Consider the following 47,175-nt stretch of genomic DNA (forward strand, 5'->3'; position numbering starts at 1 on the left):
ACCGAGACGAAGCCGTCCGAGACGCCCACCACGGCGACGCCCACGCCGACCGCCACTCCCAGCGAGTCCGCCTCGTCGTCTGCGCCCGCCGCAGCCACGCCGAGCCCCAGCTCGCCGGATCTGGCCGAGACCGGTTCGTCGTCCGCCACGCCGATCATCGGTGGTGCGGCTGTCGCCGTGCTGCTGGCCGGTGGCGGCATCATGTGGTCCGTGCGCAAGCGCCGCACCGCGCAGCACTGACGTAGTCCGGTGGCCCGGGCGCGCCCAGCGCGCCCGGGCCCCTGCCGAGGGGCGTGCCGTGTCCTGTGGGACGAGACGGCACGCCCCTCAGCGCTGCCCCTCAGTGCTGCCCGCTTTCCGCTCACCGCTTTCCGCCCATGGAGCCGGGACGGTCCGAGTCGCCTGGGCCGACGGGGTCCGCCGGCTCCGCGGCGTCCTTGCGCACCGGGCCGGGCGCGGGCGCCGCCGCCGGGCCGATCTCGCACCAGACCGCCTTCCCCTCGCCGCGGGGTTCGATGCCCCACCGGGTCGCGACGGCGTCCAGCAGCAGCAGTCCCCGGCCCGAGGTCGCGGTCTCGCCGGGGGTCCGGCGCCGGGGCCATGCGCTGGAGCGGTCCTGCACCGACAGGCGGACCCGGCGCACCGGTTCCGGGAGCACCTCAAGGGTGAGCACCGCCCCGCCCTCCGTGTGCAGTAGCACATTCACCAGCAGTTCACCGGTCACCAGCTCGGCGTCGTCCGCGAGTTCGGCCATGTTCCAGTCGGTCAGGGCCTGGCGCACGATCGTCCGGGCGTCGGAGAGCCCCTCCGGATCAGCCTGATGGATGTACTGATGGAGCCGCGGCGCCCGTGGGGAGCCCGGGTCGGGGCTTCGCCGCAGCACCAGCAGCGCGACGTCGTCACCCGAGCCCCAGCGCTCCCACAGCCGGTCCGACAGATGGTCCGCAAGCGCCTCGGCACCCGCCGGCCCCGCGCTGACCTCGTTGATGAGCGTGCGCACCCCCGCATCGATGTCGGCGCCCGGTTCCTCCACGAGTCCGTCGGTGTACAGGACCAGCGTCTCGCCGGGAACCAGGTCCAGCCGGGTCTCCGGGAACTCCTCGTCGTCGAAGTCGGTCGCGATGCCCAGCGGGACGCCGCCGCGTACCTGCGGGGTGCCGACCCGGCCGTCCATGTGCCGGATCAGAGGGCCGAAATGGCCTGCCCGTACCACCCGCACCGTGCCGGTCGCCAGATCGACCTGGGCGTAGGTACAGGTGGCGAACCGGTCCGTGTCCAGCTCGGCGAGGAACCGTGAGGCCCGGGCTAGCACCGTCGACGGCGGATGTCCCTCGGCGGCGTACGCACGCAGCGCGATGCGCAGCTGGCCCATGATCGCCGCTGCATGCGTGTCGTGGCCCTGCACGTCACCGACCACGATGCCGAAGCGGCCCTTGGGCAGGGCGATCACGTCGTACCAGTCGCCCCCGACCTGACGGCCGCTCCATGCGGCGTGGTAGCGGACGGCGATCTCGCCGCCCTCGATGTCCTGGATCCGGCGGGGCAGCATCGCTGACTGGAGGCCCGTGGCGAATTCGCGTTCCTCGTCGAAGAGCGTGGCCCGTTGGAGGGACTGGGCGACGATCGCGGCGAGCCCCAGGCAGAGGTTACGTTCGTCGGCGGTGAAGGCGGTGCGCTCGCGGTAGAAGAGCGCCAGCCCGCCGAGGGTCCGCGCCTGGGCGACGAGCGGCAGATAGGCCGCCGCCTGGAACTTGAGCTGTCCCACGAACGGTTCCAGTATCGGGTAGCGCCGGGTGAGCGCGCCGAGTGAGCTCACGAAGCGTGGCCGTCCGCTGAGGACGGTGTCGGCCAGCGGGAACTTCGGATCGAGCCGGCCCGAGCCCAGCTCGTCGACGACCTCCAGCGAGTCGCCGCTCAGCGCGATGACATTGAGTGCGGTGTTGTCCAGCAGGCCGAGCGCGAGCCCGTCGGCGCCCAGTCGTGCAAGCCCGCCCGGTCCGGTCAGCGCAGCGGTGACATCGTCCACGGTCACCGCTCGCGACAACGCGCTGGTTGTTCGTTCAACTATGTCGGTCTGTCGCTGACGCCGTTTTTCCAGATCCAGCACGAAGGCCGAATGGGTGACTTCCGCCGTCGCGTCCCGCACCAGGCCGATCACCCGGTGCGCCCGCCCGTCGGTGCCGCGCAGGATGCGCGCCTGGACATGGGTCCACTGATCACCGCCGTCGTGCAGCGGAACCCGGAAGTGCATGCTGTACGAGGTGCTCCCGCCCTTGATGGCCTCGTCGATCGCCACATCGAGACGGATCCGCTCCGCCGGGTCGAGGAGCTCCATCAGGGACTCCGGCCGGGAGTCGAAAGCGGGCGGGTCCAGGCCGAAGACCAGTAGCCCGGCCTCGTCGATGTCCAGCGTCCGGGCGTCGAGGTCCCACTCGAAACTGCCGGTGCGGTTCATGGCAAGCCGCTCCGCCGTCGCCGTCTCGCTGTTGTGGGTTTTCTCGACCAGGAGGCGGGGCGGGACGGGGATGAACGGTGGCCGGTCGTGATCGGTCATTCGTGCTCCGAGGATCGTCCGGCGGGGCTGCCGTTACGGCGTGACTCAATTGTCTGGCGGGTTCGGCACGGCTGCCACAGCGGGAACGGGTCGTAGGGTGCGCCGCCTCATGCCGCGCACCCCGGACCGCCGCGCACAATGGCAGCGGAAGATCGTCCGTGACCGGCGGACGGTACGGCACTGGGGCTGACCGGAGCGCACGCATGAACCACGAGGATTCCGTCCTGCTGCACACCGGGGGACGCGTCCGCCACATCACGCTGAACCGGCCGCGGGCCCTGAACGCTCTGAACCACGCCATGGTGCGGCACATGAGGGAGGCCCTGGACGCGGCGGAACAGGACGCCTCGGTCGTCGCGGTGCTGCTCACCGGTGCGGGGGAGCGCGGGCTGTGCGCGGGCGGCGACATCCGGTCCATCCGCGAGGACGCCCTGGCCGGAGGCCGGGCATCACTGGACTTCTGGCGTGACGAGTACCGGCTCAACGCCCGGATCGCCCGTTTCTCCAAGCCATACGTCGCCCTCATGGACGGCATCGTGATGGGCGGCGGGGTCGGCGTATCGGCCCACGGTTCCCTTCGAGTCGTCACGGAGCGCTCCCGCCTCGCCATGCCCGAGACCGGCATCGGCTTCGTTCCCGACGTCGGCGGCACGTACCTGCTCGGTGCGGCCCCCGGCGAACTCGGTGTGCACCTGGCGCTCACCGGCGACGCGGTCGGAGCGGCCGACGCGCTGCTGTGCGGCCTCGCCGACCACTTCGTACCGTCACAGGACCTGCCCGCGCTGGTCGCCGCACTCGACACGTGCGTCTCACCCGAGGCCGTCGTCGCGACGGCGGAGCGGTACGCCGCCGCCGCCCCCGCCGGAGAGCTGGCAGGGCACCGCGACTGGATCGACACGTGCTACGCGGCTGACACGGTCGAGGACATCGTCGAACGCCTCGACGGGTGCGGGGTGCCTGCCGCGAAGCAGGCCGCGGCGACGATCCTGGCCAAGTCGCCGACGGCACTCAAGGTGACGCTCACCGCCGTCCGCCGCGCCCGTCGCCTGGACAGCCTGGAAGCGGCCCTCGACCAGGAATTCCGCGTCTCGTCCACCGCCTTCACCCGGCCCGACCTGGTGGAGGGCGTGCGCGCCCAGATCATCGACAAGGACCGGAACCCCCGGTGGAGCCCGGCCGATCTCGCCGAGGTCACCGACGAGGACGTGGCCCGCCACTTCGCACCGCTGGGTGACGGCGAGCTCGGTCTCGGCCCCGCAGCAGGGTCAACCGGCTGAGGCGGACGGCATCCGCGCGCTGTCACTTCACCTCCGGCCCGAACCTCTTGTACGCCGACGGAGTGATGCCGGTCTCGCGGCACATCGGCGTGCGCAAGTCGGCAGCCGTGCCTAGCCCGCTGCGCCGCGCGACGGTCTCGAAGCGGGACTCACCTCGCATGTGCGAGTCGAAGCACTGGTGCCGGCCACGCACGACGACTCAGGATGAGCTCATGAGCAACCAACCGCTCCCTCTCGACAAGGCGCTGGCTTCCTTCGACGCCCTGTGGAGCCCCCGCATCGTCCAGCGCGTCAACGACTACGACGTCCGCGTCGCCAAGGTCGCGGGCGAGCACGTCTGGCACGTCCACGACGACACCGACGAGTTCTTCCTGGTGCTGGAGGGCGAGCTGCACATCTCCCTTCGCGAGCCCGGCGGGGAGCGCACGGTCCGCCTGCCCCGGGGCACGGTCTTCACCGTTCCCCGGGGCACGGAGCACAAGCCGCACGCTCCGTCCGGCGCCGCCATCCTCATGTTCGAGCCCACCGGGACACCGACCGTGGGCGATCGCCACGAGGAGGTCCCGCACCACGTGGACGCGACGACCGGGCACACGCTCGGCATCTGACCTGGTGTCCCGCGGCGGCCGCCCGGCCGGCGCGGGACACCACCGGCTGTGGATCAGGCCCTGTCTCCCCCCGTCCCGGTGTCCACGCGCTCGTGCCTCGATCCGAGCCGGGCCTCCGCACGGTCCCAGTCGCGTCGGTTCCCCCGCGGCTCGTAATGCCGCAGTTCCTGGGTACCGGCGACCAGCCGTCGCAGACCGGCGAGGTCACCCACCAGACCATGGGCACGGGCCTGCAGCAGGATGTTGCCGAGAGCCGTCGCCTCCGCCGGCCCCGCCGTCACCGGAAGCCCGCTCGCGTCGGCTGTCCACTGGCACAGCAGCTCGTTGCGCGAACCGCCGCCGACCAGGTGGATCCGTACCGGCTCGCGCCCGGCGAGCCCGGAGGCCCTGCGCAACGTCCTGCGATGGGCCAGCGCCAGACTTTCCAGCACACAGCGCACGTACCCACCGGGAGTCCGCGGCGGCGCCTGCCCCGTTCGCAGCAGATACGCATCGATGCGGGCCGGCATGTCACCCGGTGCCAGGAACGAAGTGTCGTCCGGGTCGATCACCGCGGCGAACGGCTCCGAAGCAGCTGCGTCGGCGAGCAGACCCGCCAGGCCGAGGGGCTTGCCCGCGCGGTCCCACACTCGGCGGCACTCCTCCAGCAGCCACATCCCCATGATGTTGCGGAGAAAGCGAACCGTGCCGTCCACCCCGCGCTCATTGGTGAAGTTCGCCGCCCGGGACTCCTCGGACAGCACCGGAGCATCCAGTTCGAGCCCGGCCAGCGACCAGGTGCCGCAGGAGATGTACGCGAACTCCGCTTCCGTGGCCGGGACTGCCGCGACCGCCGATGCCGTGTCGTGCGAGGCGACCGTCGTCACCGGAGTGCCCGCCGGCAGACCGGTGAACTCGGCGACGTGCGGCAGCAGCGTCCCCGCCGGATCGCCCGGCTCACGCAGCGTGGGGAAGAGCGACCGCTCCAGCCCCAACCGCCCGATCAACGCATCGGACCAGTCACCGCTGCGCGCGTCGAACAGCCCGGTCGTCGACGCGTTCGTGATCTCCGCACCCACCGACCCGGTCAGCCAGTGCACCAGCAGGTCGGGCATCAGCAGCAGCGTCCGTGCAGCACCCCACTGGGCGGTCGTACGGTGTGCGAGGAGCTGGAAGACCGTGTTGAACGGCAGGTGCTGCAGTCCGCTGACCGCGTACAGCTCCCGCTCGCCACAGCCGTCCGGCAGCCGCTCCGACGCCCCGCTGTTGCGCGCGTCCCGGTAGTGGAACGGCAGCCCCAGCAGCGCCCCGTCCCCATCCAGCAGCCCGTAGTCCACCGCCCACGTGTCGACGCCGATGGAGGCGACCGGGCCCGAGCGCCCGGCCGCCCGCAGCCCGTCCAGCGTCCCCTGGTACAGAGCCAGTACGTCCCAGCGCAGACCGTCCGGCAGGCGCACCGGTGTGTTGGCGAACCGGTGCGCCTCGGTCAGTTCGAGCCTCCCGGGCCCGACCCGGCCGGTGATCACCCGGCCGCTGGTCGCGCCGAGGTCCACGGCGGCGAAGACCGCTTCGCCGGCCGCGGTGTCGAGGGAGTTCACAGCCATGGAGATCGTGTCCAGGTCATCGCAGGAAGGCGGCTGCCACGCCGGCGTCCACCGGAACGTGCAGACCGGTGGTGTGGGTGAGGTCGCCGCCCGTCAGGGCGAACACGGCGTTGGCGACGTGCTCGGGCAGCACCTCGCGCTTGAGCAGGGTCCGCTGGGCGTAGAACTCGCCGAGCTTCTCCTCCTCGATGCCGTACGTCGCCGCCCGCTGGGCGCCCCACCCCGCGGCGAAGATCCCCGAACCCCGAACCACCCCGTCCGGGTTGATGCCGTTGACACGGATCCCGTGCTCGCCGAGCTCGGCCGCCAGCAGTCGTACCTGATGCGCCTGGTCGGCCTTGGTCGCCGAGTACGCGATGTTGTTGGGGCCGGCGAACACGGCGTTCTTGGAAGCGATGTAGATGATGTCGCCGCCGATGTTCTGCGCCTGCATGACCCGGGCGGCCTCGCGTGCGACGAGGAACGAGCCGCGAGCCATGATGTCGTGCTGCAGGTCCCAGTCGCGCACGGTCGTCTCCAGCAGCGGCTTGGAGATGGAGATCCCCGCGTTGTTCACGACGAGGTCCACACCGCCGAACGCGAGCACCGCGGCCCTGAACGCCTCCGCGATCTGCTCCTCGCGCGTGACGTCGACGGTGACGGCCACGGCCCGGTCCGGGCCGCCGAGGTCCTGCGCGACCGCGGCCGCGTTCTCGGCGTTCAGGTCCGCGACGACCACACAGGCGCCTTCGGCCACCAGCCGGTGTGCGATGGCGCGCCCGATCCCCGAACCGGCCCCGGTCACCAGCGCGACCCGGGTGGCCAGCGGCTTCGCCTTCGGCATCCGGCGCAGCTTGGCCTCCTCCAGCTCCCAGTACTCGATCCGGAACTTCTCGGACTCCTCGATCGGCGCGTACGTGGAGACGGCCTCGGCGCCGCGCATCACGTTGATGGCGTTGAGGTAGAACTCCCCGGCGACGCGGGCGGTCTGCTTGTCCTTGCCGAACGAGAACATCCCGACCCCGGGCACGAGCACGATCGCCGGATCCGCGCCGCGCATGGCGGGGGAGCCGGGGACGGCGTGCCGCTCGTAGTACGCGCGATACGCCTCCCGGTATGCGCCGTGCAGCTCCTTCAGCCGTTCCACCGCGTCGGCGACGGGCGCGTCCGCGGGAAGGTCGAGCACCAGCGGGCTGACCTTCGTACGGAGGAAGTGGTCCGGGCACGAGGTGCCGAGCGCGGCGAGCCGCGGGTGCTCGGCGCGGGACAGGAAGTCCAGCACCGGCTCGGCGTCCGTGAAGTGACCGACCTGGGCCCGGTCGGTGGACGCCAGGCCGCGGATCACGGGGGCGAGCGCGGCCGCCCGCTCCCGGCGCTCCTGCGCGGACAGGGCTTCCCGGCCGGGCAGTACGGGGCCGAACGGCTCGGGCCTGCCGCGCTCCACCAGGAAGGTCTCCGCCGTGCGGATCATCCACAGGGCGTTGCGCTCGCACTCGTCCGACGTCTCGCCCCAGGCGGTGATTCCGTGACCGCCCAGGACGACGCCGACGGCCTGCGGATGGGCCTCCTTCACGGCGGCGATGTCCAGCCCGAGCTGGAAGCCCGGCCGGCGCCAGCCCACCCAGGCCACCTTGTCGCCGAAGCACTCTGCGGTCAGCTTCTCCCCGTCGGCCGCACACGCCAGGGCGATCCCCGAGTCCGGATGCAGATGGTCGACGTGCGCCGCCTCGACCAGGGCGTGCATCGCGGTGTCGATCGACGGCGCGGCGCCTCCCTTGCCGTGCAGGCAGTAGTCGAACGCCGCCACCATCTCGTCCTCGCGCTCCACGCCCGGGTACACCTCCTTGAGGGCGCGGACCCGGTCCAGGCGCAGCACGGCGAGGCCCTCCTCCTTCAGGGTGCCGAGGTCGCCCCCGGAGCCCTTGACCCAGAGGAGTTCGGTCTCACCACCGGTCACCGGGTCGGAGCCCGCGGCCTTCACCGAGGTGTTGCCGCCTGCGTAGTTCGTGTTGCGGGGGTCGGATCCGATCCGGTGAGCGCGATCCAGGAGCGCGGCGACTTCGGCGTGGGTCGGGGACGTCATAAGGATTCCTTCGGGACGGGTTGTGCGTGGGCGACGGGCGGCGTACGGGCGCGACCGGGGTCAGGCGCCCCAGCCGGCCTGGGTGCCGCCCACCCGGGCGGCGGCGATGCGCTCCTGGTTGCCCGAGGCGAGGTAGGCGGCGAACGGGTCGCCGGCCAGCCCCTGTTCCTCCCGGACCTCGGCCAGCAGCGGCCGGACATCGGTGTTGTAGGCGTCCATCAGCACGGCGTTCGAGGCGAGTACGTCGCCCGAGGTCTGCGCGGCGACGAGCGCGTCCGCGTCGACCAGCAGGGCCTTTGCCGTCGCCTCCTGCACATTGGCGACCGACCGGATCACCGCGGGAATCTTTGCCTCGATGTTGTGGCACTGGTCGAGCATGAAATTGACGTTGGTCTCGGAGCGGAGACCGGCGTTCTTCACGACCTCGTGCATGATCCGGAAGAGCTGGAAGGGGTCGGCGGCCCCGACCATCAGATCGTCGTCCGCGTAGAAGCGGGAGTTGAAGTCGAACGCGCCGAGCCGGCCCTCGCTGAGCAGCAGGGCCACGATGAACTCGATGTTCGTGCCGGGGGCGTGATGTCCCGTGTCCACGACGACCTGGGCCTTCGGGCCGAGCTTGAGACAGTGCGCGTACGCCGTGCCCCAGTCGGGCACGTCCGTCGCGTAGAAGGCCGGCTCGAAGAGCTTGTACTCCAGCAGCATCCGCTGGTCGTCCCCGAGCCGCTCGTACACCTCCGCCAGTGCCTCGGCCAGCCGGCCCTGACGGGCAACGATGTCATCCTGCCCGGGGTAGTTCGTGCCGTCGGAGAACCACAGCTTGAGATCGGGTGACCCCGTCTCGTCCATGACGTCGACGCACTCCAGCAGATGGTCGGTCGCCTTGCGCCGCACCGCCGCGTCGGGGTGGGTGACCGAGCCGAGCTTGTAGTCGTCGTCCTGGAAGACGTTGGAGTTGATGGCGCCGATCCGCAGCCCGAGGCCTTCGGCGTGGCGGGTCAGGGCGGCATAGTCCGCGACCTTGTCCCAGGGAATGTGCAGCGACACCTTCGGGGCGACGCCGGTGAACGCGTGGACCTGCGCCGCGTCCTCCATCTTCTCGAACGGGTCTCGCGGCACCCCCGGCTGCGCGAACACCTTGAACCGGGTCCCGGAATTGCCGTAGCCCCACGAAGGGGTCTCGATCACCTGAGACTTCAGGGCTGCCTTGACGGCCGACACATCAGACATGAACACCTCGTAAGCAGAGTCACCCGGCGACGGTGATCGTCAGGATCGTGTGAATCGTTTCATCCGAACGTACGCTAGGTACGATGCCGCTCACTAGTCAAGCGGTCAGGCGGTCTTCATCTGCGGTCGAACGGGTTTGAATCAATTCACCACGGATCGGGGCGTCCCGGCCGAAGACGGGCCCGGCCCGCTCCGGGAAGCCGAGGCGGGCCGGGCCGACAGGTTCGGCAGACGACTTCGCGGAGCGGGTGGCCGGTCAGTGCCCACTGTCCGCCATGCTGGGCCGGAGCGAACGGACGAGGTCGAAGAAGCGTGACTCGTTGCCCGAGAGTCCGGCGCGGCGCAGCGCACCGTCCGCCTCGGCGATCGGTGAGGCGAGCAACGGCATGTACAGCGGGGCGTCGTCCGGATCGGAGAGCGCCGCCCGTGTCGCCTCCAGTAAACGGACGTACGCCTGCGCCGCGGCGAGTTCGTCATTGCGCATCTCAGCATCTCCAGGTCAGAGGTGTCGGACCCGCAAGCATCTCTCATGGGTCTGACAGCGGGCCCCGGTAACCGCTGCGGCACGCCTCTTATCGGCTGCCCGGCCGAGCCGCACCCGACGGCGGCTCCACCTCCAGGAACCGGCGGCTTCGCGGTCCGCGGTAGAGCAGGGCGATCCAGCCCAACTCCCGCAACACCGCGGCACACCGGGTCAGCGCACCCTCCTCCCCGTGCGCCGCGCCGCTGCCCGGCGGCCCGAGCCACTCCACCCGTGCGGTTCCCGGTGACGTGCCCGCGGCCACCCGGTACCCCGTCGCCGTGCGCCGGCCCGACGCGTCAACGACCGACGCGGTCAGTCCGGATGCCTCCAGGGCCAGGGCGACGGCCCGTACAGCCCTGTGCAGTTCCCAGGCCGCCGGCACCGTCTCCGGGGCCGCCGGGCCGGTGTTCGTCAGGCGCCGGATCTGGAGCATCCCGGCGAACGCGGTCCGCACCGAGGCGGCCCGCCGCTCGGCCGGTTCCGGGGGAGGCGGGCCCTCCCCGGTGGCCGGTTCGAAACCGGTCTCTTCTTCCCCGGCGCTCATCCCATTCCCCTCAGCCGTGCCGCACTGGTGCCAGTGTGCGCCGCCCCGCTGACAACCGGGTCAGACGCCCCCGAGTACCTTGCCCGGGTTGAGGATGCCGTGCGGATCGAGCGCTGCCTTGACCGCGTGGTGCATGCCGAGCACCGCCGGGCCCAGTTCCTTGTTCATGCCGCGCATCTTCAGCAGTCCCACCCCGTGTTCACCGGTCACCGTGCCGCCGAGCGCGATCGCGTCGTCCAGGATGTCCTCGAAGGCGAGCTGGGCGCGGGCACGCGCGGCCTCGTCCCCGGGCGGCGTGATGATCAGCGGATGGAGATTGCCGTCTCCCGCGTGCGCGATGTTGGCGACGAGGATGTCGTGCCGGGCGGCCGTACGTTCGATCCGGGCCAGCATCTCCGGCACCGCGGTACGCGGCACACAGACGTCCTCGGTCAGCACCGGGCCGAGCCGCTCCAGTGCCGGATAGGCCAGCCGCCTGGCCTGGAACAGCGCGTCCGCCTCCTGCTGGTCCGTGGAGACCGCGGCCCAGGTCGCACCGGCGCGTTCGAAGCAGTCGCGGACGAGTTCGGCCTCGGCGTCGCCCTCGGCGCCGGGGGTGTCGACGCGGCCGAGCAGCACCACGTCGGCGTCCGCGGAGAGGCCCATCTTCTTCCAGGCGTCGACCGCGGCGAGGCAGTGGCGGTCGACGAGTTCGAGCGCGGAGGGAATGACGCCGGACGCGGTCACGGCGCTCACCGCCTCGCCCGCGGCGACCACGGACGAGAAGTACCCCGCCACCGTCCGCTCCTGGAGCCTGGCGGGCCGCAGACGCACCGTGATCTCCGTGATCACCCCGAGCGTCCCCTCGGAGCCCACCATCAGCCCGGCCAGGTCGTAGCCCGCCACGCCCTTCGCGGTCCGGCGCCCGAGCGAGACGACTTCGCCGAGTCCGTTGACGACCTCCAGGCCCAGAACGTAGTCGCGCGTCACGCCGTACTTGACGCAGCACATGCCCCCGGCGTTCGTCGCCACGTTCCCACCGATGGTGGACCAGGGTGAACTCGCCGGATCCGGCGGGTACCACAGCCCGTGCTCGGCGCTCGCCGCGCGCAGATCATCGTTGACCACACCGGGCTGGACGACGGCGAGCCGCTCCGCGCGGTCGATGGAGACGATGCCGTTCATGTCCTCGAAGGACAGGACGATCGCCCCGTCGACGGCGTTCGCGCCCCCGGACAGACCGGTACCCGCACCGCGCGGTACCAACGGGATGCGGTGGGCGATGCAATGGCGCACCACGTCCTGCACCTCGCGCGTGTTCTGCGGGCGCACCACGGCCAGCGGTGTCCCGTACGGTGCCCATTCGGCCTCGTCGTGCTGGTACCGGGTCAGACCCGCCGGGTCGGTCAGGACCCGCTGGGCCGGAATGCTGTCGACCGGTGCGTTCGTCACGATGGTTGCCACCTCCCAAAAGATGTATTAACCATCATTATGGTCCGCAGTGTCTCCGGACAGGCGGGCGCCCCGGGGCCGCCGTCGGTCGCGGGCACCTCGTGGCGGGGCGGAACGCCGAACCTGGATAGGCTCGACCGCCCAGGAACCACGCACACCAAAGGACTTACGTACCGTGCCCGAGAACGACCGAGCCCCCGGTACCGACGGTGGCGGCCGTACCGCTCTGCGCGCCGACTGCGGCAACTGCTTCGGACTGTGCTGCGTCGCGCTGACCCTCACCCGGTCCGCGGACTTCGCCATCAACAAGGACGCGGGCAAACCCTGCCGCAACCTCCAGGACGACTTCCGCTGCGGCATCCACACCCGGCTGCGTACCGAAGGCTTCGCAGGCTGCACGGTGTACGACTGCTTCGGCGCGGGCCAGAAGGTGTCGGGGGAGACCTTCGGCGGCCGGGACTGGCGTACGGCACCGGAGACCGCCCGGCAGATGTTCCAGGTCTTCCCGCTCATGCGTCAGCTCCACGAGCTGCTCTGGTACCTCACGGAGGCCGCTTCCCTGGCACCGGCCCGCTCCCTGCACGGAGAGATCCGGCGCAGCCTGGAAGCGACCGAGCGTCTCACCCGCCTCGACGCGGACGCCTTCGCGGACCTCGACGTGGTGGCGCACCGCGACGGGGTCGCCGCCCTGCTGGCACGCACCAGCGAACTCGTACGCGCCACCGCGCCCCGGAAGAAGAAGCGGAGCCACCGCGGTGCGGACCTGATCGCCGCCCGCCTCGGCGGAGCCGATCTGCGGGGCGCCGACCTGCGCGGTGCGTACCTCATCGCGGCGGACCTCGCCGGCGCAGACCTGCGGCTGGCCGATCTCATCGGTGCGGACTTCCGGGACGCGGACCTGTCCGGGGCCGACCTGACCGGGGCGCTCTTCCTGACACAGTCCCAGGTCAACGCGGCGAAGGGGAACGGCGCCACTCGGCTTTCTCCCTCGCTCAGCCGCCCCGCGCACTGGAGCGAGTGACGGCCCGGCCACCCGTCATGCCTGTGGGTCCTCGTCGGCCGGCGAGGCCTCCAGTGCCGCCTTGAGCCGCTGGAGCGTGGCGAAGGTGTGCCCCCGGGTCGCCGCCCGGTCGAAGGCGTTGGCCAGGAAGTCCGGCCAGGCGCGGCGGTCGTCCGTCCAGATCTCGGTGACCCTGGTGCCGCCGTCCACGGCCTCGAAGCGGTACTCCCAGGTGGCGATCGCACCCGGCAGCCGGGGCCGCTTGGCGCCGATGGCGTGGACACGGAAGGCGAACCGTTCACCGGGGTCGGCCGCCGTGACCGTGCACCGGGTCGTCCAGCGCATGGCCCCGCGCTTGTTCCGGCCCTCGAAGACCATCCCGACGTACGCGCCCCGGCGCTCACCGAGCACCTCGGCGCCCCGGTTCTCCGGACTCCAGTTGCCCATCGCGGTGGGGTCGCTCAACCGGTCGTACACGAGCGAGGGTTCGGCGAGGACCACGATGCTGTCCGACACGGACATGGTGCGGGGCATGAGGCACTCCCGTTCCGCGGCCGACTGCGGCAACCACCGGGGCGTCGGAACGGCCGCACGGCCGACGGGCTCCCGGGCACCACACCCTACTCACCGGTCACATAGGGGCAGGCGGTGGGTTCCGGCCGTTCCCGCAGACGAGAACGCGAACGCTTCGAGTCCCTGGTTCGTTGGACAGGACGGCGTACCCGGAACACCCCGCCACGACCGGACCCAGGAGCCCGTACATGCCCAGCCGCACCGACCCCGGCAACACCGACACGAGCCGCACCTGTCTGATCGAGCGTCTGATGGAGCAGTTCCCGCACGTACCGCGGGAGGCCGTCATCAAGGAGGACCTGCTGCGCGGCGGTCTCGCCTTCGACGAGTCCGCGCTCAGCGACAACGAGGGCGGTGACATCAAGCCCAAGTCGTACTTCATCTTCTCCTTCGACCACGGCACCCTTCCCGAACTCGGTGCCGCCGCGCTGCGCCGCCCGCCCGAGGAGATCGTGCTCACCGGCGGCCCGTACGAACTGCGTCGCACCGTGGTCTCCGTGCGCGTGAACCCGGCGTCCCCCTACCGCGTGGCGGCCGACGGTGAAGGAGTGCTCGGGCTGTACCTCGACGGCCGGCGGATCTCCGACGTCGGTCTGCCTCCCATGCCGGACTACTACCGCCACACCCTCGGCAACGGCAAGTCGGTCATGGAGGTCGCACCCACGATCCAGTGGGGTTACCTGGTCTACCTGACGGTCTTCCGCGTCTGCCAGTACTTCGGCGCGAAGGAGGAGTGCCAGTACTGCGACATCAACCACAACTGGCGCCAGCACAAGGCGGCGGGGCGTCCCTACACCGGAGTGAAGCCCGTCGAGGAGGTCCTGGAGGCACTGGCCATCATCGACCGGTACGACACGGCGAAGACCTCCACGGCCTACACCCTCACGGGCGGCGCCATCACCTCCCACATCGGCGGACGGGACGAGGCCGACTTCTACGGTCAGTACGCCAAGGCCATCGAGGAGCGCTTCCCCGGCCGCTGGATCGGCAAGGTCGTCGCCCAGGCCCTGCCCAAGGCGGACGTCCAGCGTTTCCACGACTACGGCGTGCAGATCTACCACCCCAACTACGAGGTGTGGGACCCCAGGCTGTTCGAGCTCTACTGCCCCGGCAAGGAGCGCTACGTCGGCCGCGACGAATGGCACCGCCGCATCCTGGACTCCGCCGACGTCTTCGGTGCCCGCAACGTCATCCCCAACTTCGTCGCGGGCGTGGAGATGGCCGAGCCGTTCGGTTTCACCACGGTGAAGGAGGCGATCGACTCCACCACCGAGGGCCTGCGGTTCTTCATGTCGCACGGCATCACCCCGCGCTTCACCACCTGGTGCCCCGAACCGACGACACCGCTCGGCAGGACCAACCCGGACGGTGCGCCGCTGGAGTACCACATCCGTTTGCTCGACGCCTATCGCTCGACGATGGAGGAGTACGGACTCAGCTCGCCGCCCGGCTACGGACCGCCCGGCCCCGGACGTGCGGTGTTCTCCGTCAGCTCCTTCATGGACAGCCTGCCGGCCCGACAGGAGGAGGGCCTGGCCGAGGTGGATGCGGCCTCGTAGCGGCCCGGTTCCCCTCGCCGGCAGCGGCGCCGGCATCAAGGGTGACGACGGCATCCTGTCCTCGGCAGGATGCCCGGCGTTGCGGTGAAGTCCTCACTCCGGCATCAGCGCGAGCGCCGGCCGTCCCGCGCGTTCTCATCCACCCGTCGGCTTCTGGGTGGAGAGTTCGCGCACCACGCCGGCGAACCCGCGCACCAGCGCGTTGTCGGTCTGCTCCGCCCAGGCGAGCACGACGCGCAGTGGTTCCACGTCCGTCAGCGGGACCCAGGAGAGATCGGGCCGCGCGTAGTACCGGGCCATACTCAGCGGTGCGAAACAGATGGCGGCACCTTCCGCCACCTGCTCCAGCATCTCCTCGACGTTGTCGTTCGTCGGACCCCACCGCGGACTCGAACCGTCCGGGCGGGGGTTGACCGCCCACCAGTCCAGGTCTTTGTCTTGGACTGTGCCGGGAGCCGGATGACACAACTGGATCACCGCAACGCCACCGGAAAGACCTGGAGTCGGACATGAACGCCGAACACGCAGCAGCGCCCCGCGACAACGCTCCGGGACGGGTCTGGCTCATCACCGGGGCCTCCTCCGGCTTCGGCCGCGCCATCGCCACGGCAGCCCTCGCCGCCGGGGACACCGTCGTCGCCACGGCCCGCAAGCCGGAGGCGCTCGACGACCTGGTGGCCGCGCATCCCGACCGCGCCGTCGCCGTACAACTGGATGTCACCGACACGGCGCGCATCGCGGATGTCGTGGCGGACACCGTGCTCTGGTACGGCCGGATCGACGTGGTGGTCAACAACGCGGGGATGGGGCTGGTCGGTGCCGTGGAGGAGACGAGCGACCGTGAGCTGCGCGATCTCATGGACCTGCACTTCTTCGGGCCGGCCGTACTGGTGCGTGCCGTGCTGCCGCACATGCGCCGTAACGGCTCCGGCGCCGTGGTCCAGATGAGCAGCATGGGCGGCCGGTTCACCTTCCCGGGGGTCGGCGGCTACTCGGCGACGAAGTTCGCCCTGGAAGGTCTGTCCGAGGCGCTGGCCGCGGAGGTGGCTCCGCACGGCATCAAGGTGCTGATCGTCGAGCCCGGATCGTTCCGGACCGGCTTCGCCGGGGGCGGCGCCCTCCGTCAGTCCGCGGCCCTTGCCGCCTATGCGGAGACGGTTGGCCCGGTCCGCAGCAACCTCCCGGCTTCCGACGGCAGGCAGGAGGGCGACCCGCGCAAGGCGGCGGCCGCCATCCTGACGGCGCTGGCGGCCCAGGACACCCCGCTCCGGCTGCCGCTCGGCAACGACGCGACCGATGCGGTCCTCGCGAGCCTCGACGCCTCCCGCACCGAACTGCTGGCCTGGGAGAAGGTCAGTCGCAGCACAGGCTACGACGGCTGAGACCCCGAGGGGTACGGGGGCCCGGCGCACGCGGCAGGGGGCGGGCGGCTGCTGCCCGGGCAGCAGCAGGCCGTGCGGCAGGGGTGGGTGCCTCGCGCCCCTGCCGCACACGGGCCGGAGAGGACCTCAGGCCCGCCACTCGGCGGTCCGCTCGGCGGACGCCGAGGCCAGGGCCTTCTCGATCGCCGCGACATCACCCTGGTTGCCGTAGACCGGTGTGCCCGGCTGCTGGCGCCACGACTCGTCGAGCCCGCCCGCGTCCACCGTGTCGAAGCCCAGCTCATCGATCAGGTCACGGACCGTCTGCTTCGCCGCAGCGTCGTCGCCGGCCACCGGCAGCGCCTGACGGCCCGTGCTGCCCGTCGGCTGCCCCTGGGAGAGGATGTCCTGCGCGTAGGTTCCGTTGAAGGCCTTGATGACGGGGTGACCGATCTGCTGCTCCGTCCAGCGGCTCTCGGGCAGCCCGTCCTCGATCGCCGCGATCCGGCCGTCGCGCTCGCGCGGGTAGTAGTTCCCGGTGTCGATGACCACGAAGCCTTCCGCGGCACCGTCCAGGAAGCCGGCGGGCAGGGCCGGGACGGCCTTGAGCGGAACGGTGACGACGACGACCTGGGCGCCCTTCGCCGCCTCGGAAGCGGTGACGGCGGTCGCACCGGTCTCCTCGGCCAGCGCGGTGAGTGTCTGCGGACCGCGTGAGTTGGCGACGGACACGTCGTGGCCGAGCGCGGTGAGGCGCCGGGTGAGGTTGCCGCCGATATTCCCTGCTCCGATGATGCCGATCTTCATGGATCCGACCTTCCGCTGGTGCGTGCGATACGTGCAAGGGGTTCCGCCGGTTCACCAACTCCTGTCGGCCGGAAGCTATTCCTTGCGCCGGGGCACTCATCTTTTTCCGTCCCGTCGGACGGATGGGAGCAGTGCGCCGCGGGCACGTATCAGGGGAGGAAGCGGATTCTCCGGACCATGTGTGAGGCGGTACCCATGCTGCACGGTGTCGACGTCAGCGCCTATCAGGCGTCGTTCGAAACGGACGGGCTGGATTTTGTCTTCATCAAGGCCACCGAGGGCCGTTCGTACATAAATCCGCGTCTGGCGGCGCAGGCGAAACGTGCCCGGGACGCAGAATGCGTGGTCGGGTTCTACCACTTCCTGTGGCCCGGGAATATCACGGCACAGGCGGAATACTTCCTGAGCAAGGCGCCGGAAAAGGCGGGCGAACTGCTGGCCGTGGACTGGGAGCAGAACGGCGAGGGAACGCATGCGAGCAACGCCGAGAAGGACCGCTTCATCCGCGAGGTCAAACGGCTGCGGCCGCACCACAAGGTCCTGCTCTACTGCAACCGCTACTTCTGGCTGAATCACGACACCACGTCGTACGCCGGGGACGAGAAGCCGGCCCTCGCCAGGGAGTTGGGGCCGATCATGTCATCGATGCCCGCGTGCAGGGCATCGCGCAGGAGACACGCCGTCTCGGCGGCGCCGACGCGGCCATCTCGCTCGCGGTGGGCAACGAGTCGTTCGCAAGCCCCGCACAATGCCCCCCGAACAATTCTGGGTGTGCACCCATGATGGGTGCGCACCTACGATATACAAGTGAACGAGAACGAGACCCCGCCCAGTCTCCTGGGACTCACCACCTACCTCATGTCCAGGACGGGCAAGACCGCGCGGAACCGCCTCGCCGAGCGGCTGGCCGACCGCGGCCTGCGGCTCCGGCACATGGCGGTACTGGCCGCCCTGGTCGATTTCGGCCCCCATGTGCAACGGGAGCTGGCGTCGAGGCTGGCGATCGACCGCAGCGACATCGTGAAGATCATCGACGAACTGAGCGCGGCCGGACTGGTGGACCGGGCGCGCGACACCGCCGACCGTCGGCGTGTGACGGTCACCGTCAGCCCGACGGGCCGCACCTTGCTCGACCGCCTCCAGGCCGACGCGGCCGCCGTGCAGGATGATGTTCTGGCACCTCTGAACGCGCGCGAACGTGCCCGGCTGACGGCCCTGTTGACACGTGTTCACCATCATCTCCAGGACGGCTCCGGGGTGCCGCGGCCAAGTCGCTGACCCAATCCGCCCACCGGGTGCGGCAGACTTCCTCGGTGACCACTGCCGCGGCTCAGCCGCCTCGTGACCGTGCACTCGGGCGCGGAATCTCCACCCTCATTCCGCAGGCCGCGACGGCGACGCCCGCCGAACAGGCCGCGGCCGTGCTGACGGCCATGCAGAGCGTCCCCGTCCGGGTGGGCGTGCTCCAGGCGGCCGTCGTGCTGCTGGAGGAGCGGGTGCGCGCCACGGGCGACGAGGCGGAACGCGCCGCGGCTGCGACCACCGTGGCCATGCTCCGGAGTGCGATCGGCCAGGCCGGCTGACCGCCGTCACGCCGGACGGGCCCGCTCGCACCATGCCCGTCCGGCGTGCCCGTCCGGGAGGAACGTGGGGAGCGCCGGTCCGGCCGAAACCGTATCCCGCCGGTGAGGGTTACCGCGGCAGCGCCTGCCTGCCCCATTGACAGCCTCCCCGCCCCCTCACTACCGTCACGCCCACATTTCGAACGCATGACGAGATTTCGAACGACAGTCAACTCAACTGCCGTGTCGCGCAAGAGGGATGCCCACGGGCGCGGCGGGGGCCTCGAGTGTTTGCGGCTGCCGTGCACGCCGAACCATGTCCGAAATACCGAACACCCATGAGGGCAGTGCGGTCCGCTCAGCCGCTTCCCTCGCACCCGGAGGACCGACCATGCGCACCTCACGAACCGTGCCCACCCCGCGCGTCGCCCGGACCGCAACGGTCCTCACCGCCCTCGCCCTCTCGGTGACTCTCGCCGCCTGCGGCCAGAGCGGGGAAGGCGGCAGCAAGGAGAAGAAGACGGGCGGCAAGGGCTCGACCATCGGAATCGCCATGCCGACCAAGTCGTCGGAGCGCTGGATAGCCGACGGCAAGAACATGGCCGCCGAGTTCGAGAAGCTCGGATACAAGACGGATCTCCAGTACGGCGAGGACGACGTCGACCAGCAGGTCTCCCAGGTGGAGAACATGATCACCAAGGGTGTGGACGTCCTCGTGATCGCCGCCATCGACGGCCGCGCGTTCAGCGACGTGCTGCACCAGGCGGCGGAGCAGGGCATCCGGGTCATCTCGTACGACCGTCTCATCCTCGGCACCCCGGACGTGGACTACTACGCCTCCTTCGACAACGAGAAGGTCGGCGAGCTCCAGGCCGACTACATCCTCGACAAGCTCGGGCTGAAGTCCGGGACCGAGAAGGGGCCGTTCAACATCGAGCTGTTCGCCGGATCCTCCGACGACAACAACACGCGCTACTTCTTCCAGGGCGCATGGAAGACGCTCAAGCCGTACATCGACAAGAAGCAGCTCGTCGTCCGCAGCAAGCAGACGAAAATGGACCAGGCCACCACGCTCCGCTGGGACGGCGGCACCGCCCAGAAGCGCATGGACAACCTCCTCACCAGCGCCTACTCCTCCGAGCGCGTCGACGCGGTGCTCTCGCCCTACGACGGCATGTCGATCGGAATCATCTCGGCCCTGAAGTCGGACGGATACGGCACCGCCGCCAAGCCGTACCCCATCGTCACCGGCCAGGACGCCGAGGTCGCCTCGGTGAAGTCGATCATGGCAGGCCAGCAGACGCAGACCGTCTACAAGGACACCCGCGCCCTCGCCAAACAGGCCGTCCAGATGGCCGACGCCGTACTGAACGACAAGAAGCCCGAGGTCAACGACACCAAGACGTACGACAACGAGAAGAAGGTCGTCCCGGCGTTCCTGCTCAACCCGGTGAGCGTCGACAAGACCAACTACCGCGCCGAGCTCGTCGATTCCGGCTACATCAAGGAGAGCGACCTCCGATGAAGGCTCCGACGGCAGGCCCGGTGGCCGCCGCCGTACCCATCCTGGAGATGCGGTCCATCGTCAAGACGTTCCCAGGTGTGAAGGCACTCTCCGACGTCTCCCTGACCGTCGCCCAGGGCGAGGTGCACGCCATCTGCGGGGAGAACGGTGCCGGCAAGTCGACCCTGATGAAGGTACTCAGCGGCGTGCATCCGCACGGGAGCTACCAAGGGGAGATTCGGTTCAGGGGCGAGAACTGCGCCTTCAAGGACATCCGGGCCAGCGAGGCACGAGGCATCGTGATCATCCACCAGGAACTCGCCCTGGTGCCGTACCTCTCCATCGCCGAGAACATCTTCCTCGGCAACGAACACGCCACGCGCGGTTTCATCAGCTGGAACGAGACCCTGCGCCACGCGGCCGTCCTGCTCGACCGGGTCGGTCTGAGGGAGCATCCGCAGACCAGGGTCGCGGACATCGGCGTCGGCAAGCAGCAACTCGTCGAGATCGCCAAGGCGCTCTCCAAGAAGGTCGAGCTGCTGATCCTCGACGAGCCGACCGCCGCCCTCAACGACGAGGACAGCGCCAAACTCCTCACGCTCATCGAGGAGCTGAAGAGTCAGGGCATCTCGTCGATCATCATCTCGCACAAGCTCGGCGAGATCACCGCGGTCGCCGACTCCGTGACCGTCCTGCGCGACGGCCGGACGGTCGAAACCCTTGACGTGGGCGCCGGTTCGACGACAGAGGACCGCATCATCCGCGGCATGGTCGGCCGCGAACTCGACCACCGCTTCCCGGAACGCACCCCGTACGAAGGAGACCCGGGAGCGCACCCGGCCCTGGAGGTACGCGACTGGACGGTCCACCACCCGATCGACCAGCACCGCAAGGTCGTCGACCGCGTCTCCGTCCTGGCGCGTCGCGGTGAGATCGTCGGCATCGCCGGGCTGATGGGCGCCGGCCGCACCGAACTCGCCATGAGCGTCTTCGGCCGCAGCTACGGCCGCAACATCAGCGGAACGGTCCTCAAGGACGGCAAGGAGATCCGTACTCGCACCGTCTCCGAAGCGGTCCGCCACAAGATCGCCTACGTCACCGAGGACCGAAAGCAGTACGGCCTCAACCTCATCGACACCATCGGCCGCAACATCAGCCTCGGCGCCCTGGACAAGGTGTCGCGGCGCGGGATCGTCGACGAGCACGAGGAGACCCGTGTCGCCGAGTCGTACCGCACCTCCATGAAAATCAAGGCCCCCACGGTCTTCGAGCAGGTGGGCCGCCTCTCCGGCGGCAACCAGCAGAAGGTCGTCCTCGGCAAGTGGATCTTCGCCGGTCCGGACGTCCTCATCCTCGACGAGCCGACCCGCGGGATCGATGTCGGCGCGAAGTACGAGATCTACTCCGTCATCGACCGGCTGGCAGCCGAGGGCAAGGCCGTCGTGCTCATCTCGTCCGAGCTTCCCGAGCTGCTCGGCATGTGCGACCGCATCTACACCATGGCCGCCGGCCGGCTCACCGGCGAAGTCCCGCGCGCGCAGGCCACCCAGGAGGTCCTCATGCGCCATATGACCAGCGACAAGAGGTAGCAGGAATGCCCCAGGCCCCCACCGACACCCCGCAGCGCACCGGCAAGGCCGCCCCGGCCCCGACCCCGACGACCGGCAGCCTCCTCCTGGACGCGGCCCGCCGCAACATGCGCCAGTACGGGATGCTCATCGCCCTCGGGGTGATCGTCGTCCTCTTCGAGATATGGACCGACGGAGTCCTGCTCAAGCCGAACAACGTCACCAACCTCGTTCTTCAGAACAGCTACATCCTGGTTCTCGCCATCGGGATGATGATCGTCATCATCGCCGGGCACATCGACCTCTCCGTCGGTTCGCTGGCAGCCTTCGTCTCCGCGGCCGCCGCGGTCATGATGGTCGAGCACGACATGCCCTGGGTCCTCGCCCTCGTGCTCTCGCTGATCGTCGGGGCGGTCGCGGGCGCCTGGCAGGGCTTCTGGATCGCGTACGTCGGCATCCCCTCGTTCATCGTCACACTGGCCGGAATGCTGCTGTTCCGCGGTGGTACGCAGATCCTGCTGGGCAGCCGCTCGCTCGGCCCGTTCCCCGAGGGCTTCCAGAAGATCTCCACCGGCTACCTCCCCGAGATCGGGCCCGAGACCAACTACCACAACCTGACCCTCCTCATGGGCTGCGCGCTGCTGGCCTTCGCCCTCCTCCAGGAGGTCCGCGACCGCAGGCGCCAGCAGCGTTACGAACTCGACGTCCTGCCCCGCAACATCTTCCTCGCCAAGTGCGTCGCTCTGGCCGCGGCCGTACTCGCCTTCACCATGACCCTGGCCAGCTACCGCGGTGTCCCCGTCGTGCTCCTCCTGCTCGCCGCGCTGCTCATCGGCTTCGGTTACGTCATGCGCAACGCGATCATCGGCCGCCATGTGTACGCGCTGGGCGGCAACCGCGCCGCGGCGAAACTCTCAGGCGTCAAGGACCAGCGCGTCACGTTCCTCGTCTTCGTGAACATGGGCGTACTGGCGGCGCTCGCCGGGATCGTCTACGCCGCGCGCCTCAACGCCGGTGTACCCCAGGCGGGGACGAACTTCGAACTGGAAGCCATCGCCGCCGCGTTCATCGGCGGGGCATCCATGAGCGGCGGAGTCGGCACGGTCTTCGGTGCCATCATCGGCGGTCTCGTGCTCGGCGTACTCAACAACGGTATGTCGCTCGTGGGGATCGGCACCGACTACCAGCAGGTCATCAAGGGGCTCGTGCTGCTCGCCGCCGTCGGCTTCGACGTCTACAACAAACGCAAGGTCGGCTCGTAACTCCCCCTCCCCGTCAAGGAGTCACCCATGCCCAGCACCACCAGACGCACCGTGCTGACGGCCGCGGCCGCCGCAGGGATCACCGCCACCACGGCCGGCGCCGCCCACGCATCGGACGGCCGTCGCGGCACATCCGGCAACGCGCCCACCAAGGAGCTCTTCGGCAGGCTCGCCGACGGCACGGCGGTGCACCGCTGGACCCTGAGCAACGGCGGGACAACGCTCAGGGCCCTCTCCTACGGCGGCATCATCCAGTCCCTGGAAACCGCCGACCGCCGCGGCAGGACCACCGATGTCGCCCTGGGTTTCGACAACATCGACGACTACGTGGCCAAGTCGCCCTACTTCGGCGGACTGATCGGGCGCTACGGCAACCGCATCGCCGACGGGCGGTTCACGCTTGACGGCGCCACCTACCAACTGCCCGTCAACGACGGCCCGAACAGCCTGCACGGCGGTGACCGGGGCTTCGACAAACGCATGTGGAACGTCGAACCGTTCACCCGTGGCACCGACACGGGCGTGGTCCTCACCCGGACCAGCCCGGACGGAGAAGCCGGATACCCGGGCAACCTGGCCGTCCGCGTCACCTACACCCTCACCGCGCGCGGCGCCTGGCGCATCGACTACGAGGCCACGACCGACCGGGCCACCGTCGTCAACCTCACCAGCCACACCTACTTCAACCTCGCCGGGGAGGGAAGCGGCACGGTCGACGGCCATCTGCTGGAACTGGCCGCCACCCGCTACACCCCGGTCGGCCCCACGCTCATCCCGACCGGGGAACTCGCCCCCGTCGCCCGTACCCCCTTCGACTTCCGCCGCGCCCGAAGCATCGGCGAGCAGGACCGCACGCCGCACGAGCAGACGGTGATCGCCCAGGGCATCGACCACAACTACGTGCTGGACAAAGGCATCACGCCCCGGCCCGAGTACGCCCTGACCGTCACCCACCCCGACTCCGGCCGGGTCATGAAGATGTACACCACCGAACCCGGAATGCAGCTCTACACCGGAAACTTCCTCGACGGCACTCTCACCGGCACCTCGGGCCGCCTCTACCGGCAGGGCGACGCCTTCTGCCTGGAGGCCCAGCACTTCCCCGACGCACCCAACCAGCCGTCCTTCCCCTCCACCGTGCTGCGCCCCGGCAGGACCTACCGGACGGCGACCGTGCACGCGTTCTCCACCCGGTGAAGCACCCCGTGCGGTGAGGGCAATTCGTTCGCGCCGCGGCCGGCTGTTCTGCCATTCTGATCTTCGCGCCGGCCCCGGCCGGGGCGGGGGAACGAAGGATGGCAGGGCAGCCTTGACAAGTGTTTTCGACACGGTGAGTGGCCGAGTGCGCGGACGTGCACCGGACCGGGGAGCCGTCGCCGTCCTCGGCATTCCGTACGCCGAACCGCCCTTCGGGGCTGCCCGGTTCAGGGAGCCGCGCCCCCGGCACGCCTGGACGGGCATCCGCGACTGCGTGGAGTTCGGCCCCGTCTCGCCACAGTCGGCGGAACTGCCGGGCGCTCCGAGCTGGTCGCCCGGTGACGAGGACATCCTCGGCCTCAACGTGTGGACCCCCGAAAGCGGGAACGGGGCCGCGGGCCGCAGGCTGCCGGTGCTCGTCTGGATCCACGGTGGGGCCTACACCTTCGGGTCCAGCGCCCAGCCGGACTTCGACGGCACGGCGCTCGCCCGGGCCGGCCTCGTCGTGGTCACGCTCAACTACCGGATCGGGTTCGAGGGCTTCGGCCATGTCCCGGACGACGGCGAGGACGCCTGCCCGCCGAACCGCGGGCTGCTCGACCAGATCGCCGCGCTGGAGTGGGTACGCGACAGCATCGCGTCCTTCGGAGGAGACCCGGACAACGTCACCGTGGCCGGGCAGTCCGCCGGAGCGACGTCCGTGGCCTGCCTGATGACCATGGACGGGGCGCGGGGGCTGTTCCGGCGGGCGATCGCGCACAGCGCCGTCGGCCCGGTCTTCGCACCGGAGCTCGCCGAGCACGTCACACGGCAGGTGGCCGCCGAGGCGGCGATCGCCGCGACGCACGCCGGTCTGGCAGCCGCGTCCGCGCACACACTGGTGCGGGCATCCGACGCGGTCGTCGAGGGTTTCCGGCAGGATCCGCACTCCGGCCGCCTCTCCTGGGACCCCGTCATCTTCGGCCCGGTCGCCGACGGCCACCTCCTGCGTGCCGACCCGCTGGACCTGGTCGCGGCCGGGGCGGCGCCGGATATCGACCTCCTCGTCTGCCACACCACCCAGGAGTACTGGCTGATGGGCGCCGTCGGCAGCTGCGCCGAGGTCACCACCGAGGAGGAACTGGCCCGTTTCGCCGAGGACTTCGGTCTGCCGGACTCGTTGCCGGCGGACTATCGCCGCCTCGTTCCCGAGGCGACTGTGCGCGATGTCCACCTGGCGGTGTACGGGGACCTGTCGTTCGGCGAGTACAGCAACCGGCTCGCCGCCGCGCATGCGCGGTCCGGCGGGCGCACCTTTCTGTCGCGTTTCGCCCGGCAGCGGGGTGGATCCGGGCCGGGGGCGTACGCCTGGCACTGCGCGGACATCCCCTTCGCCTTCGGGAACCTGGCCGAGGAGAGTGTCCATTTCCTGATCGGTGGTCCGCCGACGCCGGCGGACCACCGTCTCTCGGACCGGATGGTCGCGGCCTGGGCCGGATTCGCGGCCACCGGTGACCCTGGGTGGGAGCCGGTCGCAGACGCGTCACCCGACGCGATCAGGATCTGGGGAACGGTGGACCCTGCCGCCGGCCCCGACTTCTGGCGGGACGACGAGGCGCTGCGTGCGCTGTGGCGCGCGTTCACCTACCGCCCCGAGCAGCCCTGACGCGATTTCGCCGCCGGACATCTCCGGGCGACCGCCAGGGTCTGTCATTGGCATGGACCTGCAAACAGCTCTCGGCTACAGTCCGGATCGGCACACTCTGAGAGCGCTCTCAGGCGAGACGTCTCCCGGACGCCTGCTGTTCCTCCCCCACGTCGCCGGAACAACAGAAGGGCCAATACCTTGAGACGCACCACGGCTTTACGCACCGCCCTGTCCGCCGTGCTCCTCGCCGGAGCCTGGGCGGGCGCAGGCTTCCCGTCCGCCTCGGCCGCGGACACACCCACCACCGACTCCCGCACCGCCACCGACACCCGGCAGGCGTCCGGGGGTCTGCTGGCGGCCATGCAGAAGGACCTCGGCCTGACGGAAAGCGAGGCCAGGGCGCGGCTCTCCGCGGAAAAGACAGCGACCGCGATCCAGCCCAAGGCGCAACGGGCCGCAGGAGCGTCGTACGGCGGTTCCTGGTTCGACCCGTCCACGGGCGGCCTCACGGTCGCGGTCACCAGCGAGAAACAGGCACCTTCCGTACGGGCGACGGGCGCCGCCGTCCGCCTCGTGACGCACACCGCGCGCAGCCTCGACGCGGCCAGGGCGAAGATCGACCGGCTCCGGGCGCCCGCGGGTGTCAGCAGCTGGCACGTCGACCCCGAGGCCAACAAGGTCGTCGTGAACGTCGTCTCCTCGGCGCGATCCGACAACGATGTCCGTAAGTTCGTCGAGCGAGCGCGCGACGCCGGCCCCGTCGCCGTCCAGCAGACCGCCGAGGCGCCGCGGACCTACTCCGCCGGGACCGTGGGCGGCGACCCGTACTACACGGGCAACGCCCGGTGTTCGATCGGCTTCTCCGTGTACGGCGGCTTCGTCACCGCAGGACACTGCGGTCAGGCGGGCGCCTCGGTCAGTGGCTGGGACGGATCGGGGATAGGCAGCTTCCAGGGGTCCTCCTTCCCCGACAACGACTACGCCTGGGTCAGCGTGGGCAACGGCTGGTGGACCGTCCCCGTCGTCCTCGGCTGGGGAACCATCTCCGACCAACTGGTCCGCGGCTCCGCCGTGGCACCCGTCGGCGCCTCGATCTGCCGCTCCGGATCCACCTCGCACTGGCACTGCGGAAACGTGCTCGCCACCAACGAGACGGTGAACTACAGCCAGGGCGCGGTCCACCAGATGACCAAGACCAGCGTGTGCGCCGAACCGGGCGACTCGGGTGGGTCCTTCATCAGCGGGGACCAGGCACAGGGCGTCACCTCGGGAGGATGGGGCAACTGCAGCTCCGGCGGTGAGACCTGGTACCAGCCGATCAACGAGATCCTGAACCGGTACGGGCTGACCCTGCACACGGCCTGACACCGCACGACCGGTCCCGGGGGCCTGTCGCACGGGAGCACACTGCTCCCGCGTGGCAGGCCCCCGGCACGCGTCCTGAACCGGCGCCGTCGAAGCCACGGGCGGTGAGCGGCGGCGCGGCGCACGGTCCCGGCCGCCGCCTGCGACGACGACCGGGATCCGGCGCGGTCCATGGGACGTACACTCCCCATATGGGTCACACAGATGCGGTGAGGGAGTGCCTGCGAAGGGCGCCCCTCGTGCTGGGCCCCGCCGCTCCCCAGGCGCGCTGCGGCGCCCTGCACGGCCACGGCTGACCAGGAACCCACCGCCGCCGGCCGTTCCGTGACGCACTTCCCGTCCCGGCCGCGCTCTTCCGCTCCGCCACCGGAGCCGTTCCACCCCTTCGCTGCGCAGACCGCAGCACCCCGCACCATGCGCAGCTCCCGCGGCGCGCCGTCGGCAACCCCGCGACGGCGGCCGACGGGCCGAGCCGCATTTTCGAGAGGACCCCCGCATGAACCTGAGGGAGTTGCTGGCCGGTCACGATCACGAGGTCCTCCTCGGCGATCCGGAAACCCCGATCACCGCCGGAGCCTGCTTCGACGCCCATCGCGTCACGCCCGGCTCGCTCTACATCGCCGTACCCGGCCACCGCGAGGGCGGTCCCGAGGCCGTGGGCCCGGCACTGGCGCGCGGAGCCGTCGCCGTACTCCTGGACGGCGGGGCGCCGGAGATCCTGGCAGCCGTGCGCTCCGCCGGCACCGGTGCGTGCGTGGTGCGGGTGGCGGACACCCGGACCGCGGCGGCGGTCGTCACCTCCCGGTACTTCGGAGAACCCGGCCGTTCCATGAACATGGTGGCCGTCACCGGCACCAACGGGAAGACCTCCGTCTCGTACATGGTCGAGTCCGTGCTGAGGATCGCGGAGGGCGCCAAGGTCGGAGTGATCGGAACGGCGGGGAGCCGCATCGGCGACGCGCTCATCCCGATGCCCCGCTCGGTCCTGACCACGCCGGAGTCGCCCGACTTCCAGTACCTCCTCGGCCAGATGCGCGACCAGGGGGTCGGCACCGTGGTCCTGGAGGCCACGTCGATGGGCCTGCTGCACCACAGGGTGGACCACGCCTTCCTGGACGTGGGCATCTTCACCAACCTCACCCAGGACCACCTGGACGACCACGGCACCATGGAGGACTACCGCGACGCCAAGCTCCGCCTCTTCCAGGGACTGTGCCGCAGCGCCGTGGTCAACGCGGACGACCCGGTGGGGGCCGCGATCGTGCCTACGATGCCGGGCAGGGTCACCACGTACGGCATCGACGCGCCGGCCGACTACCGTGCCACCGACCTGAGCATGGACGCCTTCGGTACCCGCTTCATCCTCCACCACCGGGGCAGCAAGTACCCGGCGGCGATCCCGGTGCCGGGGCGCTTCTCCGTATCCAACGCACTCGCCTCCCTGGCGGCCTGCCACCTCCTGGGCCACGACCTCGAGAGTCTGGTGGCGGCGCTCGACGGGATGCCCCCGGTCCCCGGGCGGCTCGAACGGTTCGAGACGCCGAGCGGCACCGCGGTGATCGTGGACTACGCCCACTCCCCGGACTCCCTGGACAAGGTGCTCAGCGCCGTACGGGACTTCGCCACGGGCCGGGTCATCACGGTCTTCGGCTGCGGGGGAGACCGGGACGTCACCAAGAGGGCACGCATGGGCGAGATCGCCGGGGCCCGCTCCGACCTCTGCGTCCTGACCTCCGACAACCCGAGGAACGAGGATCCCGAGGCGATCATGGATCAGATCACCCCGGGTCTCAGGGCCACGGGAACGCGGTTCGAGCGCCACGCGGACCGGCGCGCGGCGATCGCCTTCGCCCTGTCGGACGCCGGCCCCGACGACATCGTGCTGGTGGCGGGGAAGGGCAGCGAGCCCTACCAGATCGTCGGCGAACAGCTCGTCCCCTTCAGCGACATGGCAACGGTGCGCGAACTCGCGGCCCTGCGGGACTGACAGCCGGCGCTCTGCGGCCACCGCAGAGCGCCGCCTCCCGCGTCGGCGTCAGCCGAGCCGCAGATCGATGAACGGCACACTGTCACCCGGCAGTACGTACCGCTCGGTCTCGACGAATCCACGGCCGAGCGCGAAGCGCAGCCCCTCCGGGTTGGACTCCAGCACGCAGGTCTCGATGGCATCGGCGCCGAGTGCGCGCGCGTCCGCCAGGCCGCGCTCGTACAGCTGCCCACCGAATCCCTTGCCGCGGTGGCCCGGCAGCACCCTCGCGATCACCGTGGCCGCCGCAGTGCCGTCGACGGGTGGCCGCACGGTCGAGCAGCCCATCGCAACCTCGCCGAGATAGGCGACGGCGAGCCGGTTGCGACCGGCGCGTTCGCGCACCTCCGCGAGCGACAGCACGGCGGTGGGGATGATCGCGTTGTGGATGTAGCGCCAGTCCTGGAGCATGGCGTCGCCGTCGACCCGCTCGATACGAAGTTCCGTCATCGCAGCAGGAAACCGTGGCGGCGCTCAGGCGTCAACTCGCCCGCCCCGGACAGGTGTCGGGCAGCACAGCGGCCCGTTGCCACAGCTCCGGCCGAGGCTCCCCGGGAAACATGTTGCCGCGCGCCGGATCCGGCTGAGAAGCTCCGGGCCATGTCCGACAACCGATCAAACTCCAGCCGTGGTGTGGCCGCCCTCTTCTCCCAGGGGCGGCTGACGTCGATCCCGCGCAAGACGGCCCGTCGCGAACAACTCCTCGAGCACCTCGCACACACGCTCTTCCAGACCGACCGGACGTACACCGAACGCGAAGTCAACGACGCCCTCCTCACCGTTCATGAGGACTGCGCGGCCCTCCGCCGCTACCTGGTGATCGGCGGCAAGCTGACGCGGACCAAGGACGGTGTCAGCTACCGGCGTCCGGTGTCCCCGGCGGCGTGAGGCCACGGCTCGCGGCCAACCGCCTGTCCCGCGTCAGTCGTCCAGGACACCGATGTCGAACGTACCGAGCCGGTCCGGGTCGGCGACCACGTCGATACCGGTGACCAGGCCGTCCACGACCGTGAAGCAGAGGACCAGGCGCAGCCGTCCCTGCGGCGCCATCGCCAGCGCGACCTGCCCGTCGACGAGCGCGACACCGGTGAACAGCGCACGGCCCGTGGCCGCCATCGCACCCTTCGCCACGGTGTGACCGCCTCGGACCACCACGGGCTCGGGGGTGGGAATGACCGACCGGTCGGCGTGCAGCACCACATCGGGATGGAGCAGCGCCACCAGAGCATCGAAATCCCCGGCGCGGGAAGCGGACAGGAAGGCCTCGACAACGCGTCGGCGCCGGGGCAGATCCGCGTCCGCCGACGCGGGGCCGCCCTTCACCCGGCGGCGGGCACGGCTCGCGAGCTGCCGGGCGGTGTCCGGGGAACGGTCGAGCAGCGGGCCGATCTCGGCGAACGGCACTGAGAACATGTCATGCAGCACGAAGGCGAGACGTTCCGCCGGTGCCAGCCTGTCGAGCACCACGAGGAGGGCCAGCCCGACGGAATCGGCGACCAGGGCCTCCTGTTCCGGGTCGTCCCCCTCGCCCGGTCCAGGGGTCCGGTCGTATGTGCCGAGGGGCTCCTCACCGCGCGTACGACGGGTGCGGAGCATGTTCAGACACACCCGGCCCACCACGGTGGTCAGCCACCCCGTCAGGTTCTGCACCTCACTGACGTCGGCCCGGGAGGCATTCAGCCAGGATTCCTGGACGGCGTCGTCGGCCTCGCTCGCCGAACCCAGCATCCGGTACGCGACCGCCTTCAGGTGGCTCCTGTCCGCCTCGAACCGTTCGGCCAGCGCAGCGCGGTCGTCCATGGGTCACGTACCTCCGTCGGCGGGTCTCCACTGAAGCTGCCCACGAGAAACTACTGGGGTGCCGATGCCGCCCGGGCGTCGGCCCCGCCCGGGCGCCGCGCGGGCGCTGCTCAGACTCCGGCTGCCCGTGCCGTCTCGTACACCTCGGTGGCCACGTCGACGAGTTCGCAGGCGTCGCGGAGCGGGGCCTGGAGGTCCAGCAGGATCTCCGGAACCCCCGTGGCGGCATGCGCGACGAGATCCTCGACGATCTGCTCGACATTGCCGTGGAAGGGCTGCCGGTCCGCGCCCGGGACAGGCGTCGCGCTGTACCGCGCGTTGGCCCGGACGCAGATCCCGACAGGACGCTCGCGCCCCCGGTCCGCGGCGACGTCCCGCACCCGCTGCCACTGCTCGGCGAGCTGTGGGGCGCCCAGGGCGACGGGCATCCAGCCGTCGGCCCGGTCGACCAGACGGCGGGTGGCCCGGGGGCCGGTGGCCGGCAGATAGACGGGGATGGGACGCGCGGGCTTGGGCCCCACCTCGGACGGTGCGATCGTAGTCAGACTGCCCTTGTACGAGACGGGATCCGGCCCCCAGACGGCTGCGCACACGTCCAGCAATTCGTCCAGGACCTCACCGCGCTTCCCGAAAGGCGCGACGGACGCGGCCGCGTACTCGTCCAGGGACCATCCCGTCCCCAGCCCCGCGATCACCCGGCCGCCACTCGCGGCGTCGAGCGACGCGAGGGAACGGGCGAGCTGGAAGGGCACGTGCAAAGGGGCGACGAGAACACTCGTGCCGAGCCGGACCCGCTCGGTGGCCGCGGCGGCCAGCGTCAGCGTGACCAGCGGGTCGGCGATGCTTCGGTAGTGATCGGGCCAGGCCAGTCCCGGAACGCCGTACAGGCCCTGACCCGCGGGCTCGGGAAAGAGAATCCGCTCGAACACCCACAGACTCTCGTATCCGACGGCCTCCGCGGCGCGCGCCACGACAGCGACGTCGCGGCCGATGTCGTACTGCTTCGTCTGCGGCAGACCGAGGCCGAGCGCGACCGGCATGCGAGTGCTCCCTCTGCGTAGTGTGCTGAGGCAACTACCCTACGCCCGAGCGCTATTGACGCATCGACCGGCAGTTCGGGAGGTCAGCCGGTGGGTCGGAGGGCGGGCCGTGCGTCGACCACCGACGGTTCGGGCGCCGAGCGCGGTGAGCGGCGCCGGACGCTCGGCGTCCGCGGGGCCCGGACCGTCGGATCGTTCCTCCCCGCCGAGGGGTCGCTGCCGTGGTGACATCCGGGACCACCGGGAGCACTGGGCCCGGGAGGGGACGTGGTCATGGGAGCTGCCGGGATGGCATAGGCTGGGGATCACAACGACGCGGGGTGGAGCAGCTCGGTAGCTCGCTGGGCTCATAACCCAGAGGTCGCAGGTTCAAATCCTGTCCCCGCTACTGTCGAAGCAGGGCCCGGAACCAATTGGTTCCGGGCCCTGCTTCATTCAGGCGTGTTCCGGTGTGTAGTACGAGGCGACCGCGGGCTGCCCGGTGTAGTTCGGGCCCGCACCCGGATCGGCGCCGGCATAGCGGAAAGGCAGCCGGACGGGCTGCGGGCCGTGGTGCGTGAGCCGGTGATGGCGCGGTTCGTAGGCGAATCCCGCGGCGCGCAGAGCGGCCAGGACCGGGCGCGAGGCCGATCTGCCGTCCGTCCAACGCACCGAGTCCGGGTCGAAGTGGGCGACCAGCAGCCCGTCGGGAGCCAGCCAGGAGGCGGCACGCGTGAGCATGCGCAACTGGTCGCCGAGGTAGTGGAGCCCATGCACGCACGTGATCAGGTCGTACGCCCGTGGGGCCTCCCAGCCGGTGACGGAGGCCGTGACGAGTTCGAGCCCCGGCGGCAGGGGAGCAGACGCGAGCGGGCCGACGAGGTCGACCCCGGTCAGCACCGCGGATGCGGGCAGCCGAGCCGCAGCCTCCCGCAGCGCACGGCCCTCCCCGCTGCACAGGTCGAGCCAGGACGGTGACGTGGCGCACGCCGACAGGTGGGTGAGCGGGTCGAACCCCAGCTCGCGGGTGTAGCTGTTGACGCCGGAGAGGCCACGCTCGCGGTTCATGGTGTTGTTGGCGACCACGGTGGACGCCTGGAGGGCGTCGTCGGAGAGGAGGCGGCCCACCGCCCGGGCCGACGGCGAAGGCAGGGAGGTGGAAGGCATCCCGCCATTGTCCCCGCGCCATCGGGAGCACGTGAGGAAACCCGTCGACCCGTCGTGGACGACAGGCTCCGTGCCGGCCGCGAGCGAGGGCCTCGGATCAGCCGCGCAGTTCGGACAGGTCCTCCTCGCCGAGACCGAGATCGTCCGCCGCGAGGTTCTCCTCCAGGTGGTCGAGGGAGCCGGTGCCCGGGATCGCCAGCACCGACGGTGACATGGCCAGCAGTGAGGCGATCCGTACCTGCGCGGTGGTCGCGCCCAGCCGGGCCGCGACCTTGCCGAGCCGTTCGGTATCGAGCGGGGCGCGGCCACCACCGAGCGGGAAGTACGGCACGTACGCGATACCCGAGGCCTCGCATTCCGCGAGCAGTTCCATGTCATCGCTGTGCTGGTTCTGCACCGCCGTGACGGGCGCGACGGCCCGCGCCTCGGCGAACTGACCGGCGTCGACGTTGCTGACCCCCAGGTGCCGGATCAGCCCCTCCGCGCGGAGCTCGGCCAGTACCGCGAACCGTTCCGCGATCGATTCGCCGCCCGGACCGGTCACACCGCCCACCCGCAGATAGACGAGATCGAGCCGGTCCAGCCCGAGGGCTCGCAGATCCGCCTCGACCAGGGCGCGCAACTGACCGGGCGTCGCCTGCCCGCTCGGCACACCGCCCGGTCCGGGCAGCGGTCCGACCTTCGTCGCGATCACCAGGTCGTCCGGGTAGGGAGTCAGAGCCGTACGGATCAGCTCGTTGGCCCGCACCGCGCCCCTGCCGTAGAAGCCCGCCGTGTCGATGTGGTTCACGCCCAGCGCCACCGCGCGGCGGAGTACCGCGATGCCGGTACGCGGGTCGCGCGCCGGGCCGTCGAAGGTGCCCATCGCCAGGCGCATGGCGCCGAAGCCGAGCCGACGGATGGTCAGGTCTCCGCCGAGGGAGAAGGTCTTGATCGTCATGAGACACATGGTGTGCGCCACGGGCAGGCCGGGCGAGCCCGTGGCAGCTTGCTGCCAGACTGGCGGGGTGCGGAACGAACAGATGTACTCGGTCCAGGGGGACGCGGAACTGATCGCGCGCGCCGGTCATCTCTTCGAGTCCGTGCGCACCGAGTTCCTGTGCGCCGCACGGGACCTCGACACCTGGTCACAGCCCGCGGCCAGGGCGGCGGTCCGCAACCGGATGCGGGCCACCGAGTCTCCGGGTCTGACCTCCCGTAAACTGCTCAGCCCGATGGCGCTCGCCGACGAGACGACCCGCGCGCATGTGCGACTCGTGCAGGGGCAGGGCGCTCTCGTCCGGATCAGTGGCTCGCCGCTGCCGCACGAAACCATCATCATCGACCGGCGGGTGACGATCCTTGCGGGCCGGCAGACACCCAGCGGCCGCCAGTACACCGTGACGACATCGCCGACCATGGTCGACGGGGTGCACGCACTGTTCTCGGCGATCTGGGACAACTCCGTCGAACTCGACACCTATCTGCGCCGGGACATCCCGCATCTCGACGCCGGCGGCCGCACGATCCTCGACGCGCTCGGTTCCGGGCTCACCGACGCGTCCGCGGCCGGACGGCTCGGCATCTCGCTGCGCACCTATCGACGGCGCGTGGCGGAGCTGATGGCCACGCTCGACGCCGGCTCACGCTTCCAGGCCGGGCTGCGGGCGGGCGAGTTGGGGCTGCCCCGCCGGACCGAGTGAACGCCTGCCGTCCGGTCCCGCGCACCGGCAGCGGGAGCGGGGCTCAGTTCCCGGTGGTGGGCGGGACACCGGCCGCGGCATCGGCGTACCGGCGGGCCAGGCGCGCGAAGGCGTCCTTGAGCTCGGGCGGGCCGACGACCGTGATGTCGGCGTCGAACCGGCCGATGGCGGAGGCCAGGCCGGCCCACGACCACGAGCCCAGGACGAGCCGGCAGCGGTTCGGGCCGAGTTCCTCGACCACTCCGTCGCTCGTGTAGCGGGAGACGGCCGCCGCGGGAGCGTCGAGGATCACCTCGCCGCGGCAGGACCAGTCGCCGGGCCCGCCCGCCCCGCGGAACCGGCCGGCCACGAAGGCCGCCACGTCACCACCGGGCAGCTCGCGCGGTGTGAAGCGGGGCCCATTGGGGGGCCGCGGGGTGATCCGGTCGACGCGGAACGTGCGCCAGTCCTCGCGGTCGAGGTCCCAGGCGACCAGGTACCAGCGGCCGCCCCAGGTCACGACGTGGTGGGGCTCTGCCCGGCGCGGGGTCATGCCGGTGGGGTCGCCGCCCGGGGGCGGGGGGTCTGCGGCGTAGCCGAAGCGCAGCACCTCGTGGGCGTGCACGGCCGCGCTGAGCGTCATGAGCACGCTGCTCACCGCCGGCGGGCTCGGGCGGTGCGCAGGCCGCTCGACCGCCGTGACCTCAAGAGCGTCGATCCGGTGACGCAACCGGGCCGGCATCACCTGCCGGACGGTGTTCAGCGCACGCGCGGCTGCCTCCTCGATCCCGGCACCCGTTGCGGTGGTTGTCTGCAGCGCGATGGCCAGAGCGACCGCCTGTTCGTCGTCGAACAGCAGCGGCGGCAGTTCCGCACCCGCGTCCAGCCGGTACCCGCCATCAGGCCCCTTGAAGGCGAGTACGGGATAGCCCAACTCGCGCAGACGGCCGACATCACGGCGCACCGTCCGCGCACTGACGTTCAGCCGCTGGGCCAGCAGTCCGCCCGGCCAGTCCCGGCGCGCCTGGAGCAGCGAGAGCAGGGACAGCAGGCGCGCTGATGTCTTCGGCATGCCGTCCATACTGCCCCGAGAAGCGGACATGACCTGACCGCTTTCCCTGCGACCGTTGACTCGTACCGATCGACGAGATCCACCGGAAGGGCCTGATCACGATGACCGTCCCCACTACGCCCCGCGCCGCCCGCCGACGCCGAGCGCGCCGATCTCCTGGCCGCGCTGTCGACCGCGCGAGCCGCTCTGATCGCCACGACCGTAGGACTCGACGACGAACAGGCCGGGGAGAGCCCCACAGCCGGCGCGCTGTGTCCGGGAGGGCTGATCAAGCACGTCGCGTCCACCGAGGAGAACTGGCTGCGATTCGAGGTCTCCGGCCCCTCGGCGATGAGCCACGACCTACCCGACGGCGTCACCTGGGCCGACCTCGCGGCCGGCACCGCCCGGGAGATCCTGCAGTGGATGACCGACCACCGGAACGACTTCCGGATGCTGCCCGGGGAGACCCTCGCCGGGGTCATCGCCCGTTACGAGCAGGTCGCTGCCAGGACCGAGGAGACCATCGCCTCCGTCCCCGACCTGGCAGCGGTTCACCCGCTGCCGCAGGCACCGTGGCACGAGCAGGGGGCGGTGCGCAGTGTGCGTCGGGTTTTGATGCACGTCATCGCGGAAACCGCCCAGCATGCCGGGCACGCGGACATCCTGCGCGAGACGATCGACGGGCGGACGGCCACCTGACCCGACCGAGGACGGTCAGACCGGCTCCCGACCGGTCCCTCGGCCCGAACCGGTGAACGTGCCTCGGGCAGGAGCGCGGCGGGCTGCACGCCGACGCGCTCCTGCCCGACGACCGACATGTACGAACCCTCAAGGACGGAATCACAGTGAAACTGCGCAAGCCGGTGCCGACAGGTGCCCGGGTGTGCCCACCCTGCCCGGACACCTTCGCCTCCGGGGACGGGGACGGGGACGGGGACGGGGACGGGAACGCGAATCCGGCCGGGCCGGCGACCGGCCGACCAGCGCGATCCGGTGAAGCCCGGTGACCGTTCTCGGCGCCCGGGCGCTCAACCGTGCGACGCTCGCAAGGCAGTTGCTCCTCGATCGCGCGGACATGCCGGTCCTCGACGCCGTCGCGCACCTCGGTGGTCTTCAGGCCCAGGAACCGCAGGAACCGTTCGTCGGGCTCCGGTCACGGCTGCGCGCGTTCGACCCGGCACAGCTCTCGGCCCTTCTGGCCCAGGGGGGCGTGGTCCGCACGCACCTCATGCGCCGCACCGTCCACCTCGTCACCGCCGACGATGCCCTGGCCTGGCGATCCCGCCACGACGCCATGCTGCGGCAGCGCGTACTCGGAACGTACCGCCGAGAGCTCGACGGGGTGGACCTCGACGAACTCGCCGCAGCCGGACGGGCGGTCATGGCCGACGGCGAGCCGCGCTCGATGTCGCAACTCGCCCGGGAGGTAGCCGATCGCTGGCCGGCGCCGGGGACGCGGGCGCTGGGCGAGATGCTGGTCGCTGCGCTCATCCCGATGGTGCAACTGCCGCCGCGCGGACTCTGGCGCACGAAGGGAGGAGTGCGCAACGTGCCGATGGCCTCATGGCTGGGCCGCGCGATCGACCCGCCTGCCAAGGACGGTGCCGATCCTGTCGGTGAAGCGCTGGTGCGGCGCTACCTCGCCGCCTTCGGGCCCGCCGCCTCGGCCGACCTACGAGCCTGGAGCGGCCTTGCCGGACTGCCGGCCGCGATCGCAGCGATCCGCGAGGAGCTGGTGACCTTCCGCGACGAGCGGGGCCGCGAACTGCTGGATCTGCCGGAAGCGCCACGCCCCGACCCCGACACGCCCGCCTCGGTGCGCTTCCTCCCGGCGTTCGACAACGCGATCCTCGGCTACCAGGACCGTACCCGGATCATCGACGACGCCCACCGCGGCCTGTCGGTCGCCGGTGCTCGTATCGTCCTCGTCGACGGCCGGGTCGCCGCGACCTGGACTGTGGAGGCAGGCACCGTGACGGTCACTCCGCTGAGCCGTTTCTCCCGCACCGACCGCGAGACCGTCGCCGAACAGGGGGCGGCCCTGGCGGCGTTCCTCTCCGACAACGACAGCCGGCGCGTCGAGATCACCGACTAGGTGCACGGTGGGTGGGGTCGCCCGGTCCGCGCACCAGGCCGGTTGGTCGAGCTCTGAACCTGCACCGAGCGCGCCGGTTCCTCGGGGCCGCCCGACGACACGGGCAGCCCCCAGGGCCGGGCCTCGTTGCTCCGAGAGCTACGGCTCAGCCGAACTGGCCGGGCTGGTAGTCGCCCGCGGGCTGCTGGACGATGACGTTCAGCCGGTTGAAGGTGTTGATGAACGCGATGGTCGCCACGAGCGCGACGAGCTGGTCCTCGTCGAAGTACTTGGCGGCATTCGCCCAGGCCTCGTCCGTGACACCTCCGGCCGCGTCCGCGATGCGGGTGCCCTGCTCCGCCAGCTCCAGAGCGGCGCGCTCGGCGTCGGTGAACACCGTCGCCTCCCGCCAGGCCGCCACGAGGTGGAGGCGGGTCGCGGTCTCCCCGGCGGCGGTGGCGTCCTTGGTGTGCATGTCGGTGCAGACCCCGCAGCCATTGATCTGGCTCGCGCGGAGCTTCACCAGCTCCGCCGTCGCGGCGGGCAGCGTCGAGTCCGCGAAGGTCCTTCCCGCGGCGACCAGGTGCTTCAAGGACTTGGCCGCGAGCGGGTTGGCGAACAGGTTCAAGCGCGCTTCCATGGTGTACTCCCTGCGGTGGTGATGGATACACCTCTGTGACGGGCCGACCCGGAGGAATGTGACCGGGCCGCATGTGACGTGCGTCTCCCGCTGATTCACGGGCGGGGCACCAGCTCCGACATCACGGCAGGCGGCAGCGACGGGTTGGCGGCCGCAGCTTCCGCCAGTTGCCGGTCGGAGCCGGAGAGCAGGTCGACCATCACGCGCGCCGGCAGCGCCGGATGCCCGGCCGCCGCCTCACACGCCCTGTCGTCCGACAAACAGGCGAGGAGCGCCGTGGCGGCCGCACGGGGGTGCCGGGCGATGGCGCGGAGGGCCTTCCGCACCGGCGGCTCCTGCAGGGCCAGACTGTCCAGCAGCGCCGGTTCCGCATCCGGGTTGGCCGCCACCCCGGCCGCGATCCGGGCCCCGTGCCGGGCGGTCATGGCCCGCAGCTGTACGTCGGAGAGGCCCGGGTGCGGGGCGATGGCCTTGACCACCTTCGCGTCCGGGTCGGCGGCGAGGGCGTCACGGATCCCGGCGGGAAGATCGCGGCGCAGGGCCAGGAGCATCCGTGCTGCCGGGACCGGTGACGCGGCCAGTTCCTCGACCTCGGCGCGGGACGCCGAGGCGACGCGCGGAAGCAGAGTGGGACCGATCCGTGTGCCGCGGGACAGGCCGATGAGTACGTCCAGAGGCACGTTCGGATGGTGGGCGAGGCTCCGGCGCACGATGTCGTCGAGGTCGCCTGCCAGGGTGCGCATCACGGCGTCGTCGATCGCGGCGTTCTCGGCGAGGTCCGCCCGTACCCCCGGTACCGGATCCCCGGCCAGCAGTCTGCTCACCTCCGGGGCTAGGTCGGGGCGGGCGGCAAGGGCCCAGCGCAGCAGCATCGAAGGATGCCCGGCAAAGGCCATGGCGACATCGGTGGGCGTGGCAGGGTTGTGGAGGGCCGCCCGGTGCATGTCGTACACGGTGGACTCGTGGGAGCCGTCGCACGAGGCTCCCGGCAACAGGTCGCAGTCGAGCCTCGCGCACTGCCGGTCGTGGACGAACGGTGTCTCCTCCCGGTCGCAGACGAGGCACCGCCGCGCGGGAGGCAGGCCCTCTCCGGTGACCAGCATGGCCAGCACGGCCGGAGGCGTCCCCTCGTTGCATGCCAACGCGCGGCGAACCTCGGCATGGGGGTGCCCCGCGAGGCCGGCGGCGACCTCCGGCGCGGCCCACAGCGCGAGCTCCGCGACCACCCGCACGTCCGGGTCCGCGGCCAGCGTCTTCACCACATCGGACGGGAGGCCTGGGCAGGCGGCCAGCCTCTCGCGACGTTCGACGACCGGATCAGCCGCGAACCGGCGCGCCCAATCAGGCGTGCCCGAACCCTCGTCGAGCAGGGCGAGGGCGGCATCCGGCCGGACCAGAGGATCGACGTCGAGGGCGGTCAGCAGGCCCGCACGAACGAGTGGGACAGCGCTCCCCGCAACGCGCGCGGCCAACGCGACCGCCTGCGCACGGCCGAGGTCCGCGCGACCGGCGAGACCATCGGCGACGTCGTCGTCCGCGACGGCGATCAACCGGTCGATCAGCTCGGCGGGCAGGGCGGGATTGCGGGCGAGGCCGCAGAGCACGTGATGCACGACCCTCATCCTGCCCGGACGATGGGCCCGTGGCCTGTGTATGTCGACCTCGGCGGCTGCACCGAAGGGCCGGACCTGAACGGGGGAAGGCACCAGCAAGTGCCCGGGGGCTCGCACCAGTGCACCGGAGTACGCGGCACGCGAGGGTGAAGTGACCGTTGCCGAGCCACACTTGGGAGATCTCATGGCCAACACGGCCGCCACATCGTCGCATCGCGTGACCCGCCACCGAGTACGTCGGCGCGCGCACGTGGCAGCATTCTGCTGCGGTCTGCTACTGAGCGGTCCGGTCGTCGCGGGCGTGACCACTCCGGCTGTCGCCGCCGCCCAGGAGCGTACGCGGCACGAGGAGTCCGGCCGGGGGACGCTGGTCTCCGCGGAGAAGTTGTACACGCTCGCGAGCCCGCAAGCGGCGGCGGCCGAGCTGCGCGCGGCCGGGTTCGCGGACGACACGGTCCGGTACGCAGTGGTGGCGTACCGGCTGATCTACCGGACCGTCGACGCGCACGGACGGCCCACCACGGCCAGCGGCCTGTTCGCACTGCCGCTCGACGCGGGACGTCATCTGCAGGCGGTCTCCTTCGCGCACGGCACCGGCGCCCACAAGGACGACTCCCCGTCCATGCGGCGGGGTGTGTTCCACTCGGCGCCGGCGATCGCGCACGCTGCGGCCGGTGCCGCGGCGGTCGCGCCCGACTACCTGGGGCTGGGCAAGGGCCCCGGCCTGCACCCGTGGATGGACATCGGTTCCGAGACCACAGCCTCTCTGGACATGCTGCGGGCGGCCCGTGCCTTCGCGCCCCGCACCGGCCATGTTCTGGATCGCGAGGTCCTGGTCACCGGCTTCTCGCAAGGAGCCTCGGCCGCCCTCGGGCTGGGACGTGCCCTGGAGGCGGGGGAGGACCGCTGGTTCAGGCTGGGCGCACTGGCCCCGGTCAGCGGGGCGTACGACTTCGGCGGTGCGGAGTTGCCCGCACTGGTCGAGGGCAGGCTGAAGGCGAAGCCCAGTGTCGTGTACGCGGCGTACACACTGGTCGCGTTCAACCGGCTGCACCACATCTACGACCGGCCCGGCGAGGTCTTCGAGTACCCCTACGACGCCACCGTCGAGCAGCGCTTCGACGGGGCCCACACGGGTCTGGACCTGATGCAGGGGACGCCGGACTCCCTGGACGACCTGCTGACGGAACACGGCCGCGCGCTGCTCGCGCACCCGACCGGGGCGATGGCCGCGGCGCTGCGTACGACTGACGCCGTGTGCACCGACTGGAAGCCCCGTGCCCCGATCCGGCTCTACATGGCGACGGGGGACGAGGAGGCCACCACGGAGAACACGGAGCACTGCCGGGCGGCTCTGGCCCGGAAGGGCGTGGATGCCCCGGTCGTCGATGTCGGCGAAGTCGACTACCAGGAGTCACGTCACCTGGGATCCAATGTCGCGGCAACGACGGCGATCGTGAGGTGGTTCGGCGAGCTGCGCCGACGGTGAGCGCAAGGTCCGTACGGCCGGGGGTCAGCGCAGGTCGAGGCGCATCAGAACCCGGGGATGCCCGGCCAGTACGGACGTGGTGTCGGCGGCACGGGTGAACCCGGCGCGCTCGAAGTTCTTCCGGATTCCGGCGTACGCCATCGTCAGGTCGACCTTGGCATCACCGCTGTCGAGCGGGTAGGCCTCGATCGCCGGCGCGCCGTTGGCACGGGTGAAATCGACGGCGCCGGCGATGAGGGCATGCGAGATCCCCTTCTTCCGATGGCCCGGGCGCACGCGGATGCACCACAGGGACCAGACCGGCAGATCGTCGACGTTCGGAATCCTGCGGCTGCGCGCGAACGCGGTGTCGGAGCGCGGCGCCACGGCGGCCCAGCCGACCGGCTCGTCGCCGTCGTGGGCGAGGACCCCGGGCGGGGGCCGCCCGTGGCACAACTCTGAGACGTACTCACCGCGCGCCGGACCGCGCAGTTCGTTGTTGAGCCTGGACGGGATCCGGTAGCTCAGGCACCAGCAAACGTTGGCGTCGGGGGACTTCGGGCCGAGGAGCGCACGGACATCCTCGAAGTCCGATGCCGGGCGAACGTCAATGGTCATGGCGCCACACTGACATGCACGCCGAGATCGCGGGCGAGATCCGCGCCCAACGGCTCGGTCCGTCATGGAGTTCCGGGCGCGCCGGCCCGGCCCGGTCCGGTCCGGACCGGCGCCCGCTCCGCGCCCCGTCCCGGCGACGGTCGGAGGCAGGGACATCGCAGCCCGGCCCGGTTCGTCCCGGGACTTCTCAGACAGCGAGACGTGCCGCTTCACGGTGCAGGGCCTGGACGATCTGGGCGAGAGCCGGCGGGCGCGGGCCAGGAAGCCGGGCCGCCACGACTCGTCGGTGTTCAGGCGGGCCTCCGCGGACCTCGACCAGGTGCACGCCCGGAGGAACCGCGTCGGCCAGCCCCGGCGGCAGGGTGGTGATGCCGCAGCCCGCCGCAACCAGATGCAGTTTCGTCAGCCAGTCGCGGGCGGTATGGGTGATGCGCGGTCGGCCGGGCAGACCTGGCCAGACGCCCATCATCGGCTCGGCGGGGTTGGAGGCACCGGCGATCCAGTCCTGATCGGCCAGTTCCTCGAGGTCCACCTCGGCTCGGCTGCCCAGAGCGCTGTCGGCCGGCACCGCGAGCAGGAGTTCTGTCGTCATGAGGGTCTCGCACTGCAGGCGCGGAGTCCGGTCGTCCAGGGCCCGATAGGGCGGCCGGACCGCGAGGACGGCCACATCGATCGTGCCCGCCCGCAGCGCGCGCACGAGTACCGGGGTCGTCGCCTCGCGTGTCGTGACACGGATGCCGGGCTGCGTGCGACGCATCGCGGCGAGCGCGCGCGGCACGATGAGCGCCCCGGCGGTGGGGAAGGAGCCGAGCCGCACGACGCCGCGTTCGGGCGCCAGTCCCTTCAGCTCGCGTTCGGCCGCGGAGAGCGCGTCCAGTGCGACGACTGCGTGCCGCAGCAGGGTCCGGCCCGGCGCTGTGAGGGTCACCCCGCCGGGACGGCGGTCGAACAGCTTCACCCCGGCGGCACGCTCGAGGGCGGCGACCTGCCGTGAGACGGCGGACTGCGTGTAACCGAGTTCCGTGGCGGCGGCCGTGAAGCTGCCGCGCTCGCCGATCTCACGCAGGACCCGCAGGCCGGTCACCGAGGGCTCCATGACGTTCATGCATACCCACCATGCCAGAGTCTCGCTGGCCGCATGGATGGGGGCCGCCTAGCGTTGCCCGTGCCGGCCGCGCCGAACCGCGCGGACACGAACTCCCCCCCAGCCAAGGAGCGCTGCCATGCCGTTCGTCGAGATCTACCTGCGCAAAGGCAAGACGCCGGGATTCCGCAAGGCCGTCTCCGCGGCCGTCCACGAGTCGATGCGGGAGGTGTTCCAGATACCGGAGGACGACCTCTTCCATGTCGTGCACGACATGGAGCCCGATGACATCCTGCAGGCGCCGACGTTCGCCGGTGTCGAGCGCAGCGTCGACTCCGTATTCATCCGTATGACGTTCAATCACCGGCCCCCGGCGCAGAAGGCGGCGCTGTTCGAGGCCATCGCCGACCGTGTCACGTCCGCCACGGGGATGCGCCGCGAGGACGTTCTGATGACTGTTCTGGAAACCGCTGCGGAGAACTGGTGGGTGCAGGGCCGGATCATCGACCCCGAGACCGGGTTCGACACTCGGATGAGCCCCGAGGCCGTGCGGGCCGGCCGAGTCGGCTGACGCCTGCGCAGGAAGGCCGCTTCCTCGCGGGGCCGAGGCCGGGGCCAACGGCCCTCGGCGGTCGCGATGACCGGCGCAGCGTTGTGGGTGAGCTGCTGCGGGTCCTGATCCTTCCCCGGCCGCGGGGAAGGATCAGGACGGTTCACCCGTGGCTTCTTCTCAGTAGACGAGGAGACCTTTGTCAGTAGACGAAGAGGCTCTTGCGCGCCCGCTGTTCGGTCTCCATCGCCGCGATCGCGTCACGGCAGGCGTTGGTGAACTTCCAGAAGTCCGCGTTGGTGGTGGCCGCACGGTTGCTCGCACCGGAGAAGTTCCCGAACAGGCTCTGACGGAGTTCGGTGGTGATCTCCAGCTGGCCGCCGCCTTCGCCCGTCAGAGTGCGGTTGCAGATGTTCTCCGGCAGGTCGCCGTTGATGTCGTCCGGGTCGCCCTTGAGCACCTGGAAGCCCGCGTCGCTCAGCTTCGTTGACAGCAACTGGCGGAAACGGGTGTTGAGACCGCCGACCACGACCGCCTCGGGCCGGCCCGAGGGCGCACCGGCCTGAGCCGCCGTGCAGCCGTGCAGGCTGAGGACGTTGGCGCTGGACGCGGCCATGGACCGGGCGACCGGGTCGTCGCAGTGCGACGCGGTGACGTGCAGCTCGCCGTTGTTGGAAGTGCGCATGCCCTCGAGCATCCAGTAGTCGTGCACCGGGGCGCCCGCCGTGACGGGTGCGAGGGTGTCGGGCCGGTAACCCGCTATGCCCAGGCAGAGTTCGGACGTGCCCATTTCGATTCCGCCGCCGTGGATGGCCAGCACACTGGTCAGACGGGGAAGCGGGGTGGTGGCCTTGTCGTTGTCGAAGGCCTCGTGCCGCTTGAACCGGCGGGCGAAGTCCTGGCCCTCGACCGCCTTCGTGTACAGGTCCGAGTTCGAGGTGTACGTGTCACCGCCGGCAGCGGCGGCCGGAGTCGCGGCGAGGCCGGTCAGGAGCGGGCCACCCGCGGCTGCGGCCACGAGGGTGGCGAGGACGGTCCTGCGACTGGCGTGGGACTGGGACATCGTTGTTCCTTAAGTGCTGTGCGGGCCGGCCCGCGGATGCGTACGACGCCGGATTTCCGGCACGGTAGCGGGAGGGACGACGCATGCCACACGATGGCGCGACACAGGAGCCGGACCCCCCGTCCGATGGGCGGAACTTTAGCGACTGATGTGCGGAGGGGGAGGCGAGCGCAGGGCTCGCGGCTCACCTGACGGTTACGGGCCGGGCCGGCACCCCGGTCGCGGACCGGGCCGTAAGCTCGGCGCATGAAGATCACTGTGCGGACGGCGGTAGAGAACGACCTGCCTGCGCTGCTGGCCCTGTACAGGGAACTGAACCCGGACGATGCCCCGTTGGCCCAGGGGATCGCACATGACGTGTGGGAGGAGATCTCGCGGCAACGCGGACGCACGGTCCTGGTGGCCGATGCCGGCGACGCACCTGTCGGCACGGCGGACTGCCTGGTCATGCCGAACCTCACCCGGGGCGGCCGGGCCATCCTGTTCGTGGAGAACGTGGTTGTGGCGGGCACCGCTCAGCGGCGCGGCGTGGGTCGCCTGCTGATGGACGCCGCCGTCCGTCTAGGGCCTGTTGCGAAAGTGAATCTTGGCCGTGGATGATCACGTCCTGTGGGACGTGGGGATCTGACGAACGGCCAGTGGGCCCGGCTGGAGCTGTTGTTGCCTTCGGGTATCAAGTCGGGCCGTCCGCCGGTCTGGACGCGGCGACAGCTGATCGACGGCATACGGTGGCGGACGCGGACCGGCGCCCCGTGGCGGGACGTGCCCGAGCGTTACGGCCCGTGGGACCGGGCCTATGACCTGTTCCGGCGCTGGCAGCGCGGTGGTACCTGGGCCCGGATCGTCACCCAACTCCAGGCTGAGGCCGACGCGAAAGGCCTGATCATCTGGGAGGCGAACGTCGACTCCACGGTCTGCCGGGCCCACCAGCACGCCGCCGGGGCGGTGAAAAGGGGGGATCACCCGAAGGAGCCGCCCGGCGGCATTGCCGTCGAGCCGGCCGACCACGGACTCGGTCGGTCCAGAGGTGGGTTGACTAGCAAAATCCACCTGGCGGTCGAGCAAGGGCAGAAGCCCCTGGCGGTGGTGATCACGGCCGGTCAGCGGGGTGATTCCCCGCAGTTCGAGCCGGTCCTGGAAGCAATCCGGGTCCCACGGTTGGGCCTAGGACGGCCGCGCAAGCGCCCGTACCGAGTGCGTGCCGACAAGGCGTACGACTCCCGTAGCAACCGGGCCTACCTGCGCAGACGCGGGATCAAGGCGACGATCCCAGTGCCCTCGGACCGGGTCCGCAACCGCCAGAAGCTCGGCTCTCGGGGTGGCCGGCCACCGAAGTTCGACAAAACCGACTACCGTGAGCGGCATGCCGTGGAGTGCGGAATCAACCGTCTCAAGCGCCACAGGGCCGTGGCGACAAGGTACGAAAAACTTGCCGTCCGCTACGAGGCGACTGTATTGGTCGCAGTCCTTAACGAGTGGTTGTGACCAGCGGGTTTGCGGGCGTTCTCAGTCTGTCGGCGCGGACGCGGCGCAGGCGCCCACGATAGCTTGAGTGTCCCAGTAGAACGGACGGACCTCGGTGATCTGCCCGTCCTTGACCGTGATCGTCTGCAGGATGGGGAAGCTGAGTTCACGGCCAGTCGCACGAACGCGAGCACGGACCTGAGTGAGCACGACCGCAGTCTCACCGGTGGCGAGAAACTCCTGCTCCACCATGTCGAACGTCTCCCAGACCTGCCCCATCGCAAGGAAGAACTGCGTCATTCCGTTGTGCCCACGCCAAGTACCTCCGTATGGCAGAGCATCCGCTTGATGTAGCTCGACATTCGGCGCGAAGAAGGGGGCGAGCAAGTCGAACGAAGCCTCGCCAGGGCCTCCGGCCGCCAGGTACTCCGCCTCAGCTGCATACATGCCGGTGAGCACTGTCACTGAGTCTGTAGTGGATGACATCGTCATGCCGCCAGCATGATCAGCAACGACGCATCTTGCTCGCGGTAATCAGACATCGTTGTGCGGCACGGTCAGCACTTTCGCAACAGGCCCTAGGGGCAATGCCGTTCGGTTAGCCCTCTGACGGGTTTGGCAACGTGCTGATCTCGATGTGGACGGTGGTCCTGCGGGTGCGGTGGTCGATGTCGCGGCCG

45 protein-coding genes, 1 tRNA gene and 2 pseudogenes (1 of these 48 only partly in view) are annotated in these 47,175 nt (G+C 70.6%); 25 read left to right on the plus strand and 23 right to left on the minus strand.

The features are described from left to right. Positions 1-240, plus strand: partial view of an LAETG motif-containing sortase-dependent surface protein gene (locus ACIBJG_RS31125; protein WP_399312541.1) — the end only. Its footprint begins 387 nt before the window's first position; 240 of the gene's 627 nt are visible here — the last part of the coding sequence; the start codon falls outside the window, past its left edge; its stop codon occupies positions 238-240. 121 nt (positions 241-361) lie between these two features. Here ACIBJG_RS31125 and ACIBJG_RS31130 read toward each other — a convergent pair whose 3' ends face one another. After that, positions 362-2,554 carry a SpoIIE family protein phosphatase gene (locus tag ACIBJG_RS31130; RefSeq protein ID WP_399312543.1) on the minus strand — a complete coding sequence of 731 codons (2,193 nt, stop codon included), beginning with the start codon at positions 2,552-2,554 and terminating at the stop codon, positions 362-364. Between the two features lie 203 nt (positions 2,555-2,757). Between ACIBJG_RS31130 and ACIBJG_RS31135 the strand changes: the two genes are divergently transcribed. Beyond that, positions 2,758-3,831: an enoyl-CoA hydratase/isomerase family protein gene (locus ACIBJG_RS31135; RefSeq protein ID WP_399312545.1), complete on the plus strand. Its 1,074-nt coding sequence runs from the start codon at positions 2,758-2,760 to the stop codon at positions 3,829-3,831. A gap of 22 nt (positions 3,832-3,853) precedes the next feature. Here the strand turns inward: ACIBJG_RS31135 and ACIBJG_RS31140 are convergent. Continuing rightward, positions 3,854-3,988: pseudogene (locus ACIBJG_RS31140) on the minus strand (AraC family transcriptional regulator); the annotation flags it as partial. A gap of 55 nt (positions 3,989-4,043) precedes the next feature. Between ACIBJG_RS31140 and ACIBJG_RS31145 the strand changes: the two are divergent. Next, positions 4,044-4,439 carry a cupin domain-containing protein gene (locus ACIBJG_RS31145; RefSeq protein ID WP_399312546.1) on the plus strand — a complete coding sequence of 132 codons (396 nt, stop codon included), beginning with the start codon at positions 4,044-4,046 and terminating at the stop codon, positions 4,437-4,439. A gap of 53 nt (positions 4,440-4,492) precedes the next feature. Here the strand turns inward: ACIBJG_RS31145 and ACIBJG_RS31150 are convergent, their stop codons facing one another. The 6 genes from ACIBJG_RS31150 to ACIBJG_RS31175 form a co-directional block, all read right to left on the minus strand. Next, a complete protein-coding gene (locus ACIBJG_RS31150) occupies positions 4,493-6,022 on the minus strand; it encodes a rhamnulokinase family protein (protein WP_399312549.1) in 1,530 nt (509 codons plus the stop codon). A 16-nt stretch (positions 6,023-6,038) separates the two neighbouring features. Continuing rightward, entirely contained in the window at positions 6,039-8,084 is a 2,046-nt protein-coding gene (locus tag ACIBJG_RS31155; RefSeq protein WP_399312551.1) for a bifunctional aldolase/short-chain dehydrogenase, read from the minus strand. 60 nt (positions 8,085-8,144) lie between these two features. Beyond that, entirely contained in the window at positions 8,145-9,311 is a 1,167-nt protein-coding gene (gene rhaI, locus ACIBJG_RS31160; protein ID WP_399312552.1) for an L-rhamnose isomerase, read from the minus strand. Between the two features lie 256 nt (positions 9,312-9,567). Then, positions 9,568-9,795: a hypothetical protein gene (locus ACIBJG_RS31165; RefSeq protein ID WP_399312554.1), complete on the minus strand. Its 228-nt coding sequence runs from the start codon at positions 9,793-9,795 to the stop codon at positions 9,568-9,570. A gap of 88 nt (positions 9,796-9,883) precedes the next feature. Then, positions 9,884-10,378, minus strand: a complete 495-nt coding sequence (locus ACIBJG_RS31170) for a hypothetical protein (RefSeq protein WP_399312555.1) — start codon at positions 10,376-10,378, stop codon at positions 9,884-9,886. A 60-nt stretch (positions 10,379-10,438) separates the two neighbouring features. Then, entirely contained in the window at positions 10,439-11,809 is a 1,371-nt protein-coding gene (locus tag ACIBJG_RS31175; protein ID WP_399312557.1) for an FAD-binding oxidoreductase, read from the minus strand. A 175-nt stretch (positions 11,810-11,984) separates the two neighbouring features. On the opposite strand from ACIBJG_RS31175, the gene ACIBJG_RS31180 reads away from it, so the two are divergent. Next, positions 11,985-12,830, plus strand: a complete 846-nt coding sequence (locus ACIBJG_RS31180; RefSeq protein ID WP_399312559.1) for a pentapeptide repeat-containing protein — start codon at positions 11,985-11,987, stop codon at positions 12,828-12,830. Positions 12,831-12,845: 15 nt separating this feature from the next. On the opposite strand, the gene ACIBJG_RS31185 is transcribed toward ACIBJG_RS31180, so the two are convergent. Next, positions 12,846-13,343, minus strand: coding sequence for an SRPBCC family protein (locus ACIBJG_RS31185; protein WP_399312561.1), 498 nt, complete (start codon positions 13,341-13,343; stop codon positions 12,846-12,848). Between the two features lie 227 nt (positions 13,344-13,570). On the opposite strand from ACIBJG_RS31185, the gene ACIBJG_RS31190 reads away from it, so the two are divergent. Next, positions 13,571-14,941, plus strand: a complete 1,371-nt coding sequence (locus tag ACIBJG_RS31190; protein WP_399312563.1) for a radical SAM protein — start codon at positions 13,571-13,573, stop codon at positions 14,939-14,941. A 135-nt stretch (positions 14,942-15,076) separates the two neighbouring features. Here ACIBJG_RS31190 and ACIBJG_RS31195 read toward each other — a convergent pair whose 3' ends face one another. Beyond that, complete coding sequence (locus ACIBJG_RS31195) at positions 15,077-15,418, minus strand: LysR substrate-binding domain-containing protein (RefSeq protein WP_399312564.1); 342 nt, start codon at positions 15,416-15,418, stop codon at positions 15,077-15,079. Between the two features lie 32 nt (positions 15,419-15,450). On the opposite strand from ACIBJG_RS31195, the gene ACIBJG_RS31200 reads away from it, so the two are divergent. Beyond that, a complete protein-coding gene (locus tag ACIBJG_RS31200; protein WP_399312566.1) occupies positions 15,451-16,323 on the plus strand; it encodes an oxidoreductase in 873 nt (290 codons plus the stop codon). A gap of 126 nt (positions 16,324-16,449) precedes the next feature. On the opposite strand, the pseudogene ACIBJG_RS31205 reads toward ACIBJG_RS31200, so the two are convergent. Beyond that, positions 16,450-17,118, minus strand: a pseudogene (locus tag ACIBJG_RS31205) (NADPH-dependent F420 reductase); the annotation flags it as partial. Positions 17,119-17,304: 186 nt separating this feature from the next. Between ACIBJG_RS31205 and ACIBJG_RS31210 the strand changes: the two are divergent. The 10 genes from ACIBJG_RS31210 to ACIBJG_RS31255 all read left to right on the plus strand — a co-directional run bounded on the left by ACIBJG_RS31210 (position 17,305) and on the right by ACIBJG_RS31255 (position 29,181). Beyond that, positions 17,305-17,892, plus strand: a complete 588-nt coding sequence (locus ACIBJG_RS31210; protein ID WP_399312569.1) for a GH25 family lysozyme — start codon at positions 17,305-17,307, stop codon at positions 17,890-17,892. Between the two features lie 75 nt (positions 17,893-17,967). After that, positions 17,968-18,387, plus strand: a complete 420-nt coding sequence (locus ACIBJG_RS31215; protein ID WP_399312625.1) for a MarR family winged helix-turn-helix transcriptional regulator — start codon at positions 17,968-17,970, stop codon at positions 18,385-18,387. A gap of 35 nt (positions 18,388-18,422) precedes the next feature. Continuing rightward, positions 18,423-18,692 carry a hypothetical protein gene (locus ACIBJG_RS31220; protein ID WP_219568734.1) on the plus strand — a complete coding sequence of 90 codons (270 nt, stop codon included), beginning with the start codon at positions 18,423-18,425 and terminating at the stop codon, positions 18,690-18,692. A 370-nt stretch (positions 18,693-19,062) separates the two neighbouring features. Continuing rightward, positions 19,063-20,196, plus strand: coding sequence for a multiple monosaccharide ABC transporter substrate-binding protein (chvE, locus tag ACIBJG_RS31225; RefSeq protein WP_399312571.1), 1,134 nt, complete (start codon positions 19,063-19,065; stop codon positions 20,194-20,196). Further along, positions 20,193-21,764 carry a multiple monosaccharide ABC transporter ATP-binding protein gene (mmsA, locus tag ACIBJG_RS31230; RefSeq protein ID WP_399312572.1) on the plus strand — a complete coding sequence of 524 codons (1,572 nt, stop codon included), beginning with the start codon at positions 20,193-20,195 and terminating at the stop codon, positions 21,762-21,764. Before chvE ends, mmsA begins: the two co-directional genes overlap by 4 nt. 5 nt (positions 21,765-21,769) lie before the next feature. After that, the gene (gene mmsB, locus ACIBJG_RS31235) at positions 21,770-23,005 is read left to right on the plus strand and encodes a multiple monosaccharide ABC transporter permease (RefSeq protein WP_399312574.1); all 1,236 of its coding nucleotides are present in this window, start codon (positions 21,770-21,772) and stop codon (positions 23,003-23,005) included. A gap of 27 nt (positions 23,006-23,032) precedes the next feature. After that, positions 23,033-24,202 (plus strand): aldose epimerase family protein, encoded by a 1,170-nt coding sequence (locus ACIBJG_RS31240; RefSeq protein WP_399312577.1) that lies wholly within the window; start codon positions 23,033-23,035, stop codon positions 24,200-24,202. Positions 24,203-24,314: 112 nt separating this feature from the next. Further along, positions 24,315-25,847 carry a carboxylesterase/lipase family protein gene (locus tag ACIBJG_RS31245; protein WP_399312579.1) on the plus strand — a complete coding sequence of 511 codons (1,533 nt, stop codon included), beginning with the start codon at positions 24,315-24,317 and terminating at the stop codon, positions 25,845-25,847. Between the two features lie 180 nt (positions 25,848-26,027). Next, positions 26,028-27,194 carry a S1 family peptidase gene (locus ACIBJG_RS31250; protein ID WP_399312581.1) on the plus strand — a complete coding sequence of 389 codons (1,167 nt, stop codon included), beginning with the start codon at positions 26,028-26,030 and terminating at the stop codon, positions 27,192-27,194. A gap of 496 nt (positions 27,195-27,690) precedes the next feature. Continuing rightward, positions 27,691-29,181 (plus strand): UDP-N-acetylmuramoyl-L-alanyl-D-glutamate--2,6-diaminopimelate ligase, encoded by a 1,491-nt coding sequence (locus tag ACIBJG_RS31255; RefSeq protein WP_399312583.1) that lies wholly within the window; start codon positions 27,691-27,693, stop codon positions 29,179-29,181. Between the two features lie 48 nt (positions 29,182-29,229). Here ACIBJG_RS31255 and ACIBJG_RS31260 read toward each other — a convergent pair whose 3' ends face one another. Next, on the minus strand, positions 29,230-29,670 hold the full coding sequence (locus ACIBJG_RS31260) for a GNAT family N-acetyltransferase (RefSeq protein WP_399312585.1): 441 nt from the start codon (positions 29,668-29,670) through the stop codon (positions 29,230-29,232). Positions 29,671-29,820: 150 nt separating this feature from the next. On the opposite strand from ACIBJG_RS31260, the gene ACIBJG_RS31265 reads away from it, so the two are divergent. Next, positions 29,821-30,108 (plus strand): DUF2087 domain-containing protein, encoded by a 288-nt coding sequence (locus tag ACIBJG_RS31265; RefSeq protein WP_399312587.1) that lies wholly within the window; start codon positions 29,821-29,823, stop codon positions 30,106-30,108. Between the two features lie 33 nt (positions 30,109-30,141). Here ACIBJG_RS31265 and ACIBJG_RS31270 read toward each other — a convergent pair whose 3' ends face one another. Both ACIBJG_RS31270 and ACIBJG_RS31275 read right to left on the minus strand, forming a co-directional pair. Then, entirely contained in the window at positions 30,142-31,020 is an 879-nt protein-coding gene (locus tag ACIBJG_RS31270) for a sigma-70 family RNA polymerase sigma factor (protein WP_399312589.1), read from the minus strand. Positions 31,021-31,130: 110 nt separating this feature from the next. Next, positions 31,131-32,060, minus strand: coding sequence for a TIGR03619 family F420-dependent LLM class oxidoreductase (locus ACIBJG_RS31275; RefSeq protein WP_399312591.1), 930 nt, complete (start codon positions 32,058-32,060; stop codon positions 31,131-31,133). A 314-nt stretch (positions 32,061-32,374) separates the two neighbouring features. Between ACIBJG_RS31275 and ACIBJG_RS31280 the strand changes: the two genes are divergently transcribed. Beyond that, a tRNA-Met gene (locus tag ACIBJG_RS31280) sits at positions 32,375-32,448 on the plus strand. A 47-nt stretch (positions 32,449-32,495) separates the two neighbouring features. Here ACIBJG_RS31280 and ACIBJG_RS31285 read toward each other — a convergent pair. Together ACIBJG_RS31285 and ACIBJG_RS31290 are read right to left on the minus strand one after the other, a co-directional pair. Next, positions 32,496-33,206: a class I SAM-dependent methyltransferase gene (locus ACIBJG_RS31285; RefSeq protein ID WP_399312592.1), complete on the minus strand. Its 711-nt coding sequence runs from the start codon at positions 33,204-33,206 to the stop codon at positions 32,496-32,498. A 97-nt stretch (positions 33,207-33,303) separates the two neighbouring features. After that, complete coding sequence (locus tag ACIBJG_RS31290) at positions 33,304-34,146, minus strand: oxidoreductase (protein WP_399312594.1); 843 nt, start codon at positions 34,144-34,146, stop codon at positions 33,304-33,306. 67 nt (positions 34,147-34,213) lie between these two features. Here ACIBJG_RS31290 and ACIBJG_RS31295 point away from each other — a divergent pair, with 67 nt between their 5' ends. Further along, a complete protein-coding gene (locus ACIBJG_RS31295) occupies positions 34,214-34,888 on the plus strand; it encodes a DNA-binding response regulator (protein ID WP_399312596.1) in 675 nt (224 codons plus the stop codon). Between the two features lie 43 nt (positions 34,889-34,931). Here ACIBJG_RS31295 and ACIBJG_RS31300 read toward each other — a convergent pair whose 3' ends face one another. Continuing rightward, positions 34,932-35,939, minus strand: a complete 1,008-nt coding sequence (locus tag ACIBJG_RS31300; RefSeq protein WP_399312598.1) for a helix-turn-helix transcriptional regulator — start codon at positions 35,937-35,939, stop codon at positions 34,932-34,934. Positions 35,940-36,095: 156 nt separating this feature from the next. On the opposite strand from ACIBJG_RS31300, the gene ACIBJG_RS31305 reads away from it, so the two are divergent. Together ACIBJG_RS31305 and ACIBJG_RS31310 are read left to right on the plus strand one after the other, a co-directional pair. Beyond that, a complete protein-coding gene (locus ACIBJG_RS31305; protein ID WP_399312627.1) occupies positions 36,096-36,620 on the plus strand; it encodes a DinB family protein in 525 nt (174 codons plus the stop codon). 304 nt (positions 36,621-36,924) lie between these two features. Next, complete coding sequence (locus ACIBJG_RS31310; RefSeq protein ID WP_399312600.1) at positions 36,925-38,016, plus strand: winged helix DNA-binding domain-containing protein; 1,092 nt, start codon at positions 36,925-36,927, stop codon at positions 38,014-38,016. A 145-nt stretch (positions 38,017-38,161) separates the two neighbouring features. On the opposite strand, the gene ACIBJG_RS31315 is transcribed toward ACIBJG_RS31310, so the two are convergent. Both ACIBJG_RS31315 and ACIBJG_RS31320 read right to left on the minus strand, forming a co-directional pair. Next, complete coding sequence (locus ACIBJG_RS31315; protein ID WP_399312602.1) at positions 38,162-38,635, minus strand: carboxymuconolactone decarboxylase family protein; 474 nt, start codon at positions 38,633-38,635, stop codon at positions 38,162-38,164. 95 nt (positions 38,636-38,730) lie between these two features. Next, a complete protein-coding gene (locus tag ACIBJG_RS31320; RefSeq protein WP_399312604.1) occupies positions 38,731-40,248 on the minus strand; it encodes a hypothetical protein in 1,518 nt (505 codons plus the stop codon). Positions 40,249-40,549: 301 nt separating this feature from the next. Between ACIBJG_RS31320 and ACIBJG_RS31325 the strand changes: the two genes are divergently transcribed. Then, positions 40,550-41,737 (plus strand): lipase, encoded by a 1,188-nt coding sequence (locus tag ACIBJG_RS31325; protein WP_399312606.1) that lies wholly within the window; start codon positions 40,550-40,552, stop codon positions 41,735-41,737. A 24-nt stretch (positions 41,738-41,761) separates the two neighbouring features. On the opposite strand, the gene ACIBJG_RS31330 is transcribed toward ACIBJG_RS31325, so the two are convergent. Together ACIBJG_RS31330 and ACIBJG_RS31335 are read right to left on the minus strand one after the other, a co-directional pair. Next, positions 41,762-42,334 carry a GNAT family N-acetyltransferase gene (locus tag ACIBJG_RS31330; protein ID WP_399312608.1) on the minus strand — a complete coding sequence of 191 codons (573 nt, stop codon included), beginning with the start codon at positions 42,332-42,334 and terminating at the stop codon, positions 41,762-41,764. 187 nt (positions 42,335-42,521) lie between these two features. Next, entirely contained in the window at positions 42,522-43,430 is a 909-nt protein-coding gene (locus tag ACIBJG_RS31335) for a LysR family transcriptional regulator (RefSeq protein ID WP_399312628.1), read from the minus strand. Between the two features lie 127 nt (positions 43,431-43,557). Between ACIBJG_RS31335 and ACIBJG_RS31340 the strand changes: the two genes are divergently transcribed. Then, on the plus strand, positions 43,558-43,989 hold the full coding sequence (locus ACIBJG_RS31340) for a tautomerase family protein (protein ID WP_399312609.1): 432 nt from the start codon (positions 43,558-43,560) through the stop codon (positions 43,987-43,989). 181 nt (positions 43,990-44,170) lie between these two features. On the opposite strand, the gene ACIBJG_RS31345 is transcribed toward ACIBJG_RS31340, so the two are convergent. Next, positions 44,171-45,031 carry a poly-gamma-glutamate hydrolase family protein gene (locus ACIBJG_RS31345; protein ID WP_399312610.1) on the minus strand — a complete coding sequence of 287 codons (861 nt, stop codon included), beginning with the start codon at positions 45,029-45,031 and terminating at the stop codon, positions 44,171-44,173. A 246-nt stretch (positions 45,032-45,277) separates the two neighbouring features. Between ACIBJG_RS31345 and ACIBJG_RS31350 the strand changes: the two genes are divergently transcribed. Both ACIBJG_RS31350 and ACIBJG_RS31355 read left to right on the plus strand, forming a co-directional pair. Further along, positions 45,278-45,631, plus strand: a complete 354-nt coding sequence (locus ACIBJG_RS31350) for a GNAT family N-acetyltransferase (RefSeq protein WP_399312611.1) — start codon at positions 45,278-45,280, stop codon at positions 45,629-45,631. Positions 45,632-45,640: 9 nt separating this feature from the next. Then, positions 45,641-46,516, plus strand: a complete 876-nt coding sequence (locus ACIBJG_RS31355) for an IS5 family transposase (protein ID WP_399312613.1) — start codon at positions 45,641-45,643, stop codon at positions 46,514-46,516. 21 nt (positions 46,517-46,537) lie between these two features. On the opposite strand, the gene ACIBJG_RS31360 is transcribed toward ACIBJG_RS31355, so the two are convergent. Next, entirely contained in the window at positions 46,538-46,987 is a 450-nt protein-coding gene (locus ACIBJG_RS31360) for a nuclear transport factor 2 family protein (RefSeq protein ID WP_399312615.1), read from the minus strand. Between the last annotated feature and the right edge of the window lie 188 nt (positions 46,988-47,175).

The sequence above is a fragment of the Streptomyces sp. NPDC050422 genome (genome assembly GCF_044458665.1).
Classification (GTDB): domain Bacteria; phylum Actinomycetota; class Actinomycetes; order Streptomycetales; family Streptomycetaceae; genus Streptomyces.

Bases quoted from the DNA above. Each gene is read 5' to 3' on its own strand.
- ACIBJG_RS31130 (WP_399312543.1), bottom strand. From the start codon at position 2,554: ATGACCGATCACGACCGGCCACCGTTCATCCCCGTCCCGCCCCGCCTC.
- ACIBJG_RS31135 (WP_399312545.1), top strand. From the start codon at position 2,758: ATGAACCACGAGGATTCCGTCCTGCTGCACACCGGGGGACGCGTCCGC.
- ACIBJG_RS31145 (WP_399312546.1), top strand. From the start codon at position 4,044: ATGAGCAACCAACCGCTCCCTCTCGACAAGGCGCTGGCTTCCTTCGAC.
- ACIBJG_RS31150 (WP_399312549.1), bottom strand. From the start codon at position 6,022: ATGGCTGTGAACTCCCTCGACACCGCGGCCGGCGAAGCGGTCTTCGCC.
- ACIBJG_RS31155 (WP_399312551.1), bottom strand. From the start codon at position 8,084: ATGACGTCCCCGACCCACGCCGAAGTCGCCGCGCTCCTGGATCGCGCT.
- rhaI (WP_399312552.1), bottom strand. From the start codon at position 9,311: ATGTCTGATGTGTCGGCCGTCAAGGCAGCCCTGAAGTCTCAGGTGATC.
- ACIBJG_RS31165 (WP_399312554.1), bottom strand. From the start codon at position 9,795: ATGCGCAATGACGAACTCGCCGCGGCGCAGGCGTACGTCCGTTTACTG.
- ACIBJG_RS31170 (WP_399312555.1), bottom strand. From the start codon at position 10,378: ATGAGCGCCGGGGAAGAAGAGACCGGTTTCGAACCGGCCACCGGGGAG.
- ACIBJG_RS31185 (WP_399312561.1), bottom strand. From the start codon at position 13,343: ATGCCCCGCACCATGTCCGTGTCGGACAGCATCGTGGTCCTCGCCGAA.
- ACIBJG_RS31190 (WP_399312563.1), top strand. From the start codon at position 13,571: ATGCCCAGCCGCACCGACCCCGGCAACACCGACACGAGCCGCACCTGT.
- ACIBJG_RS31200 (WP_399312566.1), top strand. From the start codon at position 15,451: ATGAACGCCGAACACGCAGCAGCGCCCCGCGACAACGCTCCGGGACGG.
- ACIBJG_RS31210 (WP_399312569.1), top strand. From the start codon at position 17,305: ATGCTGCACGGTGTCGACGTCAGCGCCTATCAGGCGTCGTTCGAAACG.
- ACIBJG_RS31215 (WP_399312625.1), top strand. From the start codon at position 17,968: ATGTCCAGGACGGGCAAGACCGCGCGGAACCGCCTCGCCGAGCGGCTG.
- chvE (WP_399312571.1), top strand. From the start codon at position 19,063: ATGCGCACCTCACGAACCGTGCCCACCCCGCGCGTCGCCCGGACCGCA.
- mmsA (WP_399312572.1), top strand. From the start codon at position 20,193: ATGAAGGCTCCGACGGCAGGCCCGGTGGCCGCCGCCGTACCCATCCTG.
- mmsB (WP_399312574.1), top strand. From the start codon at position 21,770: ATGCCCCAGGCCCCCACCGACACCCCGCAGCGCACCGGCAAGGCCGCC.
- ACIBJG_RS31240 (WP_399312577.1), top strand. From the start codon at position 23,033: ATGCCCAGCACCACCAGACGCACCGTGCTGACGGCCGCGGCCGCCGCA.
- ACIBJG_RS31255 (WP_399312583.1), top strand. From the start codon at position 27,691: ATGAACCTGAGGGAGTTGCTGGCCGGTCACGATCACGAGGTCCTCCTC.
- ACIBJG_RS31260 (WP_399312585.1), bottom strand. From the start codon at position 29,670: ATGACGGAACTTCGTATCGAGCGGGTCGACGGCGACGCCATGCTCCAG.
- ACIBJG_RS31265 (WP_399312587.1), top strand. From the start codon at position 29,821: ATGTCCGACAACCGATCAAACTCCAGCCGTGGTGTGGCCGCCCTCTTC.
- ACIBJG_RS31270 (WP_399312589.1), bottom strand. From the start codon at position 31,020: ATGGACGACCGCGCTGCGCTGGCCGAACGGTTCGAGGCGGACAGGAGC.
- ACIBJG_RS31275 (WP_399312591.1), bottom strand. From the start codon at position 32,060: ATGCCGGTCGCGCTCGGCCTCGGTCTGCCGCAGACGAAGCAGTACGAC.
- ACIBJG_RS31285 (WP_399312592.1), bottom strand. From the start codon at position 33,206: ATGCCTTCCACCTCCCTGCCTTCGCCGTCGGCCCGGGCGGTGGGCCGC.
- ACIBJG_RS31290 (WP_399312594.1), bottom strand. From the start codon at position 34,146: ATGACGATCAAGACCTTCTCCCTCGGCGGAGACCTGACCATCCGTCGG.
- ACIBJG_RS31300 (WP_399312598.1), bottom strand. From the start codon at position 35,939: ATGCCGAAGACATCAGCGCGCCTGCTGTCCCTGCTCTCGCTGCTCCAG.
- ACIBJG_RS31315 (WP_399312602.1), bottom strand. From the start codon at position 38,635: ATGGAAGCGCGCTTGAACCTGTTCGCCAACCCGCTCGCGGCCAAGTCC.
- ACIBJG_RS31330 (WP_399312608.1), bottom strand. From the start codon at position 42,334: ATGACCATTGACGTTCGCCCGGCATCGGACTTCGAGGATGTCCGTGCG.
- ACIBJG_RS31335 (WP_399312628.1), bottom strand. From the start codon at position 43,430: ATGGAGCCCTCGGTGACCGGCCTGCGGGTCCTGCGTGAGATCGGCGAG.
- ACIBJG_RS31340 (WP_399312609.1), top strand. From the start codon at position 43,558: ATGCCGTTCGTCGAGATCTACCTGCGCAAAGGCAAGACGCCGGGATTC.
- ACIBJG_RS31345 (WP_399312610.1), bottom strand. From the start codon at position 45,031: ATGTCCCAGTCCCACGCCAGTCGCAGGACCGTCCTCGCCACCCTCGTG.
- ACIBJG_RS31350 (WP_399312611.1), top strand. From the start codon at position 45,278: ATGAAGATCACTGTGCGGACGGCGGTAGAGAACGACCTGCCTGCGCTG.
- ACIBJG_RS31360 (WP_399312615.1), bottom strand. From the start codon at position 46,987: ATGACGATGTCATCCACTACAGACTCAGTGACAGTGCTCACCGGCATG.